General features: G+C 27.7%; 54 protein-coding genes, 1 tRNA gene, 1 pseudogene and 1 other annotated feature (2 of these 57 running past the window's edge). Of the genes and pseudogenes, 11 read left to right on the top strand and 45 right to left on the bottom strand.

All coding sequences use genetic code 11. The features are described 5' to 3' along the window. From NSA50_RS01415 to ychF, 5 genes are all read right to left on the bottom strand, one after another. Positions 1–1,528: the 5' portion of a stage V sporulation protein D gene (locus NSA50_RS01415; protein WP_257442387.1), read on the bottom strand. 668 nt of this gene lie to the left of the window's left edge; 1,528 of the gene's 2,196 nt are visible here — the first part of the coding sequence; its start codon is at positions 1,526–1,528; the stop codon falls past the left edge of the window. A gap of 90 nt (positions 1,529–1,618) precedes the next feature. Further along, a complete protein-coding gene (locus tag NSA50_RS01410; RefSeq protein ID WP_195264042.1) occupies positions 1,619–2,056 on the bottom strand; it encodes a cell division protein FtsL in 438 nt (145 codons plus the stop codon). A 36-nt stretch (positions 2,057–2,092) separates the two neighbouring features. Then, positions 2,093–3,025 carry a 16S rRNA (cytosine(1402)-N(4))-methyltransferase RsmH gene (gene rsmH, locus NSA50_RS01405; protein ID WP_195264041.1) on the bottom strand — a complete coding sequence of 311 codons (933 nt, stop codon included), beginning with the start codon at positions 3,023–3,025 and terminating at the stop codon, positions 2,093–2,095. Positions 3,026–3,036: 11 nt separating this feature from the next. Beyond that, entirely contained in the window at positions 3,037–3,465 is a 429-nt protein-coding gene (gene mraZ, locus NSA50_RS01400) for a division/cell wall cluster transcriptional repressor MraZ (protein WP_195264040.1), read from the bottom strand. Between the two features lie 213 nt (positions 3,466–3,678). Next, positions 3,679–4,776, bottom strand: a complete 1,098-nt coding sequence (gene ychF / locus NSA50_RS01395; protein ID WP_195264039.1) for a redox-regulated ATPase YchF — start codon at positions 4,774–4,776, stop codon at positions 3,679–3,681. Between the two features lie 394 nt (positions 4,777–5,170). Between ychF and pdaA the strand changes: the two genes are divergently transcribed. After that, on the top strand, positions 5,171–5,953 hold the full coding sequence (gene pdaA, locus NSA50_RS01390) for a delta-lactam-biosynthetic de-N-acetylase (protein ID WP_195264038.1): 783 nt from the start codon (positions 5,171–5,173) through the stop codon (positions 5,951–5,953). A 22-nt stretch (positions 5,954–5,975) separates the two neighbouring features. Here pdaA and NSA50_RS01385 read toward each other — a convergent pair whose 3' ends face one another. The 8 genes from NSA50_RS01385 to NSA50_RS01350 form a co-directional block, all read right to left on the bottom strand. Continuing rightward, positions 5,976–6,629, bottom strand: a complete 654-nt coding sequence (locus NSA50_RS01385; RefSeq protein WP_257442381.1) for a cyclodeaminase/cyclohydrolase family protein — start codon at positions 6,627–6,629, stop codon at positions 5,976–5,978. A gap of 2 nt (positions 6,630–6,631) precedes the next feature. Beyond that, positions 6,632–7,780 (bottom strand): glycosyltransferase, encoded by a 1,149-nt coding sequence (locus NSA50_RS01380; RefSeq protein ID WP_257442379.1) that lies wholly within the window; start codon positions 7,778–7,780, stop codon positions 6,632–6,634. A gap of 2 nt (positions 7,781–7,782) precedes the next feature. After that, positions 7,783–9,063, bottom strand: coding sequence for a glycosyltransferase (locus NSA50_RS01375; protein ID WP_257442377.1), 1,281 nt, complete (start codon positions 9,061–9,063; stop codon positions 7,783–7,785). 9 nt (positions 9,064–9,072) lie between these two features. Beyond that, positions 9,073–10,605 carry a murein biosynthesis integral membrane protein MurJ gene (murJ, locus tag NSA50_RS01370; RefSeq protein ID WP_257442376.1) on the bottom strand — a complete coding sequence of 511 codons (1,533 nt, stop codon included), beginning with the start codon at positions 10,603–10,605 and terminating at the stop codon, positions 9,073–9,075. Further along, complete coding sequence (locus NSA50_RS01365) at positions 10,598–11,332, bottom strand: WecB/TagA/CpsF family glycosyltransferase (RefSeq protein WP_257442374.1); 735 nt, start codon at positions 11,330–11,332, stop codon at positions 10,598–10,600. Before NSA50_RS01365 ends, murJ begins: the two co-directional genes overlap by 8 nt. Positions 11,333–11,564: 232 nt before the next feature. Continuing rightward, positions 11,565–12,653 (bottom strand): tetratricopeptide repeat protein, encoded by a 1,089-nt coding sequence (locus tag NSA50_RS01360; protein ID WP_374940954.1) that lies wholly within the window; start codon positions 12,651–12,653, stop codon positions 11,565–11,567. A gap of 282 nt (positions 12,654–12,935) precedes the next feature. Beyond that, a complete protein-coding gene (locus tag NSA50_RS01355; RefSeq protein ID WP_257442372.1) occupies positions 12,936–14,663 on the bottom strand; it encodes a phospho-sugar mutase in 1,728 nt (575 codons plus the stop codon). Between the two features lie 125 nt (positions 14,664–14,788). Next, positions 14,789–15,388: a 50S ribosomal protein L25 gene (locus NSA50_RS01350; protein ID WP_195264031.1), complete on the bottom strand. Its 600-nt coding sequence runs from the start codon at positions 15,386–15,388 to the stop codon at positions 14,789–14,791. Between the two features lie 205 nt (positions 15,389–15,593). Between NSA50_RS01350 and NSA50_RS01345 the strand changes: the two genes are divergently transcribed. Then, a complete protein-coding gene (locus tag NSA50_RS01345; protein WP_257442370.1) occupies positions 15,594–17,057 on the top strand; it encodes an aminotransferase class I/II-fold pyridoxal phosphate-dependent enzyme in 1,464 nt (487 codons plus the stop codon). Between the two features lie 103 nt (positions 17,058–17,160). On the opposite strand, the gene NSA50_RS01340 is transcribed toward NSA50_RS01345, so the two are convergent. The 15 genes and pseudogenes from NSA50_RS01340 to ytxC form a co-directional block, all read right to left on the bottom strand. Continuing rightward, positions 17,161–18,288: a M15 family metallopeptidase gene (locus NSA50_RS01340; protein WP_257442368.1), complete on the bottom strand. Its 1,128-nt coding sequence runs from the start codon at positions 18,286–18,288 to the stop codon at positions 17,161–17,163. Between the two features lie 871 nt (positions 18,289–19,159). Next, a pseudogene (locus NSA50_RS19975) lies at positions 19,160–19,868 on the bottom strand (DUF523 domain-containing protein); the annotation flags it as partial. Between the two features lie 91 nt (positions 19,869–19,959). Beyond that, positions 19,960–22,317 carry an endonuclease MutS2 gene (locus NSA50_RS01325; protein ID WP_195428407.1) on the bottom strand — a complete coding sequence of 786 codons (2,358 nt, stop codon included), beginning with the start codon at positions 22,315–22,317 and terminating at the stop codon, positions 19,960–19,962. Positions 22,318–22,337: 20 nt separating this feature from the next. Beyond that, on the bottom strand, positions 22,338–22,697 hold the full coding sequence (locus NSA50_RS01320; protein ID WP_257442362.1) for a hypothetical protein: 360 nt from the start codon (positions 22,695–22,697) through the stop codon (positions 22,338–22,340). A 10-nt stretch (positions 22,698–22,707) separates the two neighbouring features. Further along, positions 22,708–25,059 (bottom strand): DUF3656 domain-containing U32 family peptidase, encoded by a 2,352-nt coding sequence (locus NSA50_RS01315; RefSeq protein ID WP_257442360.1) that lies wholly within the window; start codon positions 25,057–25,059, stop codon positions 22,708–22,710. 167 nt (positions 25,060–25,226) lie between these two features. After that, positions 25,227–26,084: a cell division protein ZapA gene (gene zapA / locus NSA50_RS01310; RefSeq protein ID WP_195264023.1), complete on the bottom strand. Its 858-nt coding sequence runs from the start codon at positions 26,082–26,084 to the stop codon at positions 25,227–25,229. A 203-nt stretch (positions 26,085–26,287) separates the two neighbouring features. Beyond that, positions 26,288–27,097: a DUF368 domain-containing protein gene (locus tag NSA50_RS01305; protein WP_195264022.1), complete on the bottom strand. Its 810-nt coding sequence runs from the start codon at positions 27,095–27,097 to the stop codon at positions 26,288–26,290. Positions 27,098–27,450: 353 nt separating this feature from the next. Beyond that, entirely contained in the window at positions 27,451–29,829 is a 2,379-nt protein-coding gene (pheT, locus tag NSA50_RS01300) for a phenylalanine--tRNA ligase subunit beta (RefSeq protein ID WP_257442358.1), read from the bottom strand. 19 nt (positions 29,830–29,848) lie between these two features. Further along, positions 29,849–30,868: a phenylalanine--tRNA ligase subunit alpha gene (gene pheS, locus NSA50_RS01295; RefSeq protein WP_195264020.1), complete on the bottom strand. Its 1,020-nt coding sequence runs from the start codon at positions 30,866–30,868 to the stop codon at positions 29,849–29,851. Positions 30,869–30,916: 48 nt separating this feature from the next. Continuing rightward, positions 30,917–31,136, bottom strand: a binding site (T-box leader). 67 nt (positions 31,137–31,203) lie between these two features. Then, the gene (locus NSA50_RS01290) at positions 31,204–31,986 is read right to left on the bottom strand and encodes a TrmH family RNA methyltransferase (RefSeq protein ID WP_195264019.1); all 783 of its coding nucleotides are present in this window, start codon (positions 31,984–31,986) and stop codon (positions 31,204–31,206) included. A 13-nt stretch (positions 31,987–31,999) separates the two neighbouring features. Further along, the gene (locus NSA50_RS01285; RefSeq protein ID WP_195264018.1) at positions 32,000–32,668 is read right to left on the bottom strand and encodes a potassium channel family protein; all 669 of its coding nucleotides are present in this window, start codon (positions 32,666–32,668) and stop codon (positions 32,000–32,002) included. Positions 32,669–32,681: 13 nt separating this feature from the next. Continuing rightward, complete coding sequence (locus NSA50_RS01280; RefSeq protein ID WP_257442355.1) at positions 32,682–34,022, bottom strand: TrkH family potassium uptake protein; 1,341 nt, start codon at positions 34,020–34,022, stop codon at positions 32,682–32,684. 256 nt (positions 34,023–34,278) lie between these two features. Further along, the gene (gene rplT, locus NSA50_RS01275; RefSeq protein WP_257442353.1) at positions 34,279–34,638 is read right to left on the bottom strand and encodes a 50S ribosomal protein L20; all 360 of its coding nucleotides are present in this window, start codon (positions 34,636–34,638) and stop codon (positions 34,279–34,281) included. A 20-nt stretch (positions 34,639–34,658) separates the two neighbouring features. Next, positions 34,659–34,856, bottom strand: a complete 198-nt coding sequence (gene rpmI, locus NSA50_RS01270; protein WP_008679235.1) for a 50S ribosomal protein L35 — start codon at positions 34,854–34,856, stop codon at positions 34,659–34,661. A 429-nt stretch (positions 34,857–35,285) separates the two neighbouring features. Next, positions 35,286–36,176, bottom strand: a complete 891-nt coding sequence (gene ytxC / locus NSA50_RS01265; RefSeq protein WP_195264016.1) for a putative sporulation protein YtxC — start codon at positions 36,174–36,176, stop codon at positions 35,286–35,288. A gap of 136 nt (positions 36,177–36,312) precedes the next feature. On the opposite strand from ytxC, the gene NSA50_RS01260 reads away from it, so the two are divergent. Then, positions 36,313–37,014 (top strand): DUF6873 family GME fold protein, encoded by a 702-nt coding sequence (locus tag NSA50_RS01260; RefSeq protein WP_257442347.1) that lies wholly within the window; start codon positions 36,313–36,315, stop codon positions 37,012–37,014. A 212-nt stretch (positions 37,015–37,226) separates the two neighbouring features. On the opposite strand, the gene NSA50_RS01255 is transcribed toward NSA50_RS01260, so the two are convergent. Together NSA50_RS01255 and NSA50_RS01250 are read right to left on the bottom strand one after the other, a co-directional pair. Further along, positions 37,227–37,748, bottom strand: coding sequence for a deoxynucleotide monophosphate kinase family protein (locus NSA50_RS01255; protein ID WP_243242093.1), 522 nt, complete (start codon positions 37,746–37,748; stop codon positions 37,227–37,229). Between the two features lie 249 nt (positions 37,749–37,997). Continuing rightward, a complete protein-coding gene (locus NSA50_RS01250; protein ID WP_257442343.1) occupies positions 37,998–38,672 on the bottom strand; it encodes an HD domain-containing protein in 675 nt (224 codons plus the stop codon). Positions 38,673–38,770: 98 nt separating this feature from the next. Here NSA50_RS01250 and NSA50_RS01245 point away from each other — a divergent pair. Beyond that, positions 38,771–38,845, top strand: a tRNA-Cys gene (locus NSA50_RS01245). 39 nt (positions 38,846–38,884) lie between these two features. Here NSA50_RS01245 and hslO read toward each other — a convergent pair. The 3 genes from hslO to NSA50_RS01230 form a co-directional block, all read right to left on the bottom strand. Continuing rightward, on the bottom strand, positions 38,885–39,766 hold the full coding sequence (gene hslO / locus NSA50_RS01240; RefSeq protein ID WP_257442341.1) for an Hsp33 family molecular chaperone HslO: 882 nt from the start codon (positions 39,764–39,766) through the stop codon (positions 38,885–38,887). A gap of 13 nt (positions 39,767–39,779) precedes the next feature. Beyond that, complete coding sequence (locus NSA50_RS01235) at positions 39,780–40,514, bottom strand: class I SAM-dependent DNA methyltransferase (protein WP_257442339.1); 735 nt, start codon at positions 40,512–40,514, stop codon at positions 39,780–39,782. Between the two features lie 223 nt (positions 40,515–40,737). Continuing rightward, the gene (locus NSA50_RS01230) at positions 40,738–40,989 is read right to left on the bottom strand and encodes a small, acid-soluble spore protein, alpha/beta type (protein ID WP_195264011.1); all 252 of its coding nucleotides are present in this window, start codon (positions 40,987–40,989) and stop codon (positions 40,738–40,740) included. Between the two features lie 366 nt (positions 40,990–41,355). Between NSA50_RS01230 and NSA50_RS01225 the strand changes: the two genes are divergently transcribed. From NSA50_RS01225 to NSA50_RS01210, 4 genes are all read left to right on the top strand, one after another. Next, the gene (locus NSA50_RS01225; RefSeq protein WP_195264010.1) at positions 41,356–42,348 is read left to right on the top strand and encodes an aspartate-semialdehyde dehydrogenase; all 993 of its coding nucleotides are present in this window, start codon (positions 41,356–41,358) and stop codon (positions 42,346–42,348) included. Continuing rightward, on the top strand, positions 42,348–43,226 hold the full coding sequence (dapA, locus tag NSA50_RS01220; protein WP_257442336.1) for a 4-hydroxy-tetrahydrodipicolinate synthase: 879 nt from the start codon (positions 42,348–42,350) through the stop codon (positions 43,224–43,226). The genes NSA50_RS01225 and dapA overlap by 1 nt, the downstream gene beginning before the upstream one ends. Before the next feature lie 10 nt (positions 43,227–43,236). After that, positions 43,237–43,992, top strand: a complete 756-nt coding sequence (gene dapB / locus NSA50_RS01215; RefSeq protein WP_257442334.1) for a 4-hydroxy-tetrahydrodipicolinate reductase — start codon at positions 43,237–43,239, stop codon at positions 43,990–43,992. A gap of 258 nt (positions 43,993–44,250) precedes the next feature. Next, the gene (locus NSA50_RS01210) at positions 44,251–44,415 is read left to right on the top strand and encodes a hypothetical protein (RefSeq protein ID WP_257442332.1); all 165 of its coding nucleotides are present in this window, start codon (positions 44,251–44,253) and stop codon (positions 44,413–44,415) included. A 37-nt stretch (positions 44,416–44,452) separates the two neighbouring features. Here the strand turns inward: NSA50_RS01210 and NSA50_RS01205 are convergent, their stop codons facing one another. The 7 genes from NSA50_RS01205 to NSA50_RS01175 form a co-directional block, all read right to left on the bottom strand. Beyond that, entirely contained in the window at positions 44,453–46,099 is a 1,647-nt protein-coding gene (locus NSA50_RS01205) for a peptide ABC transporter substrate-binding protein (protein ID WP_257442330.1), read from the bottom strand. A 56-nt stretch (positions 46,100–46,155) separates the two neighbouring features. Next, a complete protein-coding gene (locus NSA50_RS01200; protein ID WP_195264005.1) occupies positions 46,156–47,139 on the bottom strand; it encodes an ABC transporter ATP-binding protein in 984 nt (327 codons plus the stop codon). After that, complete coding sequence (locus tag NSA50_RS01195) at positions 47,139–48,146, bottom strand: ABC transporter ATP-binding protein (RefSeq protein WP_195264004.1); 1,008 nt, start codon at positions 48,144–48,146, stop codon at positions 47,139–47,141. The genes NSA50_RS01200 and NSA50_RS01195 overlap by 1 nt, the downstream gene beginning before the upstream one ends. A 12-nt stretch (positions 48,147–48,158) precedes the next feature. After that, the gene (locus tag NSA50_RS01190; protein WP_279325032.1) at positions 48,159–49,118 is read right to left on the bottom strand and encodes an ABC transporter permease; all 960 of its coding nucleotides are present in this window, start codon (positions 49,116–49,118) and stop codon (positions 48,159–48,161) included. A gap of 14 nt (positions 49,119–49,132) precedes the next feature. Continuing rightward, entirely contained in the window at positions 49,133–50,050 is a 918-nt protein-coding gene (locus tag NSA50_RS01185) for an ABC transporter permease (RefSeq protein WP_195264003.1), read from the bottom strand. 451 nt (positions 50,051–50,501) lie between these two features. Further along, a complete protein-coding gene (locus tag NSA50_RS01180; protein WP_257442328.1) occupies positions 50,502–51,644 on the bottom strand; it encodes a pyridoxal phosphate-dependent aminotransferase in 1,143 nt (380 codons plus the stop codon). A 201-nt stretch (positions 51,645–51,845) separates the two neighbouring features. Beyond that, positions 51,846–52,385 carry a cob(I)yrinic acid a,c-diamide adenosyltransferase gene (locus NSA50_RS01175; protein ID WP_195264108.1) on the bottom strand — a complete coding sequence of 180 codons (540 nt, stop codon included), beginning with the start codon at positions 52,383–52,385 and terminating at the stop codon, positions 51,846–51,848. A 151-nt stretch (positions 52,386–52,536) separates the two neighbouring features. Between NSA50_RS01175 and dapD the strand changes: the two genes are divergently transcribed. After that, complete coding sequence (dapD, locus tag NSA50_RS01170; protein ID WP_195428422.1) at positions 52,537–53,250, top strand: 2,3,4,5-tetrahydropyridine-2,6-dicarboxylate N-acetyltransferase; 714 nt, start codon at positions 52,537–52,539, stop codon at positions 53,248–53,250. A gap of 50 nt (positions 53,251–53,300) precedes the next feature. On the opposite strand, the gene NSA50_RS01165 is transcribed toward dapD, so the two are convergent. Both NSA50_RS01165 and NSA50_RS01160 read right to left on the bottom strand, forming a co-directional pair. Next, complete coding sequence (locus NSA50_RS01165; RefSeq protein ID WP_195264000.1) at positions 53,301–53,966, bottom strand: single-stranded DNA-binding protein; 666 nt, start codon at positions 53,964–53,966, stop codon at positions 53,301–53,303. 111 nt (positions 53,967–54,077) lie between these two features. Next, entirely contained in the window at positions 54,078–54,836 is a 759-nt protein-coding gene (locus NSA50_RS01160; RefSeq protein WP_458339754.1) for a polysaccharide deacetylase family protein, read from the bottom strand. Between the two features lie 122 nt (positions 54,837–54,958). On the opposite strand from NSA50_RS01160, the gene NSA50_RS01155 reads away from it, so the two are divergent. After that, positions 54,959–55,492, top strand: coding sequence for a DUF4364 family protein (locus tag NSA50_RS01155; protein ID WP_195263998.1), 534 nt, complete (start codon positions 54,959–54,961; stop codon positions 55,490–55,492). On the opposite strand, the gene NSA50_RS01150 is transcribed toward NSA50_RS01155, so the two are convergent. Next, positions 55,489–56,385 carry a YncE family protein gene (locus tag NSA50_RS01150; protein WP_195263997.1) on the bottom strand — a complete coding sequence of 299 codons (897 nt, stop codon included), beginning with the start codon at positions 56,383–56,385 and terminating at the stop codon, positions 55,489–55,491. The genes NSA50_RS01155 and NSA50_RS01150 overlap by 4 nt on opposite strands. Positions 56,386–56,587: 202 nt before the next feature. On the opposite strand from NSA50_RS01150, the gene NSA50_RS01145 reads away from it, so the two are divergent. Continuing rightward, entirely contained in the window at positions 56,588–56,836 is a 249-nt protein-coding gene (locus NSA50_RS01145; RefSeq protein ID WP_195263996.1) for a TIGR03905 family TSCPD domain-containing protein, read from the top strand. Between the two features lie 16 nt (positions 56,837–56,852). Here NSA50_RS01145 and NSA50_RS01140 read toward each other — a convergent pair whose 3' ends face one another. Both NSA50_RS01140 and NSA50_RS01135 read right to left on the bottom strand, forming a co-directional pair. Beyond that, positions 56,853–57,482 carry a peptidoglycan recognition protein family protein gene (locus tag NSA50_RS01140; protein WP_257442327.1) on the bottom strand — a complete coding sequence of 210 codons (630 nt, stop codon included), beginning with the start codon at positions 57,480–57,482 and terminating at the stop codon, positions 56,853–56,855. A 105-nt stretch (positions 57,483–57,587) separates the two neighbouring features. Continuing rightward, positions 57,588–57,671: the final stretch of a hypothetical protein gene (locus NSA50_RS01135; protein WP_195263994.1), read on the bottom strand. Its footprint extends 291 nt past the window's final position; 84 of the gene's 375 nt are visible here — the last part of the coding sequence; its start codon lies off the right edge, out of view — the gene reads right to left on this strand; its stop codon occupies positions 57,588–57,590.

Genomic DNA, 57,671 nt, shown 5'->3' with positions numbered 1-57,671 from the left:
AACCTCCATATGAAACTACTCTTTCTAAATAATCTCTTAAAATAACAGTATTTTCTTCACTTAAAACTTCTGTTACTTTTGGTTCAAATGTTTTATCAACAACGACATTTCCATTTTCATCTTTAGAAGCAACTTCCTTCATTATATGAGGTTGGATTAACTTTCCACCATTTACAATACTATTGAATGCTGTCATATATTGAATTGCATTTACTGTGTTTGTTTGACCAAATGAAATTGTTGCAAGATCAGCTTCATTAATATTTTCTGTTTTCTTAACAATTCCCTTTGCTTCTCCTGGTAAGTCAACTCCACTAACTTTACCAAAGCCTAATTTAGCTATATACTCATTTAACTTTTCTTTTCCTATTCTTTTACCAATTTCCATAAATCCAACGTTACATGAGTTTTGAAGTATTTCTGGTAGTATTTGTGTTCCATGACCTGACGTTTTCCAACATTTTATAGTATGAGGACCAACCTTTAAACTTCCGTTACAAGTAAATGTATCTGACTCCTTAACAAGACCTTCTTCCAAGTTTCCAATCATAGTTACAACTTTAAAAATTGATCCTGGTTCAAAAGTATCATTTACTAAATGATTTCTCCACATTTTTTGAACTTTTTCCCCTGTAGTTGAACCTTCATAATTTTCTGCGCCTTCATATGGATTATTTGGATCAAAATCAGGTTTATTTACCATTGCTAATATTTCACCATTATTAGGATTCATTATAATTATAGAAACTTGTTTTGCCTGGTTATCTTTATAACCTTTTTCAGCTATTTTCTCCGCAAAAGACTGCAAATTAGCATCTATTGTTAATGTAACATCCTTTCCATCTACTGGAGCTGTAAATTTGGATATTGTATATGGTAATTCATCATTATACTTATCTAATTCTGAAATACGAAGTCCTGGAGTACCTGATAAATAATCATTATACTGTAACTCTACCCCAGTTAAACCTTGACCATCAATATTAGTACTACCTAAAACATGGGCCAAAAAGTTTCCATTTGGATAATACCTTTTTGTATCTGGAGATACTATTACTCCTGGTATGTTTAAATCTTTAACTTTATCTGCCTGTTCTTTTTCTATTCTTCTAACTAATGTTGCTGCACCAGCATTAGCCCCACTTGGTAGCTTTGTATTTAGCTTTTTTAAAACTTTTTCTACATCCATTTCTAAGGCTTCTGATATTTTAGGAGCTATGGAATCATTCGTTAAATTTTCTTTCCTTAAATGTGATCTTATTGAATTTAAGTCAAAATCTACTCTATAAACATTTGCAGATACTGCAAGTTCTACCCCATTCCTATCAAGTATTCTGCCTCTTCTCGCATCAATTTTAACTTCACTTGTCCACTGTTCTTCAGCTCTTGCTGAATAATCTCCTCTTTTAACTATCATTATGTAGGAGAGTCTAATTATTAAAAGAGCAAATAAACACGTTAATGCGGTAAGCGCTAATGATATTCTTTTTTTCATTAGCGCTTTATCTCTATAATTCTTCTTATTCACATCAATGCCTCCATGTAATTTTTTAAAAACATGTCGAGTGTAAACTTAACACTCTTTATCTTGGCAAGTGTACTATTTTATAACTTATGTTTATTCCCCTAAGTTAGCAAAAAAGTTTTTAGTTAAATCCACTTCTACTGAATCATTTTTTTCAGGAATTTTCATTCCTGATTTATTTGCTATATCTTTTATATCTGCTAGTGATGAATATCTTAGTAAGTTTACCCTCAATGCTTCTCCTTCCGCAGTAACAGTCTTTATTTCACTTTTTACTTTTGAAAGATCATTTTGCATTCTATAAACTTTGCCATCTCTTGCAATAGTACTAACACCTAATATTAAAGCAATACAAGATACTTGTAATATACTTTTTACAATAGCCTTCTTTGCTGCCTTTTCTTTTCTTTGTAGCTCTCTTTGTTTTCTTTCTTGTTTTTCTCTCTCTATTCTTTTGTCTATCTCATTATACTTTCTCTTTGGAGTTGTTACTGTATTACCCCTTATATAATCATATTCTCTATCAACCATTTTATTACATCCCCCATACATTTTACTTAACTTTTTTTAAATTCTCTCTATAACCCTTAATTTAGCACTTCTACTTCTTGGATTTTCCTCTACTTCTTCTTTTGTGGGTTCAATAGCCTTTCTACTAATTAATTTAACTTTTGCTTTCCCACCACAAACACAAATTGGAAACTCTTTTGGACAAGTACACGATGTTGCTAATTCCTTAAATTTTAGTTTAACTATTCTATCCTCTAAAGAATGGAAAGTTATTATAGCCATTCTTCCACCTTTGTTTAATCTATTTACACCATCTTCAATGGCCTTATTTAGTATAGATAATTCACTATTTACTTCTATTCTAATAGCTTGAAAAGTTCTTTTTGCCGGATGCGGCCCTTCTCTTCTAGCCTTAGCAGGTATAGCAGCTTTAATTATTTCCACTAACTCTAAGGTAGTTTCTATCGGTTTATTTTCTCTATTTTCTACTATAAATCTTGCAATCCTTTTAGCAAACTTTTCTTCACCATAATCTCTAATTATTCTATAAATTTCTTCTTCAGCATACTCATTTACAACTTCATATGCAGATAAAGAGTTTTCTCTATTCATTCTCATATCTAAAGGTGCATCTTGCATATAGCTAAATCCTCTATCACCCTCATCTAGTTGATAAGATGACACACCAAGGTCCATCAGCATTCCATCTATTTTTTCAATTTCTAAATTATTCAAAATAGAATCAATATTATAAAAATTACTATGAACAAACTTTACATTTTTATAGTTTTGTAGCCTTTCTCCTGCTGCTTTAAGTGCATCTTTGTCCTGATCTACCCCAATTAAAGTTCCATTCTCAGATAACTTTTTTAATATTTCTAAAGAATGACCTCCACCACCAAGTGTTCCATCAACATATATTCCATCTTCTTTGATATTTAATCCCTCTATGCACTCATTTAAAAGTACCGATACATGTTTAAATTCCATAATACTACTCCTTATATTCCTAAATCGCTCATTTTTTCAGCAATAGAATCAAAATCTATATCTGATTCATTATATTCTTGCCATTTTTCTTTGCTCCAGATTTCAACTCTAGTTAATACTCCTATACTTACTATTTCCTTTTCTATACATGCATATTCCTTTAAATTTTGAGGAATTAAGCCTCTTCCTTGTTTATCAACTTCAACTTCACAGGCTCCTGAAAAAAAGAATCTAACAAATGCTCTTGCATCTTTATTTGTAAGTGGTAAAGATTTCAATTTAACTTCTAGAGCTCTCCATTCTTCCATTGGATATGCGTAAAGACATCCATCTAAGCCTTTAGTAATAACAAAATTACTACCTAACCCCTCTCTTAGTTTTACAGGGACTATCATTCTATTTTTAGCATCTATTGCATGTTGATATTCTCCTATAAACATCTTTACACCTACCTCATAATAATATATCCGCTCCACTTTCAACCACTTTTAACCACTTTATAATACTATTTTATAGAATTTAAACCAATTCTTCAAGGCTTATTTGATTTTTTAAGAATTTATTTTACATAATTAATAAAAAGTTATAATTTTTGTAATTATTAGTTTGAAAATAAAAAAGGCTGATACAAAATCAGCCTTTTTAAGAAGTAGCTATACATTAAATCTAAAGTTTACTACATCTCCATCTTTCATAACATATTCTTTACCTTCTAATCTGTAAAGTCCCTTTTCCTTAGCTGCTGCTTCTGAACCACATTCTACTAAATCATTATATGATACTATTTCTGCTCTAATAAATCCTCTTTCTATATCTGAATGTATCTTACCAGCTGCTTGTGGTGCTTTTGTTCCTTCTTTTATAGTCCAAGCTCTTACTTCTTGAACTCCTGCTGTTAAATAACTTATTAAACCTAATAATTTATAACTAGCTCTTATAAGTTTATCTAATCCTGATTCTGTTAAGCCATATTCACTTAACATTTCTTGTTTTTCTTCTTCTTCTAATCCTGATAGTTCTTCTTCTAGTTTTGCACAAACAACAACAACTTCTGAATTTTCACTTTCTGCATGTGCTCTTACTTTTTGAACATACTCATTATTTGTGTTACCTTCCATCATATCATCTTCTGATATATTGCATGCATAAAGAACTGGCTTTGAAGTTATTAAGAATAATCCTTTTATTAATTCTTCTTCCTCTTCTGTTACTTCTAATGTTCTTATAGGTAAGTTTTTCTCTAAATGAGCCTTAACTTTTTCCATTAAAGCATATTCTTCCTTAGCTTTTTTATCTCCAGATCTAACTTGTTTAATTGATCTTTCCATTCTTCTTTCTAAAACTTCTAAATCAGCAAATATAAGTTCTAAGTTTATAGTTTCTATATCTCTTATTGGATCAACTGACCCTTCAACGTGTACAACATTTCCATCGTCAAAACATCTTACAACATGAACTATTGCAGAAACCTCTCTTATATGAGATAAAAATTTATTTCCTAATCCTTCACCTTTAGAAGCACCTTTTACAAGTCCTGCTATATCATAAAATTCAACTGCAGTATAAACCTTCTTTTTAGTATTATACATTTTTTCTAAAACATCTAATCTTTTATCTGGTACACTAACTACTCCAACATTGGGCTCTATAGTACAAAAAGGATAGTTTGCTGACTCTGCTCCAGCTTTTGTAATTGCATTAAATAAAGTACTTTTACCTACGTTTGGTAAACCAACTATTCCTAAATTCATCTATGTACATTCCTTTCTTCTCTTAAATCATATCCTTAAAATTATACTCTACAATATTAATTATTTCAATATATATAAGTTTTAATATAAATTTAGAATTTAATAAAAACGAATATTGATTAGTATTATATAAATTGTAAAAAAGCTTTCATTCTCTCATTTTTTTCGTAAAATATTATTTTTTCTCAAAATTCTACCTTCTGAAATAATGCTAATTATGTAGTTTATTAACTAAAGATATATGAACGGTAATTAATAGCATTTATACATTGTATTTCTATGTGTAAAAGATTTATTTTAGATAAAAATAAATTTATATAAGTTGCAACTAAAAATTCTATTTTTATTGACAACTTATAGAAATAGATATTATTTATACAAAGGTGGTGAACTAATGAAAAAAATAAATATTTTTGCTACTTTTATACTATCTTTAATTATTATCTTTACTTCATCTTTTATACCTGTTAATGCTCTAGCCTCTGATGATTTAGAGCTAAATTGGTATTTTGTAAACAGAGAAAAAGGTAAAACCCCAGAACCGCCTAAAGAGTCTGCTGATTTTTTCAACGACTTTGGAGCCTATTATGTAGGTGATACAAATTCAAAAGTACTATATTTAACTTTTGATGAAGGCTATGAAAATGGCAATACTCCTAAAATCTTAGATATTTTAAAAGATGAACAAGTTCCTGCTGCATTTTTTGTAGTTAAGCCTTACATAAAGGAGCAACCTGAAATAGTTAAAAGGATGGTAGATGAAGGACATTTAGTTTGTAACCATACTTCGCATCATCCATCTATGGCTAGTATTTTAGATAATGAAAAATTCAAAAAAGAATTCACTGATGTAGAAGAAGAATTTAAAACATTAACTTCACAAGACATGCCAAAATTCTTTAGACCTCCGATGGGAAAGTATTCTAAAAATTCTTTAAAGAAAACTCAAGATTTAGGATATAAAACAATTTTTTGGAGTTTTGCTTATAAAGATTGGCTTGTCGATAATCAGCCTGAAGAATCTGCTGCAGTAAAAAAGATAGTAAATGGAGCTCATCCAGGTTCTATAATGTTATTACACGCAGTATCTGATACAAATACCAAAATATTAAAAACTGTAATTCAAGAACTTAAAGCTCAAGGATATGAATTTAAATCTTTAAATGAATTACCCTAAAAAAATATAGTCTCTTTTGAGACTATATTTTTTTAGGGTATATCATATTTTCGACTTCATTCATTAAGTTAGACTTTTTAATATAAGAAGCATTAAGTATATTCTTACATTTATTTTCTATTTCCTCACAATTTTTTTCTTCTCTTAAGAAATTTAAATTAACTTTTACATTAATTATTGAACTTTCTATTGCTGAATGTAATAAAACAGTTGCAACACCAGCATCAGAAATCAAATTTTTATTACCATATTTAATTGCAAATTCAATATTATCATAAAACTTAATACACTCTTCTGCTAATAATAGTGGTGTCTCCATTGCTTTAATGGTGTTTTCTTTAATTTTCTCTTTCCTTATTATAATCTCTTCTTCATTATCTTTAGATAATTTATAGCTATCCATTAAACTTAAAAAATCATTTCTATCTTGTTCCATGAAATTTTGGTTTTTTTTAGTAAACTCTTTAGCTTCTTCTTGCAGTTTAATCATCTTATTTTTTTCATTATCACTTAGTTTTTCAAAAACCTTTTTGCCTATTGTTAATGAATAAACCATAGAATTTAAACTACTAGATAAAGCTGCAACTAATGCAGCAGTACTTCCACCTCCTGGAGAAGGCGCATCTGAAGATAATTCTAATATAAATTTATCTATATTATAATCTTTAAACAACATAATTAACCTCTCTTTTCTAATACTAAATCATAAATCTCTAGTATTTCATTTGTTATTTTTTCTTTAGAAAATTTTGATATACAATCTCTTCTTATATCTTCTGCATTATAGGAATTAATATTTTTCATTATATATTTCATTGCATTTCCTAATTCATCAACATCGTCAACTTTAACAATTAATCCATTTTTAGAATTTATAATATCCTCAGCGCCACCATTATAAGTTCCTATTATAGCTTTTCCTGATGCTAAGGCTTCAATATAAACAACTCCAAATGTTTCATATTTTGATGCTAAAACAAACGAATCACATTTACTCATATAATGTGAAACTTCTTTTCTAGATAAGGCTCCCAAAAACTCCACTTGATTTTTTACTTTTAAATCCTCGCAGAGCTTAATTAAAAACTCCTTTTGACTTCCATCACCACCTATTAAAAGCTTAGAGTCAATCCCTTTGAAGTATTTAGCATATGACCTTATAAGAGTATCCATACCTTTTTCACCTTCTAAAAATGCTAATGAAAAGAAAGTGAAATTACTATTTTTATTTTTACTTAAATAGAAATTCTCTATAGGTATTAGGTTATGTATAACCTTTATATCTTTTCTTCCACAAAATTTTGATATTTCTTTCTTTAATCCATTACCAACAGCAATTAATTGATCCGCTTCCAAATAAGATTCTTTTATTAAAGGTTTGTAACTTTCTTTTATATACACTGCTTTTTCTAAAGAAGAATGCTCAGTAATTATTAATGGTATATTATACTTTTTGGAAATATAATTCGCACTTATCCCTGCCCAAAATGAAGATTGACAATGTATTAAATCTACTTTACCTTCTTTTTTTACTATTTCCTTATATAACTTTTCTAATCTCATATTAAATACTTTAAACATCAGAGGATTTTTAGGAAGGTAATTGAAATTTTTATATCTATATGTTTTTAAGCCTTCTTCAACATCATAACTTAATCCCATTTTTTCTTTTACCTTAAAAGCTAATGTTAATGGCCAAATTTCGTTATAAGCAATAGTAATTTTTATTCCACGCCCTTGAAGTGCTAACGCTTGTTCTTTAAAAAAACTTCCATGCACGGGGTTTCTTTTATTATGATACCAGGATGGTATAAACATAACGTGCATAACTACTCCCCCTTTAAAATAGAATTTAATCTTTTAGATATATTTTCCCATTCATATTCTTTAATTTGGTTTGATTTACTTCCACTTAAAATATTTTGTGACAAATTACAAATACACTTATAGATGTCTTGCTCATTATTTAATGCTATACTGCACTTATCTAAATTGTTTACTACATCAATTACAGGGTCATTTTCATCACCTAATATAACTATAATATATCCATTACAACCAAAGTAATCATATATTTTAGCTGGTATTTGCTTTGAATTTTTGTTGCCAAAAAGTAATAATATATCAGCATTAACCATATATGATAATGCTTCTCTATAAGGAATTCTATTTGATACTTTCGCATTACTTATACTAGATAATTCACTTTTTATATTTTCATCATCTATATTTCCAAAAAAAAGGATATTTAAACTTTCATATAACTTATTATTTTCCAGCTTAAGTTTATGCATAACATTAATAAATGGTCTAATATTTCTAAGCTTTGAAAAGATTTCTCCAGTATAAACTATATTTATTTTATTCTTATCTATTAATTTTGGATTTTCATTTTCTTTTATATCTGAATATATTTTTTCATCATAGCCTCTTGTTATAATATAAGTATCTTCTCTTTTTATATTATATGTTTCTATATAATCCTCCCTATTAGCATTTGTAACAAAAATATATTTATCAGCTAAAGAAATTACATTTTTTTCGTAACTTTTTTCAAAGTTTCTTCTTATTAAATTTGATCCTTCTCTTGTAGAATCCTTAAGCCAAGGATCACTCCAATACGTTATCCATTTAAGGCCAGGAAATTTTTTCTTAATTTTATATGCGCATATATGACTAGATGGAGGTTCATGCATAGAAAACATAACATCAAACTTTTCCTTTTTCATAAGTTCAATTCCATATTTACTAGCCTTAAAAGCCCAATATAAATACATATCTGGCACTGCAAGTATCTTTTTCATCTTTTTTAAAGCACCTTTAACTTTAGCCTTACCTAAACTAGTAGTAACAACTGCTGTTTCTTGAGCTTTTCTCGGCATTATTGCTTCAAATAACTTTCCACCTGAAATTATATGTAATTTAATTTTCTTATCTAACATATTAAATATATGTTCATCATAATAAATTGAATTTGAAGGAAAGTTAACTGTTAATAAATGAATAGTATTATCTTCAATTTTGGCTAAATTATTTAAATATTGAAGAGTTTCAATTGATGCTGAGTTGTTAATTAATGGTGAGTAACATGCAATAAATAATATTTTCATTTTACTAGTTTAAACCTCCCTTTTAAATTTTCCCTTTATCATATTTAAAGCCTCATCAAATTCTTCTATTTTTAGAATTTTACACATAATCATAAATAATATTGCTCCAATACTTCCATCGATTAAAATAATGGTAAAAGAACTTTCTATTCCTAATATATTATTTATAAAATAAAGAATTAAAATCATTAATGATGAGCTTAGTATAACCTTACTAATCTTTATAATAACTTCTTTTACATTAAAGCCACCAACTAGCTTCCTAGTTGAATTTAATAATAACAAAGCTATTATTAAAGATGAAGTCGATGTAGCTGTAGCTATACCTAGCACCCCTATGTATTTAGATAAAATTATACTTAAAATTATATTTATAATAACACCTATCAGTCCATTAATTGTAGTAAGTTTTGTTTTTTTCATTGAAAATAATGAAGAATTTAAAATATCTCTTATACCTGCAAAAGGTAGTTGCAAAGAATATCCAAGTAGTGCCATAGAAGTTAAAATAACAGCACTTGAATCAAATTTTCCTCTTTCATAAAATACTGCAACTATTTCTTTACTTAAAAATAACATTCCAAAAGTTATAGGAACTAAAAATAAGCATATTATTATAATTGATTTAGTTAAATATTTTATAAATCCATCATTATCTCCAGAATTCAACCTGTTTGCCATTAAAGGGTAAACTACTGATACTATTGATGTTGTTATTGCTGTATTGGCAAATGTGACTATCCTTTGAGAATACTCTAATGAAGCCATTGCACCTGTAGTTAATCCTGATGCCAAGCTTTTATCTACTAGCATATTAATTGAGTTTGCTCCAGCTCCAACTATAACTGGAAGTATTAAAGTCATCATATTTCTAAGTTTTTCATCTTTTAAATCGATATATAACTTAAATTTATATCCTTGTTTGTATAATGAAGGAATTTGAACTAATACCCTTAATAAATTTCCTAATACATTTGCAATAGTTAAACCAACAATACTTACTTCTCCGAAAAAAGCTAAATATACTATTATTGGAAGATTAAAGAATAATCCTAACAATGACGGAACAATAAAATCCTCACATACTTGTAGCATTGAAGCAAAACAAGCGTTAACACATAATAAAACTATATTTATTAATGTTATTCTAGTCAAAAATATAGTTAATTCAATCTGCTCTTTAGTAAACTTAGGTACAAAAACATTAACTATTTCCTTTGTAAAAATTAATCCTAAGATAATTACAAATATTGATAATATACTTAAAATAGTAACAACATTATTTGAAAATTTAAACATCTCGTCTTTACTTTGATTATGTTTAATTTCACTTAACATTGGTATAAAGGTAGTTGATATTGCAACACCAACTATCATAAATACTGACTCAGGTATTGCAACTGAAGCAACATATATATCATAGGAACCTTCTACTCCAAAGTGATATGCTGCTAACATATCTCTACCAAAACCTATTATTCTACTTAATATAGTCATAGCCATTACTATAAAAGTTGCTTTAAAAATCCTATTCTTACTCATACTTCACCTTTTTGTTTTTAGCAACGAGTAATAAAAATTTAGGAATACTACCAAGCCTCTTTATTCTCCATGGTTCCTTAGAAACTCTATATAACCATTCCAAACCAAGTTTTATCATCCATTTAGGAGCTCTATTGACTTTTTCTGCAATAACATCAAAGCTTCCGCCAACTCCCATAAAGATTTTACACGGCAATTTTTCCATATATTTTGCTATAAACTCTTCTTGTCTTGGGCAACCCATTGCAACAAAAATTGCGTATGGATTTTTTTCTTTTATTTCATTTAATATTTCATCTGCTTTATTTAAATCAAAAAAACCATTTCTATATCCTACAATATTAACTTTAGGATACTTAGCAATTAAGTTTGCAACACAAGCATTAAGATTTTCATCACTTGTTCCTAATAAATATATCCCTTTATTCTCCTTTGAACACTTTTTAATTATTTCTTTCATTAAATCTATCCCTGCTATTTTTTCCTCAACAGGAGTTTTTAAATATTTAGCTGCTATTTGCAGACCTACACCATCAGGTATTATAAATGCTTTATCACCTTTAAAATTTTCTAATAATTTCTTGTTATGAAGACCATTATATAATACTTCTGGATTTCCAGATATAATATGAATCTTTTCATATTTATCAATATATCTTAATGCATCTGATAATTTATTTTTATATACTTTATATCCTAATACATTAATAAAATTATTATCTTTCATCTTTTCTCCTTAATGACACATATATAAAATTATTCATAAATATAATACCATATTTATCTAATTTACTAAAGTTATAAAATGCAAAGCAATTTATTAATGAAAAGTTAATAATAAAAGAGTGAAAAGTTAAGGATACTTTTACTACTCAACACTTAAAATATAAGTGAAAATCACCTATTATTAAAAAATCCTGTAAGGATTTTCTCCTTAACTTTTTCTCTTAACTATTTCGCTATTTATTTAATATCTTCTCCAAGTCTTTTACAATTTCATCTTCTGGATCTAACTTTTTAGCTATATCAAGATGTAATTTAGCTTCTTCTAAATTATTTAAATTCATATAGCACATAACAATATTTGTGCAAATTTCTACTTCTTTTATAACTTCAAAAGCCTTTTTAAAGTATTTAATTGCACTTTCAAAATCATTTATACACGCATAGTTTATTCCAAGTTCAACAACTACTTCATATATTCCACTTTCTCTTGCTAAGCTTTCATTTAAATAATAAATAGCTTTTTCATAATTTTCAAGTTTTCTATAGGCGACCCCTAAATAATAATAAACCAATGGATTATTTTCAAATTTCTCTAATAATTCAAGTAATAATTTTACTGTTTTAACTGGATCGTCTTTTAAATGTTCTATTGCAACTTCATAATTTGAAATATTAGTAATATCATCAATTAATATATTTACTTCTTCTGTTTTCTTACCACCATTATTTAAATATTCATTGATAGCAACCTTTGATCCTTTAAAATCCCCATCATCTTTTAATATCAAGGTTTTATAAAGATATGCTTCAGGAATTTTCAATGAGTTTTCTTCGCAATATTCAATATCTTGCAATATTATATTTTTAAAAGCATTATCCTTTTCTCTTAAATTTTCACCAACTAATAAAACCTTTTTCATGACATCAATATCTTTTGAATATCTATAGAAACCTTTTAAAAGTAAGTAAGCATCTATCAATTTATCATCATTTATTTTTTTAGAAATTATGCTTTTTATACAACTTTCTGTATCTTTAATGTACGTTAATATTGTTTCATAATCATCATTAAATCTTAAATTTTCATCGGCACCCATTGCCAAAAACATTCCCTCGACAAAATAATATATAGGTAAATTTTTCAACTTAATTTCATCATTAACATTTGATGTTATGTATTCTGGAGAAATAGGTAAATATAAATCTTTATTTTTAAAATCTACATAACTAGGAATATTTACACTTTTTTTAAACCCTTCCTTATCCATTTCTAAAAATAATAATTTACCTAATTTTTCTTTAAATGCTGCATTATAATCCAATACAGATACCTCCTTAAAAATTACTTTATTATAAATAATACTATATATTTTACTAGCTTTCAAATAAGAAAGTGGATATATATAAGTTTACTTACTTTCATACTAAATTAATCAACTTATATATATCCACCTAAATAAAATTTTTAATATTAATTATCTATTCTTTTTATACTTTATATTTAAGCTTAGTATTTATTATTACGCTTTATCTATTACACTTTAAAATGTTAAATAAGGTAAGTTATTTTAACAATAACTTACCTTATTATCACTATATAGTTCTTAGTTTAATTTGCTATTTACTAAAGCAACAACTTCATTTTTAAAGCTTTCTAATAATTCTTCTGAATCCTTTAAGCTATTTCCTTTAACAGCAACATAAGCTTTCATCTTTGGCTCTGTTCCTGAAGGTCTAACTACAAACCATGCTCCATTATCTAAAACAAATTTTAAAACATTTGATTTTGGAAGATTAATTTCTTTCTTTTCTCCATTAACCATATTTTCTTCAACACTTAGTTTATAATCGTATTTAGTAGCTACTTTTACTCCATTAACTTCAACAAGTTTTTCATTTCTTAATGAATCAATGCACTTAGCTATCTTTTCGCTACCTTCTTTACCTTTTAACTCAAAAGATACTAGAGTTTCTTTAAAGAATCCATACTTTTCGTATAATTCTACTAATCCATCGTATAAACTCTTTCCTTGTTCTTTATAGTATAAAGTCATTTCTGAAATTAACATAGCAGCTACTACAGCATCTTTATCTCTAGCAAAATCTCCTGCTAAATATCCATAACTTTCTTCAAATCCAAATAAATAAGTTTTGTCTTTATTTACTTCGAATCCTTGCATTTTTTCGCCTATATATTTAAAGCCTGTTAACACTTCCATAAGCTCAATATTATAAGCCTCAGCAATTTTCTTAGCTCCATCTGTAGTTACTATAGTTTTAATGATAACACCATTTTCAGGCAGTCTCTCTTCTTCTTTTAAAGCATCTAATATATATTGAGTTAATAATAATCCTGTTTGATTTCCAGTTAATACTTTGTATTCACCTTCGCTATCTTTTACAACAACCCCTATTCTATCCGCATCTGGATCTGTTGCAAAAATAACATCTGGATTTTCTGTTTTAGCCATTTCTAATGCTAGTTTAAATACTGCAGGCTCCTCTGGATTTGGATATGATGCTGTTGGGAAGTTTCCATCTGGCATTTCTTGTTCTTTAACTACTGATACTCCAGTATATCCAAGCTCATTAAGTACTCTTCTTACAGGCATATTTCCTGAACCATGTATTGGAGTGTATATTAGCTTTAAATCGCTAGCATTTTCTTTTACTAAATTCTTTCTAATAGTTAAACTCTTAATTGCTTCAATATAAGCCTTATCTACTTCTTCTCCAATATATTTTAATAAACCTTTTTCTAAAGCTTCTTCTTCATTTATTGTATTTATTTCAGCAAAGTTATTTATTTTGTTTACTTCATTAATTATTATGTTAGCCTTTTCATCAGTAACTTGACCACCAAATTCATCATAGACCTTATATCCATTGTATTCTTTTGGATTATGTGAAGCTGTAACTACAATTCCACCTGTACAATCTAAATGTCTTACTGCAAAAGAAAGCATTGGTGTTGGTCTTAAGCTTTCATATAAATATACTTTAATATTGTTTGCACAAAGAGTTAAAGCTGCAGCTTTTGAAAACTCCTTTGACATGTTTCTTGAGTCATATGCTATTGCAACTGAAGGATTTTCAAATCTACCATTTAAATAATTTGCAAATCCTTTAGTTGCTTTAAAAACAGTATATATGTTCATTCTATTGCTTCCAGCACCAATTACACCTCTAAGTCCACCTGTACCAAACTCAAGATCTTTATAAAATCTATCTTCAATTTCCTTTTCGTCCACTATCGCTCTTAATTCATCTTTAATCTTTTCATCTACTATTTTTGATTCTAACCAATCATTATATTTTTCTCTGTATACCATGCTACCCCTCCTGAAACTAATAAACTAATAATCAGGTAATATTATACACTAAAGAATTTAATTAGGGAATAAAAAAATGTAAATAGACAAAACATTGTATATCTTTACATTTTTCGAAATTATTTTTATTGTTTTTTACTATTTTCTGCTTCTATTTCTTCCATATCATCACTTACAGTTTTTCTTTCATAGCTTACTGAAGCAATTACAGTATTTAAATCATCGATTATTGAAAGTTCAGATGCTATTTCTAAATCTCCTACTCTATAAACATAACCATCATTACTTCCATTAATATTTATATCTACATGTTTTGGTAGTGTATTAGGTGTACATTCTATTCTTATACTATCTTTTTCTTTTTGTAGCACCATCCCTCTTTTGCTTAAATGATTTTCTCCTACATAATGAATTGGTACAGAAGATACTATTTTTTGATTTTGTTCTAATTCTTCTAAATCTAAGTGAATTATTTTGTGTGATACTGGATCTCTTTGAACATCTTTAATTAAAGCTTTGTGAGCACTTCCATTTAAATCAACATCCAATACCCCGTGCTCTCCATTTTTAGAAATTTCTCTACATAATTCTAATTCTCCAACCTCAAACATAAAATCATTTAAATTCTTGCCATATAATATTCCTGGAACCTTTCCAGCTTTTCTCACCTTCTTGGCATTATTAGGTATGTTTGCATCTCTCTTATTTAAGTTTAAATTATTCACAGATAATTCCTCCTATTATTCATCTTCTCTTCAAATATTGTTGTCAGAAATACTATTTTTTATTCAAACTTCACTAATTTACATATTTCTTTTAATTAAATTGAGTATTTTATTGCATAGTTTAAACTAATAAAATATAATATTATTGTTTGTATAAAACTTATTGGATAACCAATAATAGTTATAAGAGAGAAGGTGTTCTAAATTGTATAAATTAAATCAAAACGAAACTCCTCTTTTTGATGTCCTTAAGGAGTATGTAAATAGAGAAACACTACCATTCCATGTTCCTGGACACAAGAAAGGAGTAGGTATAGATAAAGAGTTTAAGGATTTTATAGGTGAAAATCCATTTAAAATAGATGTTACGGTATTTAAACTAGTTGACAGCTTACATCATCCTACTGGTCCTATAAAAAAGGCTCAAGAATTAGTAGCAGATGCTTATAAATCACATGCTTCATTTTTCTCAATTCATGGTACATCAGGTGCTATACAAGCTATGATACTTGCAGTAGTAAATGATGGTGATAAGATAATTGTTCCTAGAAATGTACATAAATCAGTTACTTCTGGTATTATTTTAAGTGGTGCTGTTCCAGTATTTATGGAACCTGAAATTGACAAAAAATTAGGGATTGCTCATGGTGTAACTCCTGAAACTATTGAAAAAACACTTAAAGAAAATCCAGATGCTAAAGCTGTGTTAATTATAAACCCTACTTATTATGGTGTAGCTACAGACATAAAAAATATTGCTGATATAGTTCATAGTTATGATATTCCATTAATAGTTGATGAAGCCCACGGTCCTCATTTAGCATTTTCAGAAAAATTACCTATGTCAGCATTAGAAGCTGGTGCTGATATTTGTGCTCAAAGTACACATAAAATAATAGGATCACTTACTCAAGGTTCTTTATTGCATGTTAAAAGCAAATATGTAGATCCTAAAAGAGTTCAACAAATTTTAAATTTAATGCAGACAACTTCTCCTTCATACATACTAATGGCCTCTTTAGATTGTGCTAGAAGACAAATTGCATTAGAAGGAAAAGAGTTACTTGAAAAAACAATAGAACTTTGCAAGTACACTAGAGATGAGATAAATAAAATCCCTGGATTCTATTGCTTTGGTGAGGAAGTTTTAGGCAAGCCTGGTTCGTATTCATTTGATCCTACAAAGCTTACTATTTCTTCTAGAGAACTTGGAATAACAGGATTTGAACTTGATATGATTCTTTCAGATAAATATCATATTCAAATGGAGTTATCTGACTTTTATAACGTTTTAGCTGTTGGTTCATTTGGAGATACTAAAGAAGGTATGGATAGATTACTTGCTGCACTTAAAGAAATATCTAATGAGTATTATGGTAAAAATAAACCAGTTCAAGATTTCTTAGACATTCCTTCAATACCAATAAAAGCTCTTAATCCAAGAGAAGCTTTTTATAGCGATAAAATTTCAATTCCTTTAACTGAAAGCATAGGTAAAATTTCCGGTGAATTTTTACTTGCTTATCCTCCCGGAATTCCAGTACTTTGTCCTGGAGAAGAAATAACTCAAGAAGTTGTAGATTATGTTCATGATTTAAAAAGAGCTAATTTATATGTTCAGGGAACTGAAGATTTAACTGTAGAAAATATTAAAATTGTAAATAAATAAAACTTACAAAAACCTTATTTATTTATAACAAAATTAAAAACATTTTTATAAATTTCGTAAATAACAAAAAAGGTAATTTGATAAAATCAAATTACCTTTTTTATTACAATCCTAAATATTCTTCTAAAGTCAAATCATTATCTTTAAAATTTTTACTATGATCAACTCCAATATATCTAAAGTGCCATGACTCATACATATATCCCGTTTTCCATTCCTTACCTTCAGGATATCTTAAAATAAATCCATATTTATAACTATTATCTTTTAACCATTTTGCTTCATCTGTATATTTAAAGTCCTCTTCGGCCCAAAGCGATCTATCAACACCACCAATATCGAAAGCTAGTCCTGTTTGGTGCTCGCTAAATCCAGGTTTAGCAGAAAATGTGTCTGTAGGATCCTGACCATAATTAGATACATAGTTCCAATATAATCTATCTTGACTCCAATAACTTCTATAAGTTGAAAATGCATTTAAATAAATACCTTCGTTAGCCGCATCTGCTTTCATATTCTCAAATGCTTGCCTTGCTTCTGCACTTTCTCCTGGTGCAAAACTATCTGGTAGTCCAAATTCTTTGTTAACAATTAAAACTCCATTTATATATTTGGCCTCTCTTAAACTTGCATCTTCACTTGACTTTTCTTCATATGTTTCCTTTATTCGTCTTTCATTAGCAATCTTTTTAGTTTCGTTTATATAATTAATTAATGAATTTAATGTTTCTTTAGCTTGTTTATATTTTTTTTCACTAAATAATTGATTATATTCATCAATAATTTCATTAACCTTATTCATTTCTTCTTCTGAAAAACCCTTTAGGTTGTCCCCATTTATATCATTAAACATATTTTCAAGTTCTATTTGATTAGAAGCACTTAATTCATTTATTCTTGATTTTAGATTTGAAATTAAACTTTCTAACTCTTCAGTTATTCCTTTAGACATATTCTTTTCAATATTTTCTATGAATGTATTAACTTCATTTAAGTTTTCATCTGTAGTATATATATTGTTAAAACTATCTTTAATAGCTTTAAAGTCATTTAAAGCTCCCATTTGAAGAGTAAACTTTTCATTAGCTTCTGTTTCTGAATTCAATAAACTAAAGTGTTTAAATTTAATAGGTGTATATAAAAAAATTCCAATTATAACTCCAAAAATAGTTAATGAAGTAATTCTTCGTTTTAACATTTTCCTTTTTCTACTTGTTTTATTATTTTTCAAAATTTATCCTCCATTACTTTTCAGCATTCATAAGCATACATAAAATAAAAATATAATTTATATTTTTATAAGATAATTACTCATTTAACAAACTCTTAATTCTTTCTCTCAAATTTTTATCTAAGGAATATTCACTTAAATAATATAGTTTGCTATTTATATCAGCATCATTATTATCTAATGTAAAATAAGTTATTGCTGCATCAATCCTTAAAGAATCATCAATCTTATCAATTGAAATAGTTCTTGGATCATCTTCTTCTATCATCATAATTTCTTCTAAATTTATTGTATTATTTCCCATAGCTATTGCTTTTAGAAATTTTAAATGTCCTTTAGTAAATCTTTCTGCAGCATTTATTAAATGTTTTAATGTTCTATAAGCATTTCTTATTTCTCCATTTTTTACGAAGTTCTTATAAAAATGTTGTATTAATCCAATTACTTGATTATTTTCCTTGATCTGAGACATAAATCCTAAAATAATAATTTTATTTTCATCATTAAAAGCAATTAAATTATTCATAATTGAATTAATTATCTCATCTGTTTTTACATTTTCACTAGCTAACTTGCATAATAAATTTGTAGCCTTTAAATTTAAATTTGAATTCCTTTGAGAAACTCTTTCTAAAATAGGAACTGCTTCTTCCTTGTAGCTATAAATTATCATTAATACTGAATTTTCAACAACTATAGACCACTCTCCTATTTCATCGTACTTATCTATAAACCTACTTGGCTTATGTATTTTTCCATTTAAGTAATTTGGTAATTCACTTAAATATTCTCTACCTATATTATTTGCTGCTTCTCTTGCTGCTACCCTAACTTGATTAAAATCATCATATAGTTCAATTACCTTCAAAATTTCACTGCTAATTAAACTATCTATTTCTTCTTTTGATAGTTTAACCTGTTCTTTTAAATTTATTTCTTCAAAATTTTGAATAGAATTTTTTTCTTCTTTCAAATCTATTTCTTCTTTATAATTAATTTCTATTTCATAATTATTATCCTTTGAATCATCTATATATTCTTCATATTCTTCATATTCTTCATATTCTTCATCATAATCATCTTCAAATTCTTTTCTTTTTGCTCTTTTAAAAATGTCTAGTATCCCCATAATTATTCTCCTTCCAAATCAATATCACTTATAACATCTATTCCATTTTTTTTAAAATAGTAGCTGTCAAACCTTTTCCCTTTATTTTCGTTCCATTAAAACTCCCATCATAAACATAATTAACTCCGCATGATGGACTTCCTTCCTTTAAAATGGCCTTATTTATATTACTTAATTTTGCTATATGTAAAGTTTCATATGCTCCCTTTAAAAACTCTTTGGTAACATCTAAACCTTCTTTAGTTATAATTTTATGATTACCATTTAAAATTTCTTCTGAATCTCCTTGAATTTCTGCAGGAGTTCTAGGTGTAGGAAGTCCTCCGAGTTGTTCAGGACATATCAATATGGCTTTACCTTCTTTAAAAAGATCCAAGCAATTACTATTTACGTTATTACCGCCATTATACTTACAATTAATCCCACATAAACAACTGCTTATAAGATACATATATACACCTCTTTTCCTATATAATTATAGCATAAAAAAAGACTCTAAAACACGAGTCTTTTCTTATCTTAATAGTATTTTAATTATTATTTTATTTAAGAATTGCTATTGTTACTCCATCTCCACCTTCACCATATTCGCCTAATCTATAGCTTTTAACATGAGGATGTCTTTTTAACATGTCATTTATAGCTTTTCTTAAAACTCCTGTTCCTTTTCCATGAACTATTGTTACCTCTCCTAAATTAGCCATATATGCTTCATCTAAATATTTATCTGCTTTGTAACAAGCTTCTTCTGCATCCATCCCTCTTAAATCGACTCTATTTTCTACTGATTTTAAGTTTAACTTAAGCTCTCTTTTCTTCTTTTCTTTTTTAGTTGGTGCATTATTAACTTTTCTTAAATCTTTCAACTTAACATTTATCTTCATTATACCTGCTTCTACTTGAACTTCTCCCCTTGAATCAGGCATTGAAATAATTATTACATTTTGATTTAAAGAAGGTAAATATGCATCCATTCCTAAAATTACTTTTTCAATGACTTCTCCTGTATTTTCTCTTGTTTTATATAATGATTCTTCTTTCTTTTCTAAACTATCTTTAAGTTTTTTTCTTTCTTCTTCTAATCTAGCTCTACCACCTTGAGAAATTCCGAGTTTCTCAAGTTCTCTCATTGCCTTTAAGATTTCATCTGCTTCATCTTTTGCTTTTGCTATAATATCCTTCGCTTCTCTTCTTGCTTCATTATAAGCTTTATCTCTAACTTCCTCTAATTTTTTAAACTTTTCATCGTACTTCTTTTTAAGTTCTTCCGCTTCTGTTTTTATTCTTTTAGCTTCTCTTGCATCTCTATTAGCTAAAATACTTTTTTCTTGAAGATCCCTTATTAAATCTTCAAATTGAAGGTTTTCTGATGAAATATTACTTTTAGCTTTATTTATTACATCATCTTGAAGTCCTAATCTCTTTGAAATTTCAAATGCATTTGATTTTCCAGGAACACCTATTAAAAGCCTATATGTAGGTCTTAATGTCTCAACGTCAAATTCAACAGATGCATTTTCAATTCCAGGAGTTCTTAAAGCGTATCCTTTTAATTCGCTATAGTGTGTTGTTGCTATTAATCTAGATCCCTGATCTCTTAATGTATCTATTATAGCTATTGCTAATGCTGCTCCTTCAACAGGATCAGTTCCTGATCCTAATTCATCAAATAAAACTAATGAGCTATCATCTGCTTCTTTCATTATTTTTACTATATTTGTCATATGAGATGAAAAAGTAGATAATGATTGTTCTATACTTTGCTCATCTCCTATATCTGCAAATATCTTTGTGAAAAAGCTTATACTTGAGGCATCTTTTGCTGGAATTAAAAGTCCACTAAGGCCCATTAAATGCAGTAATCCAACAGTCTTTAATGTTACAGTTTTACCTCCAGTATTAGGTCCAGTAATCATTAAAGTATTAAATTCTTTACCTAAATAAATATCAGAAGGCACAACTATCTTAGGGTCAATTAATGGATGTCTTCCTTGAATTATGTCAAAGCTTCTATCTTCATTAACTTCTGGGCAAATGGCATTTAAACTAGACGCATATTTCCCTTTTGCAAATATAAAATCTAATTCTGTAAGAATTTTATAATTAGATTCTACAGTTTCAATGTTTTCATAAACCTTATTAGATAAATCCATTAATATTCTTTCTATTTCTGCTTTTTCTTTTAATTTAAGTTCCTTTATTTCATTATTTAAATTTACAAGGCTCATAGGCTCAATAAATAATGTTGCTCCAGTTGAACTTTGATCATGTACAAGACCTGGAACTGCTCCCTTATATTCAGCTTTTACAGGTAAAACATACCTATCTCCTCTCATTGTATATAAAGCATCTTGAAGGTACTTTGCATTTGCTCTTACAATTGAATTTATTTTATCTCTTACAGAAGAATTCTTTTCTTTTAAACTTCTTCTTATTCCATTTAATGTACTACTTGCTTTATCACTTATTTCCTCTTCAGAAATTATAGACATTTCTATAATATCTTCAAGATTTTTTATAGGGGTTAATATATATGCCAAATCTTCTAAAATTATATGAGGAACTTCATCTTCTCTTCTAGCTATATATTCCTTAAATCTTCTTGAACATTTAAGCATACCACCAATTCTTAATAGCTGTCCTGCTGATAATACCCCTCCCTTTTTAGCTCTTTCTACTCCTTCTCTAACATCAAATAATCCTTCAAATGGAGGATTTCCTTTTGTTATTAATAAATCTAGTGCTTCATTACTTTCTTTAAGCTTATTTTTAACTTCAAATACAGTATCATAAGGTATAAGATTATCTATAATATTTTTCCCTCCATGTGTTACTGCATATTCTTTTAATTTTTCTTTTATTTTATTAAATTCTAATACTCTAAGAGTTCTTTCTTCCATAATATCTCCTCTTCATTACCCTAGCCTTTAATTTTATTTAATAAATTAACTATTCCTCTATTAAAATTATTATAGTTATATGTAGCTAAGAATGCTGAAATTAGCACATATAAATTACTTATAACTGCAAATGTATTAATTGCAATCTTATTATCATTTTCTCTAATCAATATAGCTAATAAAAATAATGTTACTCCTATAGCAATCATTATAATTTGATTTTTCCAAAGATCTTTTAATAGTTTACTAAATTCTCTTCTATATTCAAGAGTTGCATTTACTATTTCAATATTCTTTTTAAATTTTCTACTTCCTAATATAACCAGCAAATTTAATAAAACTACTCCTAAAAGTAAATATTTAAGTACTATAATACTCATATCTTCGCCTCTATTCTATCCCTCTTCTATAATGACCTTTTGTATAATTATTAGTATTGACTTTTTCTTCTCCTCTTATCATTCTAAGTACCTTTTTTACTTCATTCGAACTTTCATCCCTAAATTCAACTCTAAAAGAATTTACTCCAAGATTTTTTAAATCCTCTTTTTCTTCAATAAGATTCAATGGATGAGGATTTAAAATATAGCTTCTACAAAAAATATCAGTCATTACTCTAAACTTTTCATTCATTCTATCTATTAGTGTAAATTCATCCCTTGTACATGCCAGATTACAGTCGCTGCAAGATGACTTTTCACCAAAAGTACTTCCAATAGGACAATATTCACTTATCATAAGCTCAGTTTTACCATATATTATTCCTTGTACATTCCCCTTATTTTCCTTTAACATATGTTTAATTTCTTTTCTATTTAGCTCTAAACTTAATGTAGGAATATTGATTTCATTTTGATAAAACTTTAAAGCTTCTGAATTTATTATATTCAGTTTATAATCACCTATTATCATCATTTCATTTTGATATTTACGAATTACTCCAACATTAACAGTCACTATACCTTTAATATATTCTTTTACCTTTTCTATTATATTTATTACATTATTAAATTCACTTTTAATTATATTTGGAACTTTTAAATATATGTTTAGATTTTTATTTTGAGATACTTCTATTAGATCTTTAACCTTTATAGCATCCTTATCTCTATTAAACACATCAACTATTATATCCTTAATTCCTTCTTCTATTAAGGTATCAAGTTGTTCTCTAGTAATACATTGATATACTATCTCTAAATTGATGTCATTACTTTTAATATTATTAATTTTTTCTAATTTTTGTGGTCTTTTTCTTCTAAATGATTTCGTAATAGATTTTTGAATTCCTTCTAAAGCTTCTCTTCTGAAGTTATTTAAATCACTAACTCTTATAAATCCCTCTTCAAAAGATTCAAAGTTAATTTCATCTATTTTAAAAACACAATCTCCAGATTTACTTAAAGCTTCTATAACTCTATCTTTTTCTAAAGGTCTCTTTTCTGCCTTTTCAATAACTTCACCTAAGAATTCATAATTCTTATTATTATATTTTATTCTCATCTTTAATGGTTCTGAAACCTTAAAAGTAACCTCTGCCTTTAATGAAATCTTTCTATTATATGGTTTTATAGAATCCTCCAAAGAATCAAATAGCTTTTTATCTAATGATTTAAATATCTCATCGCCTACCTTATAAGCAGTTGGAAATATTTTAACTTTTTCTCCTCTTTTGGCTTCTTTTACTTCTTTTCCATTAGCAATAATTTTATTTATTGAAAATCCACTTTCCCTAAATCTAAATCCATCACCTAATGCAATATCTTCTTTTAAAACTATTTCTCCATTTTTTTCTATTCTACCTAGAGGTACTCCAGTATTTCTTGGATGCTTAAAGCTCATCATATCCCTGCCAACATTTTTATGTAAATAAGCTTTAGAAAATCCTCCTCTATTAAATAGTTGCAAAAGTTCTCTTTTTCCCTTACTAACATTATATTCAGTATCATATAATTCTTTTTCTACTGCATTTTTATAATTTTCTACTACTCCTGCAACATATTCTGGTCTTTTCATTCTTCCTTCTATTTTTAATGAATATGTTCCTGAATCTATAATATCTTTAATATCTTCTATTGTACATGTATCCTTAGGACTTAGAAGATACGCCTTTCTTTCTCCAGCTGTATTTCCCTTTAATGTATATTCCATTCTGCAAGGTTGTGCACATCTACCTCTATTTCCACTTCTACCACCTATCATAGAGCTCATAAGACATTGTCCAGAGTATGATATACATAATGCACCATGAACAAATATTTCTGTTTCTATTCCTAAATCTTTAGAAATATATTTAACTTCATCTACAGATAATTCTCTAGATAAAACTATCCTATGAAAACCTCTTTCTTTAAAAAATAGCGCACCTTCTCCATTATGTATTGTCATTTGTGTAGATGCATGTATTTCAAAACCTGGATAATCTTCCTTTATTCTTTTAAATAACCCTAAGTCCTGAAGTATTATTGCATCTACTCCTATTTCATATAAAAAACCTACATATCTAACAGCTTCTTCTAGTTCATTTTCCTTCAATATAGTATTTAATGTTACATAAACCTTAGCTCCATAGCTATGTACATAATCAACAGCTTTTATCATATTATCATTATCAAAGTTAGATGCATATGCTCTGGCTGAAAATTTATTCCCACCTAAATAAACTGCATCTGCACCTTTATTCATTGCTGCAACAAGACTTTCCATGCTCCCTGCCGGAGCTAAAATTTCTATCTTTTTCATAAATACTTCTCCTAAACTTTAGTTTCTTATGCTTTTATCTTTCTTAAATATATATATATCATAAATTCTAACTTTTTTCTATTATAGTTTTAAACTTACTCTCTAAATATAAAAAACAGCTTAATTAATAGGAATCAAGCTGTTTTAAAACATCATATACATTATAATTAAACATCTTTAAGTAAGACATTTTTTTGCTTTTTTTCACAGGCTAGCTTTACTTGTATATCAATCAATTTTTTTTCTAAATCTAAAACTTTATATTTTGAATTTTGTAATTGGAATTTTATTTCTTTATTTCTTTGCTTTAATAAATCTTTTTCTGCTTTTGTCTTTTTAAAATCATCTTCCATTATCTTGCACTCTTCGTTAAGCTTAATAAACTTCTCTTTATAGCCAACCTCATTATTCTTTAATAATCCATTAGTTTCTTTTAAGTTATCTAACTCTTTATAGCAGTTCTCTACTTCTTCTCTTAAACTTAAATTTTCATCTTTTAAAGAATCTATTTCTAATTTTAAAGAATCTTTTTCATTTATCTCTACTTCTTTAGCACTTATTTCTTCCTCTAATTTTGATATTTTTTCTCTTAAAAGATTATTTTCTTCATTTTCATTTTCAAGAAGTGTAACTTTGGTTTTTATTTCTTCTGCCTCTAGAAGCTTTTTATTTAATTCATCTATTATTTGATTTAGTTTATCAATTTCTCTTGAGCTATTAAATTCTATCCCCTCAACCTCTTCTCTAATTTCTTTTATTCTCTCCTTCAGTGTCAAGTTTCTTTCATCTAAAGAAGTATTTTTCTTCATTAGTCCTTCTATTTCTATATCTGCTTTAAATAGTTCGTCTGCTATATTTAACGCAACAAGAGTAGCGGCTGCTGTAGAACTTAGCTTTCTATTGTTTGCCATAATATCTTTCACTTTTCCATCTACATATCTTGCTACTTCTAATAAGTATTCTTCATTTTCTCTTCCCTTTAGATTGTATTCAATCCCATTTATCTTTATAGTTACAGTATTCATAATACACCTCGTTAACATAATAATATACCTAATTTAATTTTAACATAAATATTCCAAAGAATGTATATATGTTGCAATAAAGATTTAAATTTAACTAAAAATATACAATTGATTACTATGTTTGCTTAACTGAAAGAGTTATTTTAAAAATAAAAAGATATTTTAGACTTAATAATATAAAAACCTAAAATATCCTTTGTTATTTATATTTCACTTCTTCCTATAACATAAGCAATAACAAATCCTACTATTAAGGAAATAATAGATACTATCCCCATTAATCCAAATGTAAAACCTGGATAAATTACAAATACTGAACCTACTACTAACCCAAAAATTATGCAGTAAGCAGTTTGAGGATACTTATTAAATATTTTTTCTATAAGTTTAGTCATTAATAAAAATCCACCAACAACTCCTACTCCAACAATAGCCATATTTACGATATCAAAGTTTTTTACTATTTCTATTATCGGTTCATACAAACCTATTAATAATAATATAAATGAACCACTTATTCCAGGTAATATCATTGTTGCAGCTGCAATAAATCCAGCTACAAAGAATCCTATTGCATTAGGCTTAAATATTGAGCTTAAAAATGCGGCATCAGGATTTATTTTTTCTAATAACCCTAGTCCAGCAACAATTATAAACCCTATTACTAATCCTATCCAATTTCCACCACTTACTTTTGTTTCTGTTGCCTTTTTTAATAATAATGGTGCTGTACCTAATATTAATCCAATAAAGAAAAAGTTAGTTTGTTCATTATAACTTTTAAGTAAATAATCAATTAAATTAGTAAATAATAATATTCCTACTACAGCTCCAATACCAAGAGAGGCTAAAAATAACATATTTTTCTTTATATCTTTAAAGAAGTTATTAACAGAATATATTATTTTATCGTAAATCCCCATTACAACAGCCATAGTTCCACCACTTACTCCTGGAATAACATTTGATACTCCTATAACCATTCCTTTTAATACATTAATTAAATAATTCATATTTTTCTCCTTTACATAAATATAAATATGTTTTATTTTATCACAAATTTTATACTGTAAAAAATATATTATATATAAACATTTCAACTTATAATATACAAAATTCAAGTAATAATATAATGAATAGTTAAGATATATTTTTTGTTTAAATAAAATGGTTTATTTCCTTTTATGTATGTTTCCAAATAGCAACTATATATTGGATATTAATTATTTAAATAAAATTTTAGTAATTAAATGTTTATTGTATAATTATATAAAAATAATAAAGCTGTATTTTAAGAATTTTTCTTATAATACAGCTTATTAATCTTCTTATATAAATTTATTTATTATATAAATAAATTTATACATTATCTTAAAGTAGCACCTAATTTATACTCAAGACTTCTTAATATTTTATCATGAACTTTATTAACATCATTATCTGTAAGTGTCTTTTTTTCATCTCTATATGCAATTGCATAAGCTATACTCTTTTTACCTTCTGGTATTTGAGTTCCTTTGTAAATATCAAATAATTTTACTTTTTCAACTAAGTTTCCACCAGCTTTTTTAATAGTATCTTCTATTTCTTGCACTAATACTTCATTATTTACTAATAAAGCTATATCTCTTGTAACTGCTGGGAACTTTGGAAGTGGCTTATATTTCTTAGTTGTTTCAGCACTATTAAATAATAAATCTAAATCTAATTCAGCTAAATAGCAATTAACATCAACGCCATAGTTTTCTGAAACGTCAGGGTGAACTTCACCTAATACCCCTACTTTTGATTTACCAATCATTAAAGCAGCAGTTTTACCTGGGTGATAGCTAGGATTTTCAGCTTCACGAGCAAATGTTACTTTATTTAAACCTAAAGCTTCAACAATATTTTCTACAACTCCCTTTAAATCTAAATAATCGCAGTTTCCATACATACCAATTGTTAATATATTCTTTTCAGTTGGAAGAACAGTTTCATCTTCACTTGGTATATATATCTTACCAACCTCAAATAATCTAGCATATTCATTATTTCTTGAATAGTTTCTTCCTAAAGATTCCATCATTGAATGAATAGTAGTTGTTCTCATTACAGAATAATCTTCGCCAAGTGGATTTTTAATCTTTACAACATTTCTTAGCTCACTATTTTCTGGTAAATTGATTTTATCAAAAACTTTAGGTGATACAAAAGAATAGCTTATAGATTGATTTAATCCACTTCCTATCATAGTATTTATAACTTCTTCAGTTAATATTTCATTTTTATATTTAGGCTCTCTTTCAGTAGATACCTTAAATATTGTAGTTGGAATCTTATCATATCCATATATTCTTGCAACTTCTTCAGCTATATCTTCTTTAATTGCTATATCAATTCTAAATGTTGGTATATTTATAACTAAATCATCATTTACAACTTCTGTTTTTAAATCTAAAGAATCAAGATATTTTTTCATATCTTCTTTTGCTATTTCTGTTCCTAAAAATTTATTTATCCAGTTAGAATCTACTGTAATATTTCCTTCTTCTTTCTTTTGAGTATATACATCAATAGTTCCTTCCATTACTTCACCACATCCAAGCTCGCAGATTAAAGCACAAGCTCTATCTATTGCAAGACTTGCAAGATTTGGATCTATATCTTTTTCAAATCTTGATGAACTTTCAGTTCTTAAGTTAAGTTTTTTAGAGTTAACTCTTATATTAGTTCCATCAAAGTTTGCACATTCAAAAATAACTTCAGTTGTATCTTCTTTAATTTCTGAATTTAATCCACCCATTATTCCTGCTAAAGCTATAGTTTTATCTCCATCTTTTATGCATAAGAAGCTAGAATCTAAGTTTCTTTCAGTTTCATCTAAAGTAACGAAAGTTTCTCCATCTTTAGCTCTTTCTACAACTATTTTTCCACTTTGAATTTCTCTTGCATCAAAAGCATGCATTGGTTCCCCAAGTTCTAACATTACAAAATTAGTTATATCAACTATATTGTTTATAGGTCTAACCCCAGCTTCTAATAGTCTTTCTTGCATCCAACCTGGTGAAGGCATAACCTTAACATTTTTAACTCCTCTTGCCATGTATCTTCTACATAAAGAATCTTTAACTTCAACTTTTAATTTATCATTAATATTTTCAGAATTCTTTACTTCATAGTTGAAATTTGGCATTTTATAAGATGTAGAAAGAGTTGCTGCAGTTTCTCTTGCCATCCCAACTATACTTAAGCAATCTGGTCTATTTGAAGTTATTTCAAAATCTAATATAGATTTGTTAAGGCCTAAATATTTTTTAATATCCATCCCTAGCGGTGCATCTTTAGGTAAAATCATTAAACCATGAACTGGTTCATCGCCAGCTATTCCAAGTTCTTCTTCTGAACAGAACATACCATTAGACACTACCCCTCTAAGTTTACCTTTCTTAATTTCTGTTCCATCTGCTAAAATTGATTTATGAAGTGCAACTGGTACTACGTCATCTTCCTTCATATTTGTTGCAGCTGTAACAATTTGAATCTTTTCATCTGCTACAATATCAACTTGGCACACCTTTAATTTATCAGCATCTGGATGTGTAGTTATCTCAACGATTTTTCCAGTAACTACATTTTTAATTACATCCCCTTGAGTAATAACTTCTTCTACTGCTGAACCTGTTAATGTTAATCTATCTCCAAGCTCTTTTGCATCTATATTCACTTCAACATAATCTTTTAACCAATTAAATGGTACTTTCATCTTTTTTTACCTCCTCTAATTAAAATTGATTTAAAAATCTCATATCACTTTCGTATAATAGTCTGATGTCATCTATTCCATATTTAAGCATAACCATTCTATCAACGCCAAATCCGAAGGCAAATCCGCTATAAACTTCTGGGTCTATACCACAATTTCTTAATACTTGTGGATGAACCATTCCACAACCTAAAAGTTCTATCCATCCACTTCCTTTACAAACTCTACATCCTTTACCTTCACATACGAAGCAAGTTGCATCCATTTCTGCTGAAGGTTCTGTAAATGGGAAGTGGTGAGGTCTAAATTTAGTTTTAACCTTATCTCCAAACATCTTCTTTGCAAAAAGCTCTAGAGTTCCTTTTAAATCTGCAAATGTAACTCCCTTATCAATAACTAATCCTTCCATTTGATAGAATATAGGTGAGTGAGTTGCATCAACTGCATCTGATCTATATACTTTACCTGGCGCTATCATTTTTATTGGTGGAGCTTGATTTTCCATAACTCTAATTTGAACTGGTGAAGTTTGTGTTCTTAATACTAAATTATCATTTATATAAAAAGTATCTTGCTCACTTCTTGCTGGGTGATCCTTTGGAATATTTAAGGCTTCAAAATTATAATGATCTAATTCTACTTCTGGTCCTTCTTCTACTGTAAAACCCATTGATATAAAGATACTCTTCATACTTTCTAGAGTTAAATCTAATGGATGTCTCTTACCAATTAAGTTCTTTTTTCCTGGAAGAGATATATCTATAACTTCAGATGCTAATTTAGCATTTTTTTCTTTTTCCTTAATTCCTCTTGATATTTCTTCAATTCTATCTTCAACTTCTTTTTTTACTACATTTACAAGCTTTCCTACTATTGGTCTTTCTTCTTGAGATAATGATCCCATTCCTCTTAATATAGTAGTTAGCTCTCCTTTTTTACCCAAATATTTTACTCTTATTTCTTCTAATTCTGAGCTAGTGTTGACATTTGTTAATTCATTAAATGCATTTTCTTTAATAGCCATTAACTTTTCTTGCATATTTGTTCCTCCTTTTTGATTAAAATAAAAAAACTCCGTCCCCTATATAAAAGGGACGAAGTGCCGCGTTACCACCCTAATTGGTTATAAAATTTTATAACCCAACTCAAATTTAAATAACGGATAAAACCGCTAGAAACTACTGTTAATTTCACTTCTAGGACTCCTGAGGGAACTTCAATATAAATTTCTTTAAAATAGCTTCCAGTCTTAGACTATTTCTCCCTGCAAAGTCCTTTATATCTACTTTCTCATTCACAGTCTTTTTATATTTAATTTATAATTTATTATACAAATAAACTTTATTAATTTCAATAGAAAGTTTCTATTTATTTCTATATTAAATTTTGTCTTACTTTTTCAAATAAAATTATGGATGTTGCTACTGCTACATTTAAAGATTCCGCTCCACCTGGCATTGGAATTTTAACTTTTTTATTTGCAAGTTCAAAAAGTTCATTGCTTATTCCATTACCTTCATTACCTACAGCTAACATAATCTTTCCACTTAAATCTTCTTCAAAAAAGTTTTTAGATTCCTCAAGAGATGTTGTTACTAATGAAACTCCACTATATTTAAGTTCTTTAATAATACTAAAATCTTCATTATCATAAAAAATTGGAACATAAAATATAGATCCCATAGTAGATCTTATTGTTTTATCATTATAAATATCTACAGTTCCTTTTGTAAGTATTATTCCATCTACTCCAGCTGCATGACCAGTTCTTATTATAGTGCCCAAATTGCCAGGATCTTGAACCTTATCACATACCAAGAAAAACTTACCTTTTAAATCAATAGACATTTCTTTATTTTTAACAACAGCTACAATTCCTTGAGGATGCTCTGTAGAAGATATTTGTGAAAATAAATTATTTGAAAAAACATATATATTATTACCATTAATAGTTTCTTTTAAACTGCTACTATTAAATTTTTCCTCATCACCCTGAGATAAAACTATATATTCTACTTCCATATTAGCTTTCACAGCTTCTTCTATTAATCTAAATCCTTCTAAAATAAATTTACCTTCTTTTTGTCTAAATCTTCTTTCCTTAAGTTTTTTTGTAGACTTAAAAAAATTATTATCCTTACTTTCTATATAAATCAAAATTTACACCTCGTTAATTTGATTTAGCTATCATACCTTCTAATCTATTTAGATCTTCTGCTGATCCTATAGCAACAATTACGTCATTATCTTCAACTATATCTTCTGCTGATGGTGATAAATTAACATCATCACCTCTTTTAATTGCCATAACGTTTATTCCATATTTACTTCTAAGTCTTAATTCATTTAGAGTTTTGCCTGACCATTCATCTAAAGCTTGAATTTCCATAACGCTGTAATCTTCTGAAAGTTCAATATAATCTAATATATTTGCAGAAACTAAATTATGAGCAACTCTTACTCCCATATCTTTTTCTGGTAGTACAACTCTATCTGCTCCTATCTTATAAAGAACTTTTGCATGTAAATCGCTATGCCCTTTAGCTATAATATATTTAACTCCTAATTCTTTTACTAATAACGTAGCCATAATACTTGATTGAATATTATCACCTATAGTAACTACTGCTACATCAAAATTTCTTATTCCTAATGCTCTTAAAGCATTTTCGTCTGTTGCATCTAGCTGTACAGCATGTGTAACACTATCAGCTATTTCTTGTACTATATCTTCATCTCTGTCTATTGCTAATACATCATTCCCTAAAGAATATAAAGTTTTTGCTATTGAAGATCCAAATCTTCCAAGCCCTATAATTACAAATTGTTTGTTAGACAATTAAATTCATCTCCTAACCAATTAAAATTTTTCCTTCTGGATATTTATAACCAGATTTTTTACGTTTTCTTGTTAATGCAAGCATTACAGTAAGAGGACCAACTCTTCCAAAATACATCATAAGCATAATTAAAATTTTACCTATAGAACTTAGGTTAGGAGTAAGACCTAATGTTAAACCTACAGTTCCAAATGCAGATGTTGTCTCATACAACAAGTCTATAAAGCTAGAGCCAACTTCAGTATAAGATAAAATCATTGTTGCAAATATTACTAAAGATACTCCTATAAATAATAATGTAAATGACTTATATACGATTTCTTTTGTAAATCTTCGTCCAAACACTTCAGTATCTTCTCTTCCTTTTATTACACATATAACAGTTAATACTAATATACCGAAAGTTACTGTCTTCAAACCACCTGCAGTTGATCCAGGAGACCCTCCAATAAACATTAATATTATAGTTAAGAATTTACTTGCTAAAGTCATACCACTAGTTGATACACTATTAAATCCTGCAGTTCTCGGGCTAACAGATGCAAAAAATGAATTTAATAGTTTATCTTTAATATTCATATTTGCTATTGTTTCAACGTTATTATATTCAAATATAAACATTAAGATTGCTCCACCGAATACTAATATTGCCGTAGTTATTAGTACTAATTTAGAGTGAAGGGACAATTTCTTTATCCCTTTAAATTCATATATTTCTAAAAGAACTGTAAAGCCTAATCCTCCAATTATTATTAGCGCACTTATTACTAAAATCACTACGCTATTACTTGAATACCCTACAAGGCTTGTTCCAAGCAAATCAAATCCTGCATTACAAAAGACTGAAATCGAATGGAAAACACTGTAAAACATACCTCGAGCAATACCATATTCAGGCACAAATTGAGTCGATAACAATAAGGCTCCAAAAAATTGGACTGATACAGTAAAAACTAAAACATACTTAACCATTTTTACAAGACCTTGAATTGAATATGTGTTCATTGCTTCTTGCATAACAAGTCTTTCTCTTAAAGTTATTTTCTTACCTAATATCAAGGATATAAGAACTGCAAAAGACATAAATCCAAGACCACCAATTTCTATCAATGTCATAATAACACTTTGCCCAAAAACACTCCAATGTGTACTAGTATCTAATGTTATTAATCCAGTTACACATACTGCAGATGTAGATGTAAAAATAGCATCTAAAAAATTAGTTGGCTCACCTGTTCTCGATGAAATAGGTAAGGATAGTATAATTCCACCTATTAAAATTGCTATTAAGAATCCTAATGCTAATATTTGAACTCCTTTTAGCCTAAATTTTTTTTTCAAACTAAACTGCATATCTTCACCTCTTAGATATACTAACTATATATATTTAAATTAATAATCATATAATTAATATTAGTATAGTATAAATTAAATTATTTAAAGAAAATATAGTTATTATTTTTATATAAATTGTTAACATAACTTTATAAAAATCATATTAAATATTATATTTTTATAATTTATATTCTAATATTAATTATTATAAACTGTTTATATATATATTATTTATATTTATTTACAAAAAATGCGACCCTATGGTCGCAATAGATTATTTGTTTAGTTGGCTTTTTGCTACTTCTACTAAATCTGCAAATGCCTTAGGATCATTTATAGCTATTTCTGATAACATTTTTCTGTTCATATCAATTCTAGCTAACTTGATTCCATTTATAAATTTTGAATATGAAAGACCATTCATTCTTGTAGCAGCATTAATTCTTGCTATCCATAGTCTTCTGAAATCTCTCTTCTTTAATCTTCTTCCAACATAAGCATTTCTTAAAGCTCTTATTACTGATTCATTAGCAGTTTTAAATAATCTGCTCTTTCCACCATAATAACCTTTTGCAAGCTTTAACACTTTTTTATGATTTTTACGTGAATTTACTGCTCTTTTAACTCTTGCCATGTTTCAAACCTCCTACTATCTTATAAATATGGTAATAATTTCTTCATTGCTTTTTCTTGAGTAGTTGAAACATAAGCAGTTTTTCTTAAGTTTCTCTTTCTCTTAGAGCTTTTCTTTGTTAAGATATGACTCTTGAAAGCTTTTGCTCTTTTTAACTTTCCTGTACCTGTTTTTTTAAATCTTTTTGCTGCACCTCTGTGCGTTTTCATTTTTGGCATAATAAAATCCTCCTCTCAGATTATGCTATATTAAGGGGAATAAAAACTAATAATAAAAAATATCATAAATCAATTATAAAAATATTTACTTAATAATTTTCTGATCTTTATTGACCCCTTAACTGTAAGTAGTAATTTTAAATTAACTCTATTATATCGAATTATTTAGAATCACTTTTAAATTGCATTTTATGCATCTCTAATAATGCTAAATATTAAACCTCTTTTTTATCTTGTAACTTACTATATTTAGACAAAATAAAAAAGACAGCAATATGCCGTCCTCATAATACTCACGCTTTAATTTAAATAATAAATTAAAATAAGAATATACTACCTTACTAAGCTCTGCCGTAAGGTGAGAAACGGCTTTGTTTCTTCTTAACACTTGTAATTATATTATCTGTCAAAAAACTTGTCAACATAATTTTAAAATTTAACTTGTTTTTCTATACATAAAGAACACCCAGTGCAATAGCTTACCTTATCTTCAAATACATTTTCTATAGTATCTATAAATTCTTTATTTAAGCAATTTTTCTTTCCATGTATTATTACTTTTTTAGGAGCATTAGTTATTAATCCACTTATTATTATATCTTCCATCTTCGCATCTGTATCTATTCTACACTCCACTAATTCTTTCATAAATTCATTAAATATATCCTCTTTATTTTTATCTTTTATTGAGTAATTGCCAATTTCATCGATTAATATATTTACTTCATCTATTTTACTTTCTTGAATATCTACAAAATATTTTAGTAATTTAACAAATTCCCTATATTCTTTTTCTACCATGTAGCTTTCAATAACCTTATCTATTATGTTTTCTATATCTTCCCTTAACTCTTTCATTCTAAATCTGATAAATCCATTTATATTTATTTCAGAATTTTCTTCTAAACAATTTTTAATTTTTTCTATAATACTATTCATTTTATTCATACAATAAATCAAGTTATCAAACTTTAATGATTCTTCACCTAATAATACTTTCATAATTTCCTCTTCAACTTCTATTACTTCCTCTTGTTTAAGAAAGAAATAATTTTCAGTTAAAAAATCAAAAATTTCTTTATCTTTATATTCCTCTATAACAATTTTGTATAACACATTACTTATATATAAATTTATGATATCTTTTATTCTTTTATTATAACTATCATCATCACATAATATTTTAACTATATGATTATCAAGTTCCACACTTTCTACTATCCCAATCTTTATGTCTTTTTTCTTTAGAATAGTCCTTAATTCCTGAATTTCACTTACAAAGTCTAGATCGTCGTTATAAACAAGCTTTAGTACAAGCATGGATTCCACTCCCTTCCTAGTAATAGTATGTATAAATTTTAAAACTATATTCAAAAAATATTTCTTAGCAATCGACAAAGATACATATCTAATCTATAATTAATTTATATTTATTATTAATTTTAGGAGCCTATCTATGATTTGTTTTGTTGATTATAGAATCACTGAATTAGAAAAAAAAATACTTAAATCTCTTGATTTATCAATATTAGAAATACCAAAGTGTAATAATTTGTACAAAGCTATTGATGGTCATGTGGACATACAATTGAATATATTAGATAAAAAGTCGAAAAAAGTAATAATTCATAAAGATATATCAAAAGATTTCAAGGAAAAACTTGATTTTTTTAATATAAATTATATAGAAAGTTCAAGTTCTTTAAAAAATGCTTACCCTGATAATATCTTTTTAAATGCATTGATATTAGAAGATCATTTTGTACATAATTTAAAATATACTGACAAAAATTTATTTTCAACTCAATCCAGTAAAAATTTGATTAATGTTAAACAAGGATATACTAAATGCTCTTGCTTACCTGTAAGTGATAAAGCTTTTATAACAAGCGATATAGGAATATATAATGCATTAAAAAATCATGGTTTTGACATTTTGCTATTACCTCCAGGCGATATAATATTAGAGGGTTTAGATTATGGCTTTATTGGTGGTGTAGGTGGCCTCATTAATAAAAATTTAATGGCTTTCTATGGTAGTTTAGATTTATATATTTATGGTGATAAAGTAAAATCATTTTTAAAAAAGTATGGAGTAAGCCCTATTTATTTGATGAATGAAAAACTCCATGATAGAGGAAGCCTACTTGTTTTATAGCCTTTTATATAATACGTTTCATATATATAAATGTTTCTAGTATTGATTTAACAATTTAATTTATAATTCTTTATTTATTGTAAAGTTTTGAATATGATAAAAATAAGATAAGAAAGTTATAGAAAAATATATAAGATTTTTTAATTTTTATAGCTATATAATTAGAAAATTATATAGCTATAAAGTGAACTAAGAAATTATATAATATACTTTTACTGCAATACATCTTTTATTATTAAATCTATTGAATCAATTTCTTTATTTGTATAAGAATTAATCTTATAATCATAAGAATAATCCTTAAGAGCTACTTCTGTATTATGATTACTTTGTTCCTTTGTTAAAGTACTATTATAATCCATCCTAGTAATATGTATTGATATAGTTTTTCCTATTGATTTTAAACATTCTATTTCTTTAGGAAATCTTGCATCTGGTATAATTGCTACATCAAAATCATTTTTAACTAAATTAAGTATTTTTAATAGTTCATTTATTAAAAACATTTCATCACTTTCTCTCATTCTATCACCTAATTTTTGAAGCAGATCTCTTCCATACTCATCCTTTAAACCGTTCCAATTGTATACTTGTGTTGCAATCATTTTTAAGTAATCAGCATAATGAATTATAAATACTCTTCTTCCTTCTTTCTCAAGTATATTTTTTAATTTATTAGCAAGAGTATCTTTTCCATGTCCTGCCCCTCCCGATATTGATATGTACTTCATCATAAGTATCCTCCTTAAAGTAATAAAGTTTTTAATTTTTTTGTCATTTTTTAACTAAGTACATAATTATTTTGTATTACAACAATATTTATTTTAAATATTATATAAAATTCATTTTTCTAATTATAGTAATGCTAAAATGATAATTATTCAAGCATTACTATAATTAGCACTTTGAATCTAAAATATTATAAATAAAATTTGCTTATACAAGATTGTATTAGCTAAATATATTATATTTAAAATCGGTCTCTAACTTAATATAATTTTCTCTATTTCACTAATGTTTTTTCTTAAATCTTGATATTTTTTATTGCTTTCTTTTTCAAGTATATCTAGTATAGTAATAACCTCTTTTATACTTTTCCTATTTTCATGTATTTCCTGATTACCTCTACCTAATTTATCACAAATAAAAAGTAAAATTATATCATTAAAATTTTTACTATCCAATAATTTAGTAATATTTGAGAAAGGTAAATTTTTCAATATATAAATGTGATGCATATGAAATCTTACAATTTCCCTTATATCTTCTACGAATCTAATCTCTTCATACATTTCTAGAAGTTCATATGCCATTTTTGCTCCTTCTATATCGTGCTCATAAGATCTATATCTTCCTTTAATAAATTTAGTTGTAGGTATTTTACCAATATCATGCAACAATGCAGCCCACATGAATTTTCTACTATCACTAGAAAACCCTTTTATCTTAGCCGCCACATCTATTACCATTTTAGTATGGTTCCAAACATTTCCTTCAGGATGAAACTTTTTTTCTTGAGGGATATCCTTAAGCTTAGATATTATACTAAAGTCACTATTTTTAAATTCTTCACTTTTCATTAGTTTATCTATTTCTATAGATGGTTTATCGCTTTCAATTAATATTTTATTTATTTCATCAAATATTTCCACTTGCATACTTTCACCTCCTAGTTTATTATTTGTACTAATTAATTTTTTTATTTTAATTTGGTATCAAAATAAATGTTATTACATAAGATATAATTATAAAGCTCGGCGCTATAGCCAAGTGGTAAGGCAGAGGTCTGCAAAACCTTTATTCCCCAGTTCAAATCTGGGTGGCGCCTCCAAATTAAAAAGGCTTAGATTAATCTAAGCCTTTAGTTTTTCTATTTTCTTGCCTTATCTAATAATTCACCAATTTCTTTATTTGAAAAATTATATGCAGTATTACAGAAATTACATTTAATTTCCTCTTCTTTTCCATCATCATATATTTCTTGAAGCTCTTTTTCTCCAATAGATATTAAAGCTGCTTCAACTCTTTCTCTTGAACAATTGCAAGTATATTCAGGTGTCGCATCTTCTAAAATTTTTAAATCCATACCTTCAAAAATATATTCTAATACCTTATCTATACTTCCATGTTCTTGTAACATTTGAGTTATTGAAGGAATTTCTTCTAATCTATATGTTATTAAATCTGATAACAAATCATCGGCATTTGGCATCATTTGAATTATAAATCCGCCTGCAACCTTTATTGAATAATCTCTATCTACTAAAATCCCTAAAGCTACTACAGATGGTGTTTGTTCTGAAACTGTAAAGTAATATGCTAAATCTTCACCAATTTCTCCTGTATATATAGGAACTTGACCTACATAAGGATCTCTCATTCCTAAATCTTTAATAACTGTAAATTCACCATTTACACCTACATATCCACCTACATCTAATTTTCCTTTTGCATTTAAAGGAAGATTTCCATATGGATTCCCAATAAATCCTTTAACCTTTCCTCCTTCATATGCTGTTACAGTAATTCCTTTAGCTTCTCCACCACCATTTATTTTTAAAGTCATTACTTCCTTTTCTGATTTTAATGTAGTCCCCATTAGAGCTCCTGCAGTAAGCATTCTACCAAGTGCAGCTGCTGCTACTGGTGTACATTCATGTATTTTACTTCCTGTATTAACTAAGTCGGTAGTTTCTCCAGCAATAATTCTTACCATTCCATCTTTTGCTGTTGCTCTTATAATCTTATCCATTTATATTCCTCCATTATTTTTTAACTACGTACATTATTCTTTCTGTTTGATTTTCTACTTTTTTATTTGAATATCCATCAAATTTACCTATTATTTTTAAATTTAATTCTTTAAGCTTATTTTCTATAAAATCTTCTTTGTATGCTCTTTCTAAATGCTCTTCTTCGAATCTTTTGTACAATTCACCTTTTTTAACAAAAAAAGTTAAAAACATACTCAAAAGATCATCTTCAAAGGTATTTTCCCAAGTATAAAATACCTCATCTTCACTATATGTATATATATTATTACCTAATATTTCTGAAAGCTTATAATATGAATTTATATCAAATATAAAGATACCATTATCATTTAAATGCTCTTTTACTCTTGTTAAGTAATCAACAAATTTAGATTCTTCTATTATATAATTAGATGAATCCAAAACTGATGTTATTAAATCAAATTTTCTATTTAGACTTAGTTCACTCATATCTTGACAAATTAACTTACATTTAATTTTTTCTTTTTTCAATTTATCAAAAGCTTCTCTAAGCATGTCATCCGATAAATCTACAGCAAAAGATTCTTTGAAATTTCTAGCTAACTTCACTGTAACATTTCCAGTTCCACATGCTATGTCTAAATAATTATTGAAGTCTATATTTTCTTCTTTACAAATTTCAATAATCTTAAAGCACATTTCTTCATAATTTATATCTTCATTTATTAGCTCATCATATATTTTAGCAAACTCTCCATATGTCAAAAAAATTTCCCTCCCCCTTTTTATAGAGTTTTCTAAAACTATATTAAATGTAAAATTTCCTTTAGTCAATCTATACAAAAAAATAAAAATTTTTATGTACTTTTTATTATATACTTTTTCTCTATATAAAATTTGATTTTAAGTTGAAACATATAAATAAAAGTAACATTTATTTTATTCTTTATTTTTCACGTTGTTATTTGCATATAGTTTAGAATTATTTTTATTTTCTGCCTAGTATTTCATCATTTGTAGGTATCTTTAACATTCTCTTTCTTTTTGTCATTATACCTCCTATACGGCCTGTTTCCTCTGCTGTTAAACCTCCCCATCCATATTGATCTACTTTATCCTTTAAACCTAATTCATCAGCTATTTCATACTTTATTTTTTCTCTTAAAACTTCTGCTTCTGATAATTCTTTATTTGATTTTATTTTTGATTTTATTATTTTTTTTAATGGTGTTTTACTCATTTTAATACCCCCTATAAATATAATATTTATATTTTTTCCAAAAGTTTTTCTAATATACTATTAAAATTAATTATTCACTATACACTTCAAAATTCTATATATTATAATAAAGTATTGAATTTATAGAAATATTTAACTATAGTATTAGTAAGTATATTTTTATAAAAGTACTATAAACATTAACATTTAGATAGTTATAAATAACTATTTACATCTTAGTAACTTATATAAAAATAGAACAATATATGTTTTCAATTTTGATATGTTATTAAAAACAAATGTATCAATCATTTATATACTATTAATTCGAATTATGTATATTATTGGAACATATATATCTAGATTAGTAAAAAGGGGGACAAACTTATGTACAATGTTGCAATAGTTGGGGCTACTGGTAATGTAGGTAGAAAGTTTTTAGAAATTTTAGAAGAAAGGAACTTTCCAATAAAAAATCTATATCTTTTTGCTTCCAAAAGATCAGAAGGCACTAAACTAAGATTTAAAGAAAACGAGATAATAGTAGAAGAAACTTTGGAGGAAAATATTAAAAATAAAAAAATAGATTTTGCTTTATTTTCAGCAGGTGGAGATGTAAGTTTAAAATTTTCACCAATTTTTGCATCTTATGGTGCTATCGTAATTGATAATTCTAGTGCATTTAGAATGGATAAAAATGTTCCATTAGTTGTTCCTGAAGTTAATCCTGAAGATATAACTTGGCACAACGGTATTATAGCAAATCCTAATTGTTCTACTATACAAGCTATGGTACCTTTAAAAGTTCTATTGGATAATTACGGTATTAAAAGAATTGTATATTCTACATACCAAGCAGTTTCAGGCGCTGGTATGCAAGGTATAGCTGACTTAGAAGATGGAATTAAAGGTATTGCACCTAAAAAATTCCCTTATCCAATATCAGGAAATTGCTTACCTCATATAGACGTTTTCCTAGATAATGGCTATACGAAGGAAGAAATAAAAATGATTGAGGAAACAAAAAAAATACTTCATAATAGTAATTTAAAAATTACAGCTACAGCTGTCAGAGTACCTGTTCTTAATAGCCATAGTGAAAGTATAAATGTTGAACTAGAAAAGTCTTATGAGTTAAATGATGTAATTAAACTGTTTAACAGCACTAAAGGGCTTACTGTTTATGATAATATAAACGAACTCAAATATCCAACTGCTTTAATGGTATCTGGAAAAGATGATGTTTTCATTGGTCGTATAAGAAGAGATTTTAGTATAGATAACGGATTAAATCTATGGGTAGTTGCTGATAATATTAGGAAAGGAGCTGCTTTAAATGCAGTTCAAATAGCTGAATTATTAATAAGGAGTGATATATAATGTCAATTTTTAAAGGTTCTGCTATTGCTATAATTACGCCATTTAAAGATTCAGGTGTAAACTTTGACAAACTTAAAGAATTAATAGAATGGCATATAGAAGAAGGAACAGATGCTATTGTAATTTGTGGTACAACTGGCGAAGCTAGTACAATGAGTAATGAAGAGAGAAAAAAGGCTATAAAATTCACAGTTGATGTAGTAAATAAAAGAATACCTGTAATAGCCGGAACAGGTACTAATAACACTAGTGCCTCTGTTGAAATGAGTGAGTATGCTCAAAGTGTAGGCGTAGATGCACTTTTAGTTATAACACCTTATTACAATAAAACAAACAATAAAGGACTTCTTAAACATTTTGAAGCGATAAATAATGCTGTAGATACCCCTATAATATTATATAATGTTCCAAGTAGAACTGGAGTAAATATTACCCCTATTCAACTATTAGAATTATCTAAACTTAAAAATGTTGTTGCCATAAAAGAAGCTAGTGGCAATATAAGTCAAGTTGCTCAAATGAAGGCTTTATGCAAAGATAGTATAGATATATACTCTGGCAATGATGACCAAGCAGTTCCTATTATGGCTCTTGGCGGTTTAGGAGTTATTTCTGTCTTAGCCAATATAATGCCTAAAGAAGTTCATGATATGGCTACAACATTTTTGTCTGGTAACACTAAAAAAGCTCTACAAATTCAATTAGATACTTTAGATATAGCAAATAAATTATTTATAGAAACTAATCCAATCCCTGTAAAAACAGCATTAAATTTAATGGGAAAAGATGTTGGTACATTTAGATTGCCATTATGCGATATGGATGATAAAAATCTAGAGATACTAAAACATTCTTTAAAAGAATATAATTTAATTTAAGGAGTCTATTATGATAAAAATTTTACTAAATGGTTGTTGTGGAAAAATGGGGAAAGTAATTATAGAAGCAGCTAAAAACTTTCCTAATATAGATATAGTGGCAGGAATTGATAAATATCCAAATAATCAATTAAGTTTTAAGATATATACTAGTACTAATGATGTTGATATAGATTACGATGTGTTATTGGACTTTTCTAGACCAGAAGCACTTGCTGATATTTTAAAATTATCATTGAAAAATAATAAACCTGCTATATTATGTTCTACAGGATATACAGATGAAGAATTACTACTTATTTCAGAAAAAAGTAAAGTTATACCTTTATTTAGATCAGCCAACATGTCATTAGGAGTGAATTTATTAAATTCATTGCTAAGGAAAGTCGCTCCTATACTATATGAAAATTATGATATTGAAATAATAGAAAAACATCATAATCAAAAGGTAGATTCACCAAGTGGAACTGCCCTTCTACTTGCAGATACAATAAGTAATTCTATTCAAATAAACTCAAATTATGTATATGGCAGAAGTGGAAAAAGTAAAAGAGAAAAAAATGAAATTGGAATTCATGCAATTAGAGGTGGTTCAATAGTTGGAGATCATGACGTTATATTTGCAGGTTCTGGAGAAATAATCGAATTATCTCATAAGGCAATGTCAAGGGAAGTTTTTGCAGTTGGTGCATTAAAAGCATGTGAGTTTATGAGTAATGTTAATACTCCTAAACTATATAATATGGATGATATATTAGGAATTTAAATAAAAGTATACAGGGGCTGTTTCATAATTAAAATGTAAAAGTTAGAATGTAGAATTAATGTGAAAACTATTGAAAGTAATTTTTAAATAATATAAATTTAAGTATTTTAGTATGAAATACTACTTTAATTTTAAATTTAAAACTTTACATTGTATTACTTTATGCGACAGCCCCTTTTAACTTAAGAATCTTTTTCCAGTTTAAAAATTTATTATAGTGAAAAACTATAATATCAATAATTATAAGGATGTTATATTATGCCTAAAGATAGTCAACCCGATAATAAAAAAGCTAGAATGGAAAAATGTAATTATCAAACTCCTTTAACTGAAGAAGGACATAATCATAATCCTAATGCAAAACATAAATCTATCAAACAAGAAGGAGTTTCAAGTCAACATTTTAATAGAGCAGGTAATTAAAAAAAGAAGAGTCATATGACTCTTCTTTTTATTAAAATTATTCTTCGCCTTCGATGTATGCTTTATCAAAGAATACGTGTCCTAAAGTTGAAACTCTAACGCCCTTAACTTCTGGCTTAAATCCTTTTACTTTAGTATAGTAATATAATGGGATGATAGGCATATCTTCCATAATAATATCTTCTGCTTGTCTCATTAATTCCCATCTCTTATCTTGATCAGCTTCTACCTTAGCTTGTGCAACTATCTTATCATATTCTGGGTTTGAATATCCAGCATCGTTATTTCCTCCGCCAGTTACCCATAAATCTAAGAATGTCATTGGATCAACATAATCTCCAGACCAACCATGTCTAGCAATTTGGTATTGTCCTTGTTGTCTTGAATTTAAGAATACTTTCCATTCTTGGTTAGCTAACTCAACTTTTACACCAATCTTAGCCCAGTCTTGTTGAACCGCTTGAGCTATTAAACTGTGGTCTCCTTCAGTGTTATACATAAATTCTAATGTTGGAAGACCTTCTCCATTTGGGTATCCTGCTTCTGCTAATAACTTCTTAGCTTCTTCGATATTAGCTACATTTGCATCATAGTACTCTTTGTTTGCAAATTCTTCGCCCTTTTCATTTAAAATTCCTTTTGGAACAAAGCTATATGCTGGGACTTGTTCTGCTTTAGTAACATTTTCAACAATACCTTTTCTATCAATTGCAATACTTAATGCCTTTCTAACTTTTGCATTACTTAATGCTTTTTTAGCATCTTCTGATAATGTATCTTGTTTACCAACATTTAATACTAACATGTATGTTGCAAGATTTGGATAAATTGTAACTAAACCTTCATTTTTACCATTTTGAATTTCTGCTGGTGGAACTGTATCAACCATATCGAAATCTCCAGCTTTTAATGAAGCATATGCAGTATTTTGATCAGTAACTAGCTTAAATACTACTCCTGGAAGCTTTATCTCATCTTTATTCCAATAATTTTCATTCTTTTCAAATACTAATTGATCTTTCATATCCCATTGTACTAGTTTGAAAGGTCCATTTGATACGTAAGTTTCTGGTTCAGTAGCCCATCCTTCTGGATTAGCAGAAACGATATCTTCTCTTAATGGGAAGTATGTTGTAAATGCAGTAAGTTCTGCAAAGTATGCTGTAGGTGCTTCTAAAGTAACTTTTAATGTATGATCATCTACAACTTCAATACCTACATCTTCTCTAGTAGCTTTTCCTTCATAGAAATTTTCTGCATTCTTTATATAGAATAATTGATAAGCATATTCTGATGCTGTTTCCTTAGTTAGAGCTCTAATCCATGAATATTCAAAATCTTTAGCTGTAACTGGCTCTCCATCTGACCACTTAGCATCTTCTCTTAAAGTAAATGTGTACACTAATTGATCATCAGATACTTCCATCTTTTCAGCTGCGCCTGGCTTAGCCTTTTCATTTTCATCAAGTCTCATTAATCCCTCAAAAGCATTTTCAATAACTGATCCTGCTCCTGATGAAGTATTTAATGTAGGATCGATTGTTTCTGGATCTTCTCCTAAATTATAAATCAACTTTCTTCCACCATCTGCTGAATCACTATTTCCACAACCTGCAAAAACAGACATTCCAAGCGTAAGTGTTAGTGCAACTGCACAAATTTTTCTAAGCTTATTGCTTTTCATTGTTTTTCCCCCTTAATATATGAAATTTATACTAATTGCTTATATGCAATAGATATCTACTCATTGAACAAATGACATGCTACAAAGTGACCTGGTTCAACTTCCTTAAGTTCTGGATCAACTTCACCACAAATTGGTTTAGCATATTTACATCTTCCTTTAAATCTACATCCTGGTTCTGGATCTATTGGTGATGGAATATCACCTTCTAGAACTATTCTTTTATTACTTTTAGCTACCTTAGGATCAGCAATTGGTACTGCTGAAAGTAATGCTTGTGTATAAGGATGTTTAGGTTTTAAATAAACATCATCAGCAGGACCCTTTTCAACCATTTGTCCTAAATACATAACTCCAATATGTGTTGATATATGCTTAACCATTGATAAGTCATGTGCTATAAATAAATATGTTAATCCAAATTCTTCTTGAAGTTCTTCTAACATATTTATAACTTGAGCTTGAATTGATACGTCAAGTGCTGATATAGGCTCATCACATACTATAAAATCTGGTTGTACTGCAAGTGCTCTTGCAATCCCTATTCTTTGTCTTTGCCCACCTGAAAATTCATGAGCATATCTATTTATATGGCTTCCATTTAATCCAACTCTATCTAAAAGATATCTTATTCTATTAGTTCTATCTTCACCTTTATATAATCCATGAATATCTATAGCTTCTCCTATGATATCACCTACAGTCATTCTTGGATTTAATGAAGCATATGGATCTTGGAATATCATTTGCATATTCTTTCTTAAAGAAACCATTTTCTTTTCATTAAAATTAGTTATATCTTCACCATTAAATATTATTTGCCCAGAAGTTGGCTCATACAGCTTCAATATAGTTCTTCCAGTTGTAGTTTTACCACAACCTGATTCACCAACTAGTCCTAATGTTTCTCCTCTTTTTATACTAAAAGAAACATTATCAACAGCTTTAACAAAGCTCTTTTTAGCAAACATTCCTTTATTTACAGGGAAGTATTTACAAAGGTTTTTAACCTCTAAAATAACATCATTTTTCTTTTCCATTATTCTTCCCTCCTTATTGGTGATTCAACCTTTGGTGCATTTTCATGGCATAACCAACATGCTGCTCTATGTCCTTCTGATATTTCAAATAACGGTGGTTGCTTTTCTATACAAACTTTCATTGTATATTTGCATCTTGCCGCAAATGGACATCCTACTGGTGGTTTTAAAAGATCCGGTGGTTGTCCTTCTATTGGAGTTAATTTTTCCTTAATCTCACTCTTTGGATTAGGAACACTATTTAATAATCCCCAAGTATATGGATGTTTTGCATTATAGAATATATCTTCATCTGATCCTTCTTCTACTACTATTCCACCATACATAACATTTATTCTTGTACAAAGGTCCGCAACTACCCCTAGATCGTGTGTAATTAATATAATTGAACTATTAACTTTTTCTTTTAAATCTTTCATTAAATCTAATATTTGTGCTTGAATTGTTACGTCTAAAGCCGTTGTTGGTTCATCAGCTATTATAAGTTTAGGTTCACAAATAAGACTCATAGCTATCATAACTCTTTGTCTCATACCACCTGAGAATTCATGTGGATATTGTTTAAGTCTCTTTTCAGGACTTGGAATTCCTACCATATCAAGCATCTTTATTGCTAAATCAATTGCTTCTTTTTTAGAAACTTTTTTATGTTTAATTAAATGCTCAGTTAATTGTTCTCCTACTGTAAATAATGGATTTAATGAAGTCATAGGATCTTGGAAGATCATTGCCATTTCATTTCCTCTTATTTTTTGCATTTCTTTTTCTGTAGGATTAGTTATGTCTTGACCATTAAACATAATGTTATCTGATTCAATAATTGCATTATCAGCTAATAATCTCATTAAAGACATCATAGTTACTGATTTACCGCAACCTGATTCACCAACTATTCCTAATGCTTCTCCTTTATCTAAGTGCAATGATACTCCTCTTACCGCTTGTACATCACCTATATGTGTTCTAAAGGAGGTCTTTAAATTTTTAACTTCTAATAATCTACTCATCTGTAATTCCTCCTATCTCTTATTCTTTGGATCTAAAGCTTCTGTTAATCCGTCACCAAACAAGTTAAATGCTAAAATAATTATACAAATTGCTCCTGCTGGGAATAATAATTGATATGCTGCAGTACTCAATAGTCCACTAGCATCATTTGCTAAAGTACCTAAAGATGCAAGTGGTGCATTTATACCTAGTCCTATAAAGCTTAAAAACGCTTCTGTAAAGATTGCTTGTGGTACGAATAACGTTAATGTTACTAATATAGATCCTAAACAGTTAGGAATTAAGTGTCTAAATAAAATTCTTGTTTTTGAAGCTCCAAGTGCTTTTGCTGCAAGAACAAATTCTTGTTGTTTTAATGAAAGGATATCTCCTCTTACTATTCTTGCCATACCAACCCAATAAGAAATTGCCATAGCTAATATAATAGTAGTTAATCCTGTTGATCCTTCCTTTTTAAATGTAGCCATTAAAATTATTACATATATTTGTGTAGGAATAGAATATAATACATCTACTATTCTCATCATTATATTATCTATTTTCCCACCGAAGAAACCTGCTACCCCTCCGTATAATACACCTATAACTAAGTTTATAGCTGCTGCGGAAATTGCAATTATAAGAGAGTATCTAGATCCATACATAACTCTTACAAATAAGTCTCTACCTAGGTTATCTGTCCCAAACCAGTGCTGTGCACTTGGTCTTAAATCGGTTGCACTTAAATTTGTATCATAATAAGTATATCCCATTACTTTTTCCATTATCACTGGTCCTAAAAATGCAAACAACACTACAAGCACAATAATAATTAATGAAAATAATGCCACTTTGTTACATTTTAGTCTTCTCCAAGCATCTGCCCAATATCCAACACTCGGTCTAACTATTTGTTCAAAATTCTTTTCCTCTTCACTTAAAGGAGTAAATAATTCTTTATCTATGTTTATATCCATTTTTAAATCTTCCATGTCTTTACCCCCTCTTATCCTTCAAGCTTAATTCTTGGATCTATTAATACATATAAAATATCCACTAATAAGTTACATATTACTATTAATGTACAATAGAATGCAGTAACTCCTAGTAATGAAGTATAATCTCTATTAGTTATAGATAATGTAAACTCATTTCCAAGTCCAGGTATTGCAAATATTTTTTCAACTACAAATGATCCTGTTAATACTCCTGCTACTAATGGTCCTAAATATGTAACAACAGGTATTAATGAATTTCTTAATGCATGTTTAAATATAATTGTTTTTCCACTTAGCCCTTTAGCCTTTGCAGTTCTTATATAATCTGACTTTAATACTTCTATTAATTTACTTCTTGTTAATCTTGTTATAAATGCCATTGAGCTTCCTGAAAGAGCTATAACTGGCATAATATAATTGCTTGGTTTACTTAATCCAGTCGCCGGTAATAATTTAAATGTGACTGTAAATATATAAATTAAAAATGTTCCCATAACAAAACTTGGTATTGTTATTCCTAAAGTAGCTAGTACCATACAAACTCTATCTGGCCACTTGTCCGCTTTTAAAGCAGCTACTATTCCAAGTAAAACTCCAACTACAACAGAAAATGCTATTGATGCCATACCAACTTTCGCTGAGTTTGGAAAACTCTTCTTTATCGTTGTTAAAACTTCTCTTCCTTTATACTTCATTGATTTACCGAAGTCACCTTTTAAAAGATTCTTCATATAAATTGTATATTGTTCTCCAACAGGTTTGTCCAACCCATATTTTTCGTTAAGTTGGGCTTTCATATCCGGTGTTATTTTTTCTCCATCAAATGGACCACCTGGCATCATTCTTACTAGAAAGAATACTATAGTTACAACTGCCCAAACAGTAACTATACTAGTTAAAAGCCTCTTTCCTATATACTTTACCATTTGTTTTCAACCCCCATTCATGATTCTACGCACATTCCATTTTGTAGATATTAATAATTATATTATATTATTAAAATTTGTCAATTAACATTTTAAATTTCTATCCACTATTTTAATAATATATCAATAATATCGGAGTTTTTTTTATAATTCATAAAAGAATATCCACATTTCTAGTAAACGCTTACAATTGCTTTTTTTCTAGTTTTCTGCAAGTATAATTATTAATCTTTCATTTTTCTAATTATTATTAATCTATTATTTTTTTAATATATTATATTTATTCTTTCTTTTTATTTTGCGGACATTTATTGAAATATGTTCGTAATCCATGAACAATATTAAATGTATTTTATTGAAGTATTATGTAATAAAATAAGAATATTTATTCAAAACAAAAAGCCGATTAACTATGTAATCAGCTTTTTATTTCGAATAAGTTTAAAAAGTCTTATCTTATATTAAGTTTCTTAATATACCTCTCTAAAGAGTTTAATGCAATTTCTAGTTCTTCAATAGAATAGCAATATGATATTCTAATATATCCTTCTCCCTTACTACCAAAAGCACTTCCAGGTACACATGCAACTTTTTCTTTTTTTAATAAATTTTCACAAAATTCTTCTGAACTACTATTAAATTGCTTTATAGATGGAAATATATAAAACGCTCCACTAGGCGAAAGGCACTCTATCCCCATAGAATTTAATCTATTTTCTACATATGTTTTTCTCTTTATAAATTCTTCTTTCATTTTTTCTACATTGTATAAACCATGCTTTAACCCTTCTAAAACACCATACTGTCCAATTGAGTTAGTACAAGATACATTGTATTGATGAACTTTTGCTATTTCTTTTAAATATTTCTCACTTGCAGCAATAAAACCTATTCTAATACCAGTTGCAGAGAACATTTTTGAAAATCCTCCTATATAAATGATATTTTCTTTTATTTCACTGCACATTGCTACACTATAATAATCATCATAACAAAAAGCTTCATATATTTCATCGCTAATAACAGTTAGGTTATATCTTTTTATTAAATCTATTAATTTGTTATACTCATTTTTCTTAAGAACTGCACCTGTAGGATTACATGGATATGATAATACCATGTATTTTATATTTTGCTTTTTTAATAAATCATTTAAATTATCGAAATTTATAGAAAAATCATCATTTAAATTGTAACTAATAACTTCTCCACCTAAAATATTGACTATATTTTCATAAGCAGGATAACTTGGATTAGGAATAAGTACTTTATCGTTTTTATTTATTAATGAAGAAATTGATGAATACAAAGCTTCACTTCCACCCACCGTAATACATATTTCTTCCATTAAATAATTAATACCTTTTCTATTTAAATAAGTAGAAATTTCTTTTCTTAATTCTAAAAGTCCAAAATTATCTGTATAAACCGTTTTATCTTCTTTAATAGCTTTTATCATACCATCTTTTATTTCCTTTGGAGTTTTAAAATCTGGCTGCCCTAAGGTTAATGAAATTGCCCCATCTACTTCCTTTACTTTATTAAAAAATCTTCTTATACCTGATATTTCAACATTATTCAAATTTTCATTCATTCTAATAGCCCCCTATTTGACAATGGACAATGGACAATTGACAATGGACAATGGACAATTGTCCATTTAGGATGATTTGCAAATCAAAACTTAGATTTAATTGGTTCATTGCACCTTTATTTTAAAATCCTTAGGATTTTCCCCTTAATTATCCATTATTCATTATCGATTATCCATTATGAAAATGTTCTTATTTTTATACTAATATTCTATTCCTTTTCTTGCCTCAACTCCGTCTTCAAAATAGTGCTTAATGCACTTCATTTCTGTAACTAAATCACTCTTTTTTAAAATTTCTTCTGGTATATCTCTTCCTGTTAGTATAAGCTCCATAGTTTTTGGTTTATTATCAATAATATATATTACTTCCTCCACTGTTAAGAACTTATTATGCAAAACTCCCATTATCTCATCTATTATTAAAACATCACATTTATTTTCTTTTATAGTATCCAAAATAAATTTATAACCTTCTCTAATTTCAAGCTTCAATTCTTCTTTCTCAGCTTCATTTAAATTCCAAACAAAATCCCTTGGTTTTTCGAATCTAAACAACTTAAAGCTCTCTCCAAGCTCATCAATTGTTTTTAGTTCACCAGTTGGTCCACCTTTTAGAAATTGAAGCATATATATTTTTAACCCATTTCCATATGCCCTCATACCTTGACCTATGGCTGCAGTAGTTTTTCCTTTTCCATCTCCAGTATAAACTTGAACTAGTCCTTTATCTAATTTCAATATTATCAACTCCTTTTTATAAATTGTACATTATGTACAACTCTATTGTAAATCAAATATATTTTAACATATTTTTACTTCTTTCCTATTGATATACATTGAATATATTGATATAATTTCTTCATTCTAACCTTATAGTATAGGAGGGTATAATATGAACTATAATGAGTTAACAGATCCTTATGAAATTGCAAAATTCATAAGGGATACACAAAAAACAACACCAGTAAAAGCTTATATTAATGGAGATCTAAGCAACTCAGATTTAAAAGATCTTGAATGGTATGGTAATAATAACTTTTATATACTTTTTGGCGAGTCTAATATAATTAATGAATTTATAAAAGAAAATAAACATCTTATTAATCACTATAGGTTTGAAAATGATAGAAGAAATTCAGCTATTCCTATGCTAAACATTTTAGATATAGATGCAAGAATAGAACCTGGTGCAATAATAAGAGATAGGGTGAAAATTGGCAAAAATGCTGTTATTATGATGGGTGCAGTAATTAATATAGGCGCTGAAATAGGAGAAGGTACCATGGTAGATATGAATGCAGTGGTTGGCGCTAGAGGAAAACTTGGTAAAAGAGTACATTTAGGAGCTGGAGCCGTAGTTGCAGGAGTTCTAGAACCTCCAAGTAAATCTCCTTGTGAAATTGGAGACGATGTTTTAATAGGTGCTAACTCTGTTATTCTAGAGGGAGTAAAAATTGGTAGTGGATCTGTCGTTGCAGCTGGATCAGTAGTAGTTAAAGATGTTCCTTCCGGTGTTGTAGTTGCCGGTAGCCCAGCTAAGATTATTAAAATAGTAGATGAGCAAACAAAAGATAAGACAAAACTTTTAGAGGATCTTAGAAAATAGCTCCTACATAATAAAAGGTGAAAAGCATAGCTTTTCACCTTTATTTCATATTACATGACTTCTTGTTCATTTCCTTCATGTTCTGATTCTAAATGATCATTTTGAACCTTTTCCATTTTTGACACAGATACTTCATAAGCAATTTTTTTAATTACCTCAGTATCATTTACCTTCTTTTGATATTCTCTACTTTGTAATCTTCCCCAAACTCTAATATTATCTCCAACTTCTAGAGTTTGGCAGAATCTTGAATTTCTTCCCCAAGCAATTGTAGGAATATAATCTGATTTATTATATGCTCTATTTACAGCTAATAAAACATCAGCAATTTCTCTTCCAAATGGAGTTGTCCTATAAACAGGCTCCTTACATATATATCCATCTAAGAAAATTTCATTTGGATTTTTACTTCTCTCAATACAAGGTTCTATATTTCTAGCAAATACAGTTAATATAAGTTTATTTGACCCATCAACAAACTTATTATAAGATCTTAATTGTCCATCTACTATTATTTCCTTACCAATAGATAAATCCATATTAGCTATTAATCTTTCTGATACTGTTATGTTTAAAACATCAACTGAATCACTAAGTCTCATAACCTCCATTGAAAATGTATAAAACCCTTCCCCATACATTTCATGGCTAAATTCTAGTTCTGATATTACTTGTCCCTCTAAATAAATCTTGTTATTTAACATCAAGTTGTCCATCTCTAACCCCTCTCTCCCTTAGTAATAATTTTAATTAGTTATACTTTTTAACCCCACCGGATACATTTCCATTATAATACATTATATCATCATTTTTCAATATTTTTTCATTTATTTTTTTATTTGTTCACCTTTATCATCAATATAATAATTATCTTCATATATCATTTGACCAACTTGAGTAAAGCTATATCCATCTTCACTAAGTTTTTTTATTATTCTATCTAGATTTCCCGGTGTATACTTTGCATTATTATGAAAAAGTAAAATAGATCCTGAAGTCACTCTCTTCATAACCCTATTATACTCTTCATCTGCACCAACTTGCTTCCAATCAACTGAATCAACATCCCATTGAATACATTTATATCCTTGACCACTTACAAAATCCAAAGATTTTTTATTATAGTCTCCACTTGGAAATCTAAACAAGCTAGGCTTAATCCCTACTGTTTCTTCTATTATCTTATCTGTTTTATCTAGTTCTTCTTTCATCCTAGTTTCATCTATTTTTGTAAACATTGGATGAATGTAACTATGGTTTCCTATCTCATGACCTCCCTCCTTTATCTTCACAAGCTTTTCTCTATTTTCTTCACTATAATTTACCCAGCCTCCCATTATAAAAAAGGTTGCCTTTACATTATATTTATCTAGTACCTCTAATATGTTATAAATTTCATCTTTTTCAGCCCAATTTATATCAAAAGTTAATGCTATAACTTTTTCATCTTTATTAACTCTATAAATTGGCTTATCATTAGATACTTCTACGGAAACCTCTTTGAATCCATCTTTAAATATAATAGAGAAAACCATAGTACATGCTAATAATAGTAAACTTATTACTACTCTATATCTCCTTTTCACAAAAAACTCCTAAAATTGCTATTATTTATTTATATTCTAAAAAATAATATTAATGACTATAATAACAACTTAGTAAAATTTATGATATAATTAATTTATACTTTCTAAAATGGAGGTTTAATATGTACGAAAACTCAGCAGAATTAGCAGAAAACAAATTATTAGTTTTATATGTAATGGAATCTTTAAAATCCCCCGTTACCAATACCCAACTTACTGAAATTATATTAGAAAATAACTTTATAAATTATTTTACTCTTCAGCAATATATTAGTGAACTTGTTTCATCAGAATTTTTAAGGTATGACGTTGTAAATGATAAAAATTTAATTTATATAACAGAAAAAGGATCAAATGTTCTTTCTTTCTTTTCTGATAGAATTTCTGCAATGAAAAAGAAGATAATCGATGACTATCTTCTTGCAATGATTGACTCTATAAAAAAGGAGTTAACTATTAATAGTGATTATACATTAGGAAAAGATGATACTTTTATAGTAGATTTACAAGCATTAGAAAATGAAAATCTTTTAATTTCTCTAAAAGTATCTGTTCCATCTAAAAAACAAGCTCTATCCTTATGTAATAGATGGAAAAGTAACCCTTCTGAGATTTATACTAAAATAATGAACTCTTTATTTAGTGACGATGATTAATATAAAGTCATAGCATTAGGCTCCTTACCTACTGTTATGACTTTTGTTTTATTTATATTTAAATTAATGCATATAATTCTGCCATTTAAATAATCTGATACAAAAGCTATTTCCCCTAATTTTATTATTGATTTAGGCATGCCACCCAAACTCATTTTTCTAAATTTCTTATAATTGCTACGGTCTATTATAGTAAGAGTTCCATCTCCAAAATTACAAATATAAATACTTCCTTCATCTTCCAAGATATCTACAGGTGATTTTCCAACCTTTATTCTATTTATAGATTCAAATGTCTTTATATCAAACACCTCTATATATCCATTTTTATCGTCACCCATATAACTTTCACATACATATAATAATTTTTTATCATTAGAAACTTTAATTTTGGTTGGATATTCTAATGTAGTTAACTCATTTATTACTTTATTTGTAGTAATATCTATAATAGACACATTATTACTTTGAAAATTTGAGATAAATAACAAATTAAGACTTTTACATAATTCTATATTATGAGGCCAACTATTAACAGTTATATCCAGTACTATCTTTTTTTCCTTTATATCATAAATAACAACTGAATTAGATTCAGAACATGCAATATATAAATAGTTTTTATCTATAGCCAAGTCATTTGGATGAGCTCCTACATAAATACTATTTTCCTCTTTAAGTGTATCCATATTTATTATAGATATTGAGTTACTATAACTATTTGCAGTATAAGCTATATTGTTGGCTAAACAAATACTACTAGGACCTAAAGGCTTGTCTTCATTTTTTAATAATATTTCTTTAGTTGCTAATTCTTCTTCACCAAAATCTTCATCTATAGATACTTTGCTTATAGAATCACTACCTGTATTACATACAATTAAAGAGCTCATATCACACCTTCCTTTCTAGAAATTGAATAAAGATTAATAGATATCTAATTTCTATAAATACTATGTACACTTACAGTATATGATTTATTTAGTTAAACGTAACAACTTTTTATCTTTTATTTCAAATTTCCACATTTTCTCTTCATTTCTACTTGATATAGATATATAATACTACTTGTACAATATTTAGGAGGTATATAAAATGTTCGTTTATAAAACTAATGGGGTTTGTTCTACAGAAATACATTTAGATGTAGAAGATAATATTATTAAAAATGTTGAATTTGTTAGAGGATGTTCTGGAAACCTTATGGGGATATCAGTTTTAGTAAGAGGCATGAAAATCGATGAAGCTATTGAAAAATTAAAGGGAATCGATTGTAAAGGTAGAGGTACATCTTGTCCTGATCAATTATCTAAAGCATTAGAAGAATATAAAAAATCTGCATAATAAAAAGGAGTACTAGTTACTCCTTTTTATTATAATTTTTAATTAAATTTATTACTTTATCCCTAGTATCTTCGAGAGGAAATTTTTTTCCTGGACAAAGTGTACTATAAACATCTCTATGTCCTATTATTTTATATATATCATATTTTAATGATATATATAATGATAGATTATATAAGCTTTCTAATTGTTCTCCTGTTGGATATTCTTCTTCAAAATTTCCTTCCAAACAAATTCCGATTGAACTATTATTTTCGCCTTTTGTATGAGCACCTTCTGCATTTTCTGGTCTTCCAGAATATATACTGCCATCTTTTCTTATATAATAGTTGTATCCAATTCCTTTCCAACCTTTAGATTTATGATATTCATTTATCTCTTCAGGACTCCATTTACTTCTTGCAGAGTGATGATATATTATCTTATTTGGCTTATTAGTTAATTCTAAGCTTTCTTTCCACTTATAATCTATATATATAATATTTAAATCTTTTTCTAATAAGTTAAGATCATTATAACTAATATCTATATTATAAAAATATCTATAACTTATCTTAAAATAGCTTCTTATATTTTCCCTACATAATATTAATATAATAAAAAGACCTATAGGAAGCATTATTAATAAAATTTTTTCTAATTTCAAATCTATCACCGTTTTATAATTATATATTATTTCTCATTCTTAAATTATTATGAAAAAAGGGTAAATATTCTAAAACCAGAATATTTACCCAAACTTTATACATTTCTACAAAATGGAGCTTATTAATGAAGATATTAATCCTCCAATTACTAAAGATACAGTTGTAATATCGATATTTATATTAACTTT

Source organism: Clostridium mucosae (assembly GCF_024622765.1).
GTDB lineage: Bacteria > Bacillota > Clostridia > Clostridiales > Clostridiaceae > Clostridium.
Note: the sequence above shows the minus strand (reverse complement) of the source record. Positions and strands in the feature narration are given on the sequence as shown.

What these genes read in the sequence shown, in the direction of transcription:
- NSA50_RS01410 (WP_195264042.1), bottom strand. Translation starts at nt 2,056, where the DNA reads ATGGTTGATAGAGAATATGATTATATAAGGGGTAATACAGTAACAACT.
- rsmH (WP_195264041.1), bottom strand. Translation starts at nt 3,025, where the DNA reads ATGGAATTTAAACATGTATCGGTACTTTTAAATGAGTGCATAGAGGGA.
- mraZ (WP_195264040.1), bottom strand. Translation starts at nt 3,465, where the DNA reads ATGTTTATAGGAGAATATCAACATGCAATAGATGCTAAAAATAGAATG.
- ychF (WP_195264039.1), bottom strand. Translation starts at nt 4,776, where the DNA reads ATGAATTTAGGAATAGTTGGTTTACCAAACGTAGGTAAAAGTACTTTA.
- pdaA (WP_195264038.1), top strand. Translation starts at nt 5,171, where the DNA reads ATGAAAAAAATAAATATTTTTGCTACTTTTATACTATCTTTAATTATT.
- NSA50_RS01385 (WP_257442381.1), bottom strand. Translation starts at nt 6,629, where the DNA reads ATGTTGTTTAAAGATTATAATATAGATAAATTTATATTAGAATTATCT.
- NSA50_RS01380 (WP_257442379.1), bottom strand. Translation starts at nt 7,780, where the DNA reads ATGCACGTTATGTTTATACCATCCTGGTATCATAATAAAAGAAACCCC.
- NSA50_RS01375 (WP_257442377.1), bottom strand. Translation starts at nt 9,063, where the DNA reads ATGAAAATATTATTTATTGCATGTTACTCACCATTAATTAACAACTCA.
- murJ (WP_257442376.1), bottom strand. Translation starts at nt 10,605, where the DNA reads ATGAGTAAGAATAGGATTTTTAAAGCAACTTTTATAGTAATGGCTATG.
- NSA50_RS01365 (WP_257442374.1), bottom strand. Translation starts at nt 11,332, where the DNA reads ATGAAAGATAATAATTTTATTAATGTATTAGGATATAAAGTATATAAA.
- NSA50_RS01355 (WP_257442372.1), bottom strand. Translation starts at nt 14,663, where the DNA reads ATGGTATACAGAGAAAAATATAATGATTGGTTAGAATCAAAAATAGTA.
- NSA50_RS01325 (WP_195428407.1), bottom strand. Translation starts at nt 22,317, where the DNA reads ATGGAAGAAAGAACTCTTAGAGTATTAGAATTTAATAAAATAAAAGAA.
- NSA50_RS01320 (WP_257442362.1), bottom strand. Translation starts at nt 22,697, where the DNA reads ATGAGTATTATAGTACTTAAATATTTACTTTTAGGAGTAGTTTTATTA.
- NSA50_RS01315 (WP_257442360.1), bottom strand. Translation starts at nt 25,059, where the DNA reads ATGAAAAAGATAGAAATTTTAGCTCCGGCAGGGAGCATGGAAAGTCTT.
- zapA (WP_195264023.1), bottom strand. Translation starts at nt 26,084, where the DNA reads ATGAATACTGTAACTATAAAGATAAATGGGATTGAATACAATCTAAAG.
- NSA50_RS01305 (WP_195264022.1), bottom strand. Translation starts at nt 27,097, where the DNA reads ATGAATTATTTAATTAATGTATTAAAAGGAATGGTTATAGGAGTATCA.
- pheT (WP_257442358.1), bottom strand. Translation starts at nt 29,829, where the DNA reads ATGAAAGTACCATTTAATTGGTTAAAAGATTATGTTGAAGTGAATATA.
- pheS (WP_195264020.1), bottom strand. Translation starts at nt 30,868, where the DNA reads ATGCAAGAAAAGTTAATGGCTATTAAAGAAAATGCATTTAATGAATTA.
- NSA50_RS01280 (WP_257442355.1), bottom strand. Translation starts at nt 34,022, where the DNA reads ATGCAGTTTAGTTTGAAAAAAAAATTTAGGCTAAAAGGAGTTCAAATA.
- rplT (WP_257442353.1), bottom strand. Translation starts at nt 34,638, where the DNA reads ATGGCAAGAGTTAAAAGAGCAGTAAATTCACGTAAAAATCATAAAAAA.
- rpmI (WP_008679235.1), bottom strand. Translation starts at nt 34,856, where the DNA reads ATGCCAAAAATGAAAACGCACAGAGGTGCAGCAAAAAGATTTAAAAAA.
- ytxC (WP_195264016.1), bottom strand. Translation starts at nt 36,176, where the DNA reads ATGCTTGTACTAAAGCTTGTTTATAACGACGATCTAGACTTTGTAAGT.
- NSA50_RS01260 (WP_257442347.1), top strand. Translation starts at nt 36,313, where the DNA reads ATGATTTGTTTTGTTGATTATAGAATCACTGAATTAGAAAAAAAAATA.
- NSA50_RS01255 (WP_243242093.1), bottom strand. Translation starts at nt 37,748, where the DNA reads ATGATGAAGTACATATCAATATCGGGAGGGGCAGGACATGGAAAAGAT.
- NSA50_RS01250 (WP_257442343.1), bottom strand. Translation starts at nt 38,672, where the DNA reads ATGCAAGTGGAAATATTTGATGAAATAAATAAAATATTAATTGAAAGC.
- hslO (WP_257442341.1), bottom strand. Translation starts at nt 39,766, where the DNA reads ATGGATAAGATTATAAGAGCAACAGCAAAAGATGGAATGGTAAGAATT.
- NSA50_RS01230 (WP_195264011.1), bottom strand. Translation starts at nt 40,989, where the DNA reads ATGAGTAAAACACCATTAAAAAAAATAATAAAATCAAAAATAAAATCA.
- NSA50_RS01225 (WP_195264010.1), top strand. Translation starts at nt 41,356, where the DNA reads ATGTACAATGTTGCAATAGTTGGGGCTACTGGTAATGTAGGTAGAAAG.
- dapA (WP_257442336.1), top strand. Translation starts at nt 42,348, where the DNA reads ATGTCAATTTTTAAAGGTTCTGCTATTGCTATAATTACGCCATTTAAA.
- dapB (WP_257442334.1), top strand. Translation starts at nt 43,237, where the DNA reads ATGATAAAAATTTTACTAAATGGTTGTTGTGGAAAAATGGGGAAAGTA.
- NSA50_RS01210 (WP_257442332.1), top strand. Translation starts at nt 44,251, where the DNA reads ATGCCTAAAGATAGTCAACCCGATAATAAAAAAGCTAGAATGGAAAAA.
- NSA50_RS01205 (WP_257442330.1), bottom strand. Translation starts at nt 46,099, where the DNA reads ATGAAAAGCAATAAGCTTAGAAAAATTTGTGCAGTTGCACTAACACTT.
- NSA50_RS01200 (WP_195264005.1), bottom strand. Translation starts at nt 47,139, where the DNA reads ATGGAAAAGAAAAATGATGTTATTTTAGAGGTTAAAAACCTTTGTAAA.
- NSA50_RS01195 (WP_195264004.1), bottom strand. Translation starts at nt 48,146, where the DNA reads ATGAGTAGATTATTAGAAGTTAAAAATTTAAAGACCTCCTTTAGAACA.
- NSA50_RS01190 (WP_279325032.1), bottom strand. Translation starts at nt 49,118, where the DNA reads ATGGAAGATTTAAAAATGGATATAAACATAGATAAAGAATTATTTACT.
- NSA50_RS01185 (WP_195264003.1), bottom strand. Translation starts at nt 50,050, where the DNA reads ATGGTAAAGTATATAGGAAAGAGGCTTTTAACTAGTATAGTTACTGTT.
- NSA50_RS01180 (WP_257442328.1), bottom strand. Translation starts at nt 51,644, where the DNA reads ATGAATGAAAATTTGAATAATGTTGAAATATCAGGTATAAGAAGATTT.
- dapD (WP_195428422.1), top strand. Translation starts at nt 52,537, where the DNA reads ATGAACTATAATGAGTTAACAGATCCTTATGAAATTGCAAAATTCATA.
- NSA50_RS01165 (WP_195264000.1), bottom strand. Translation starts at nt 53,966, where the DNA reads ATGGACAACTTGATGTTAAATAACAAGATTTATTTAGAGGGACAAGTA.
- NSA50_RS01155 (WP_195263998.1), top strand. Translation starts at nt 54,959, where the DNA reads ATGTACGAAAACTCAGCAGAATTAGCAGAAAACAAATTATTAGTTTTA.
- NSA50_RS01150 (WP_195263997.1), bottom strand. Translation starts at nt 56,385, where the DNA reads ATGAGCTCTTTAATTGTATGTAATACAGGTAGTGATTCTATAAGCAAA.
- NSA50_RS01145 (WP_195263996.1), top strand. Translation starts at nt 56,588, where the DNA reads ATGTTCGTTTATAAAACTAATGGGGTTTGTTCTACAGAAATACATTTA.